The following is a 53,226-nucleotide window of genomic DNA, read 5'->3' on the forward strand; positions in this document are numbered from 1 at the left end:
TGGGCGCGGGCGACGATAGCGTCACCGGCTCGGATGGCGCGGATAGTATTGCCGGGAATGGCGGTGCCGATACGATCACCGGCGGTGCTGGTGATGATACGATTGCGCTGGGCGCTAGTGATGGCGTCAATGACGAGCTGATCCTGGATGATGGGTTTGGTGATGACATCATCGAAGACTTCGAAGCCCCAACCGACAACGGCGATGGCACCTATGGCGGCAATGATCAGCTTGACGTGTCGGCGCTCGCCGATGCGGGCGGTGATCCCGTTGATACCGATGATGTCACCGTGGGCGATACCAATGGCGATGGCACTGGTGATGCGGTTCTGAGCTTCCCGAATGGTGAAAGCCTGACTCTTGTTGGCGTGCCCGTGGGTGATGTGAATAGCCCCGAACAATTAAACGCGCTTGGCATTCCGCTTGCACCAACCGATCCGGGCCCAGTTGTCCCAAGCCCTGGTATTGTCGAAGGGGACGGCACGGATAATCTGATTGACGATGCCTATGTCGACGATCCCGATGGCGACATGGTCGATCATGGGGATGGCCCAAGCGGTGGCGACATTGACACGATCACCGCCGGTGCGGGCGATGATACTGTTCTTGCTGGCGACGACGACGATAGCGTTCTTGGTGAAGCTGGCGATGATGTTCTGAACGGCGAGGCGGGGGATGACACGCTCGACGGCGACGATGGTCGCGACACTTTGATTGGTGGCGCGGGCGACGACGAGATGTCGGGCGGGGCCGAAGAAGACTTCTTTACCCTGTTGGATGGTTTTGGCTCCGACACGATTGACGGTGGCGAAGCCGGAACCGACCAAGACACCATTGATGCCTCGGGCCTGAGTGGGCCACTGACCGTGACCTACACAAGTGACGAGTCGGGAACGATCAGCGACGGCACCGACACCGCAACCTTTGGCAATATCGAAACCATTCTGTTGAACGGCGGTGATGACGATCTGGACGGATCGGGCACAACCGAAGGCATCGGCGTCGAAGGCGGCGACGGCTCTGACCATGTGAGAGGCGGCGTCGGCGAAGACACCCTTGCGGGTGACGACGGCGATGACAGGGTTTCGGGGCTGGACGGCGACGATACGCTGACGGGTGGCGCGGGTCTTGATACCATCGACGGTGGCGAGGAAAACGACCTTGTCGACGGCGGAGAAGACGATGATCTCTTGGACGGCGGCCATGGTGATGACACCGTGCTTGGCGGATCAGGCGACGATACCCTGATGGGGTCGGGTGGCGACGATCTGCTAGATGGCGGCGACGGGGATGATACCCTTTCGGGCGATTCTGGCGCAGACACCGTGAGCGGCGGCGCGGGGGATGACCTTTTGTTTGTTGGCGCGGGTGATGATGCCAGCGGCGGAGACGGCGACGATACGTTCAACCTTACAGCGTCCAGTATGGCGGGTGGCGATGCGACCGTCACGGGTGGAGAGGGCGGCGAAACGCTTGGTGATACGCTGAACATCACTGGCCCGGCCACCGTAACCATGACCGGAGATGAGTCCGGCAATGTCGAATGGCTGGATCGGTCAATGCTGACCTTTTCCGAGATCGAAAACGTCAACTATGTGCCCTGTTTTACGCCGGGAACCTTGATCAAAACCGTCCGCGGCGAGGTTGATGTGGCCGAGATTGCCAAGGGCGATGTGATCCTGACACGCGACAACGGCTATCAAACCGTGCGCTGGGCCGGGGCCAAGGTTTTGGATGGCAATGACATCGCCACCAATCCGGCGCTGCAACCGATCCGCATCGCCAAAGGCGCGCTTGGCAAAGGCATGCCAGAGCGGGACATGGTCGTCTCCCCGCAACACCGCGTGGTGATGTCTGGCTACGCGATTGAGCTATTGTTCGGCGAAGACGAAGTTCTAGTTGCGGCGACGCATCTGGTGGGTCGTCCGGGCATCAGCCGCGAATGCCCCACGTTTGGCGTGACCTATGTGCACTTTATGTTTGATCGCCATGAATTGGTGATGTCGGATGGCACTTGGACCGAAAGCTTCCAACCCGGTGATCTGTCTTTGGCGGGGCTTGATATGGATCAGCGCGAAGAATTGTTGATGCTCTTCCCACAGCTCGTCTCCCCCATGGGGCGCGAGGCTTACGGTGCGGCGCGCATGTCACTCAAAGCCTATCAGGCCCGCCTTTTGGCCGAGGTTTAATCACGGCCAGATACACCCAAAAAGGGGCGGGGAAAACCTCGACCCTTTTGGCTTGTGTTTGGAGGCGGCAGGCGTAGTTTGCTGCCATGCCAGTGCCTCAGGGATATCAAGAAACCGATCCGCTTCCCGCCAGCGGGGCCGAGACGTTTTGGACCTATGTCGCAAGCGAGGTCGGCCAGACTTTGATCTTGCCGGATGGACGCTGTGACGTGATTTACCATGGGCGGTTGCAGGGGGATGTCATTGTCGACGCCACCCCGGTTTTGACCGGCCCGGCCACAACCAGCTTTCCAGTGACCTACCAACCCGGAGATGTCTGGGTCGGTGTTCGCTTGCAACCTTGGATGGCCTTGCCGGTTTGGGGCGCGGGGCTTGCGGGTGCCCGTGATCAGGTTTTGCGCGGGCCCGACGCCTCTGCGGCCTTGCCGGTGCTGACCCCGCAAAACCAGCCGTCAACGTTTGCCGATCTGCAAACCGCATTGGAAGCGTTGGAGAACAAGTTGGAACGGGCAGGGCGCGGCGTCCTTCCTGAAAATGCGCTGTCGTTGATCCGCGTTTCGGGCGGGCAAATCGCGATACATGATCTGGCTGCACAATTGGGCCTGTCAGAACGTCAATTGAACCGTCGGTTCACCGCGCAGGTGGGACTAACCCCCAAGCTTTATGCCTCGATCATCCGGTTTCATCGTGCGCTGCGCCTGATCCGCGATCTTGGCCTATCGGCAAGTGAGGCGGCCTATGAGGCGGGTTATAGCGATCAGGCCCATTTGATCCGCAGCTTTCAGCGTTTCGGTGGGTTTTCCCCAGCGCATATTCCCACCGCGATGAGCCTGCCGGGGTTTTCCAAACTCTCATAAACCGGGGGCGATATGTCCGAAATCTTCAATCGGGTTTTGCTTGGCTTTGCTAAAAGACCAATATGAAACTTGGATATACAATCATTTACGTCACCGACGTGCCCGCAACGGTCGCGTTTTATGAAACCGCATTTGGGCTAAAACAGCGTTTTATGCACGACAGCAAAACCTACGCCGAATTGGAAACCGGTGCGACGGCTTTGGCCTTTGCAGATGAAAGCGCGGTTGAGCTCAACGGTTTGGCCGTCGCGCCCAACCGCTCCGGCGCTTTGGCAGCGGCTTGGGAAATCTGTTTGATCCCCGATGATGTTTTGACAGCTTTTGATCGCGCGATCGAAGGCGGGGCAACCCCGGTGGCCGCGCCACAGCAAAAGCCGTGGGGGCAAACCGTGGCCTATCTTCGCGACCTGAACGGGTGCATTGTTGAACTGGCATCTGAAATAGGTGGGGACAATGTGGGCTAATGGATAAGACGGTCGAAACAGAGTTGGACGCGGCGGTTGTCGAGATGGTGCTCGAAATCTGCCCCGATGTGGATTTTGTCCCGAAATATGGCGGCAAACTATTTGAGGCCGTGGCGGGGGACGCCGACAGCCAATTTGGTGGCTATTTCTTTTACAAAAACCACATGAGCATTGAGTTCACCCATGGGGCCGATTTGCCAGACCCGAGCCATATCCTGCAAGGGTCCGGCAAATTTCGCCGTCATGTGAAAATCACCACGTTGGCCGAGCTGGAAAAACCGGCCATCCGCCGGCTCATCACGCTGGCGGCCAAGGTTTAGCGCAGCATCGACAAAAGCGACGGTGATGGGGTTCCGGTGATCGGTAAACCCTTAGATTTTTCAAACCCGCGAATGGCCGCTTCGGTTTTTTTGCCAATGACGCCATCGGGGCGACCTGCGTCAAAACCGGCGCGGGTCAACCCAATTTGCAGGGCCTTGCGCTCTTCCAAAACCAAACCGTATTTGTCGCGCCCAAAGGGCGTTTTCAAAGGCCCGCCACCGGCCAGACGGCTTGCCATATACCCAACGCCAAGGGCGTAGTTGTCGGACGGGTTGTAGCGTTTGATCATGTTGAAGTTGTGGAACACCAAGAACGCCGGTTTGTCGCGCCCCATCGGGGCAAGGATAGCCGCCGAACCGTGATCAGGAAGGCCACCACCAGCCGCCGCTTTGACCCCCAGGGACCGCCAGCTATCAACGCTGCGCTTGTTGCGATGGCCAATCCCGGCGTCAAAGCCCGAGGGGAGTCTGACCTCAAGCCCCCAAGTCCGCCCCTTTTTCCACCCGGCTTTTTGCAAGAACCGCGCGGTGGTTGCAAAGGCATCAATCGGGTTGTTGCTCCAAATGTCGCGCTTGCCATCGCCGTCAAAATCAACCGCATGTGATTGATAGGCATCAGGAATAAGCTGGGTATGCCCCATGGCCCCGGCCCAACTGCCAACCAATTGGCTTGGCTTGGCGTCACCCGATTGCACTATCCGCAAGGCGTTCATCAGGTTGCTTTCAAAGAAGCGCCCGCGCCGCCCTTCCCAAGCAAGGGTCGAGGTGGCCGAGATCACCGGGATTGTGCCGCGTTTGGTGCCAAAATAGCTTTCAAGGCCCCAGATCGAGGCGAGGATTTCAGACGGAACGCCATAGCGCGCTTCGACCTGAGCAAGCGCCTGGCGTTGTCCGGCATAGGCATTGCGCCCAATGCTGACCTTTTCTTCGGGGGCGACAATGGCAAGGTAATCTTCGAGCGAGCGTTTGAATTCGGTCTGGTTGCGGTCGCGGTCGATCACGCCGGGCAAATAGCCCTGACCCCGAAATGCTGCGGTCAATGTCGCGTTGGAAATCCCGCGCGACGCCGCGCGTTTTTTGAAGGCGAGAACCCATTTGTCGTAGGACGCATTGGGTTGCGGCAAGAACGCCGGATCAACCTTGCTAGAGGATGCGACCTGCGCGGTGCCGCCACCGCTACAGCCGGTCAGGACAAGGGCCGAAACCCCCATAGTGAACGTGCGTCGTGTGACCTGCATGATGTGCCCCGATACTCAAAATACCTGTTTCAGAAACAGGTTATCACAGCTCGGTACCGGGACGGAATCCGCAATCATAGGGCAGGCGCACGGAAAGCGGCGGAAATATGCTTAGCCGTTGGCGGCGATGCGGATGATATCGGCAACCATAGGTTCGTGTTCCGAGGGCGATGGTTTTTGCTGCGAAATCCACTGGTAAATGTCTTGGTCATTTTCATCCAGAAGCGCCTCAAAGGCGTCGAGTTCCGCATCGGACAGATCGGCCAATCGTTCCGCCGAATAGCGCATCAACAAGATGTCCATTTCCTTGGTGCCACGACGCATGGAACGCATATTTAGTCGGCGCAGGCGGGTGTCGCGGGTCTCAGACATTGGTCGTTTGCTCCTTTAGCAAAATGCGCAGTTTCTTTTCCAACAACCCCAACCGATCGGTGCGCGATTTGAATTCGGCCCGAAGCGATCGGATTTCGGTCAGCACAGCGTTGACATCAGGGGCGATTGTTTCCTCTTCACCCGGCTCAGAGACGCCTTCGCCTTCACCGGTGATCAGCCAGACCATCGACACGTTTAAAATCCCGGCCATCATCGACAAACGGTTGGCGCGTGGTTCCGATAGGTCTTCTTCCCAGTTTTGCAGGCTCTTGAGCTTGACGCCCAATCGTTTGGCCAATGCGCCTTGTGTCATGCTGGCGGCTTCGCGGGCGGCGGCAAGCCGGTCGCCAAAGGTCGCGGCCTCTGGCCCATACCAATCGACGTCTGTATCAGGGGCTATTGGATCAATACTGTCGCTCATGGTGAAAAATTCTCCGTTTCGGACCGCTTGATCGGGACCCGGTGGCAAACTATGACATGAACGGCATTTATACAAACAGGTGACCTATGTCCTTTCTGTCGCAGACCCTTGATCGCGTGAAACCATCTCCAACGGTGGCGGTGACGCAACTGGCGGCCGAGCTTAAGGCAGCGGGGCGCGACGTGATCGGGCTTGGGGCCGGTGAACCGGATTTTGACACGCCGGACAACATCAAGGCCGCTGCCGTGGCCGCGATTGAAGCGGGCAAGACGAAATACACCGCCCCCGACGGGATCATTGAGCTGAAAGAGGCGATTTGCGCCAAGTTCAAGCGTGAGAACGGGTTGGACTATACCCCCAAACAGATCAGCGTCAGCACAGGCGGCAAGCAGGTCTTGTACAACGCCTTGATGGCAACCCTGAACCCCGGTGACGAGGTGATCATTCCGGCCCCCTATTGGGTGAGTTACCCGGATATGGTGCGGTTGGGCGGTGGTGAGCCGGTGATTGTCGAAGGGGAACGTCAGCTTGGCTACAAGATCACCCCCGACGCGTTAGAAGCGGCGATCACGCCGAAAACCAAGTGGTTTATCTTTAACTCACCTTCCAACCCAACCGGCGCGGGCTATAGCCGCGATGAACTCAAGGCGATCACCGAGGTGTTGATGCGCCACGACCATGTTTGGGTGATGAGCGATGATATGTATGAACATCTCGCCTATGATGGATTCGAATTCACTACCCCGGCGCAGATTGAGCCGCGTCTTTACGACCGCACTTTGACGGTGAACGGCGTGTCCAAGGCCTATGCCATGACCGGCTGGCGGATTGGCTATGCCGGTGGCCCCGAACATCTGATCGCGGCGATGCGCAAGATCCAAGGCCAGTCGACCACCAACCCATCAAGCATCAGCCAATGGGCCGCCGTAGAGGCGCTCAATGGCCCTCAGGACTTTCTTGCCGATCGGGCCGAGGCGTTCCTGCGGCGGCGCAATCTCGTGGTTGAGATGTTGAACGCCTGCAAGGGGATCACCTGTGAAACACCCGAAGGGGCGTTCTATGTGTATCCGTCGATTGCGGATTGCATGAACACAACCTCAGCGGGTGGTGTGAAAATCGCCACAGACGAGGATTTCTGCAAAGCATTGCTGGAAGAGGAAGGCGTAGCAGTCGTTTTTGGCGCAGCTTTTGGACTATCACCCAACTTTAGGGTGAGTTACGCTACGTCCGACGAGGCGTTGAAAGAGGCCTGCACCCGCATTGCCCGTTTCTGTGACGGTCTATCCTAAGGAGCTGATATGACAGGCGAGCTTCCTGAGTATTACTACCGCATCCGCGACAACGGCGCGGCGGTGTTTCGTGTGGATACGGAGAACCGCCAGCGCCGGATTGAAATGGAACAAATCGCGGTGATCAACATGAACAAGGGCGAGATCAAGCCCCATGGTGATCGCGAATTAAGCCAGCTGGACCAAAAGGAAATCAAACGCTGGATGGCCGAGCGCAAAGCGCTTTTGGCGATGCGCGACATCGACGATATTCATCGCGCGGTGGACTACATGAACATCACGACGCAATGGGCGCAGTCCAAGGCCAGCCCGGAACAGCTCGAAGAAGTGACGGATTCCCTCTTGCTGGCAATGCATGATCTGCGCACCGTCTTGGTCCGCAAAAAGGCGGATCGTTTGACGAAAGGCTGACTTCAGTTACGCCGGAGCCATCCCCCTGCCGGGCAAAGCCCGTTCGGCTTGGGGAAACCTATTGGTATTCTCCCCATGATTCTGTCCGGCGCTTTCTGCATATATGGGTCAAATGTCATGGGAGGGAAGAGATGCTAAATCGTCCAACTTTGCCAACACCCGCGCGCCAGAGCTTGTTTCCCCTGTCGCCGGGGGCGCTGCGAACCTTGCTTGAGCGCTACGGCTCTTAACGCCGACGTTTCATAAACCATGGCATCGGCGGTGATGTCATTGCGGGCCTGTACCAGTAAAAACTGGACAGGCCTGTTTTTTGATCTGTCGTTACCCGGCGTGGGTCAGTAGGCAAGGCATATGAATGTTTTGTTTGTCTGTAGCCGCAACCAATGGCGTAGCCCCACCGGCGAGGCCGTGTTTCGCCGCCATCCCAGTCTTGTCACTCGATCAGCCGGGGTAAGCGCGGGCGCGCGTCGTAAAGTCAACGCGGCCGATATTGTTTGGGCTGACATCGTGTTCGCGATGGAGGAAAAACACCTCAAGCGATTGCGCGCTGATTTTCGTCAGGATTTACTCGCTGTTGAAACCTATGTCTTGGATATCCCTGATGATTACAGGTTTATGGATGCGGAGCTTGTGGACTTAATACACACCGCCGTTTCTGAGATTCTCACCCTATAACTCTAAGCGACTTACCCACGAGGGTGGAGCCTAGCTTTTACCGAGATCACGTCGGGCCTTGGCGCGCATTTCCTGCACCAAATCGGCATTGGCCTCTTCCCAGCTTTTGAAGCCGCGATAACCCAAGCGGATTTGCGCGGCGCGTTCCGAACTGCCCAAGGGGGCCGGGGTTTCGTCGATAAATTCAAGCTTGAGACGTTCGTAGTTGGCCATGCATTGGGTGACTTCTTCGCGGGTTAAACCGCGCAACGCGGCCGCCTGATCACACATGTAGTAAAGGCTTAGCAAAGACATTATAGAGGTCATGGTGCTCTCCTTTGGGGGCGAAATGAGACCCCCAAAAGGTGGCAAAAATCCCCTGCGTTATGGTTAACGCACCGGTCGCCACCCTTTGGTGCCCCAAGATCAAAGGGTTATCCCAAAATGCCCGGCCAATTGGCCTCGCCCTTGGCGATATTGCCCGGCACATCCTTGAGCCACAATTCGCGGGCGCGCAGATTGGCGTTCAGGTATAGTTTACCGTCATAAAGCGTCCAGGCTTCGGGCATGGTTGGGGCGACATAGCCCAATGAGGCGGCGTAGGCGCAATACCCGCCAAACTGTGGTGCATAGGCGGTTGGGTTGGCCTTAAACGTCTCGGCATTGGCCGCCGAGGCAAAATGCCATTCGGCACCGTTCCACGACACCGCATGTGACGCCGAGCCCGCGACCGGGCCGTTGTTGTCAAAATAGGCAACGGCGTCTGATCCGTCGATGGCAATGCCACTTTCGGCATATATGGCCGGTTCTTTGGCCAATGCGGCGCGGGTCGACAGGATCAAAGCAGGGGCGGCAAGGGTCAGGCCAAGAAGAGAACGGCGGGTCAGCTGGGTCATGGTGGGCTCCGATGTTGGTGTCTGTGGTCTCAAAATGCGCGACATAGGCGGTTTGCAAAAGACCCGGTCAAGCGGCTGTGATCACTCGTGTGATCCGGGCGGCAAATGTTTCAATATTGCGAATTGTGGCGGTTTTTCACCCTTTGGGTGCTTGGCCAAAGCGGGATTCGTCTATGGCGACAAGACAACAAACATCCGAACATTGGGCAATTATGATCGAATTCGGCGGGGAAATATCGGCTTTCCCCCTGTTTTTAGGGCTGTTTCGTATGAATAAATTGACTATTGCGTCGGTATTGGTAGCTTGGACAAAACACTGAATTAACCAGTCTTGAATGGGGGATATCATGCGTATTGCACGTATTTTCGTGGCGGCAGCCGCAATGGCCGTTTCTGGCTCGGCCGCTATGGCTTGGGGCGACATGTACATGGGGGATGCCACGCATAACCCGAATTCCAACGCTTTGGTGCATTCTTATAACGCACCCAATTATTGCCCTGCTGGCCTTCAGCCGGTTATGGCGGGTGGTGTGATCTGCTGTGGTACGCCGAATGCGGGTGCCTATGTTGACCGTCCGGGCAAAGTGCGCCGCGCGTCGACACCAAAACCTAAATATCGCGCACCTGCGGCACGCGCCTATGCGCCCGCCGGCGAAAAGGGCGTTGTTTACCGCTAAGGCGCTTATCCCTTGGCTTTTGTCGTCAGGCCGCGTATATGCGCGGCCTGATCGCGTTTCACCACCACATTTCATTCACGGGGCCAAGCCATGCAGGGCAGTGCAAATCTAAACATCATGATCAAAGCCGCGCGCAAGGCGGGCCGTTCCTTGGTCAAGGATTTCCGTGAGGTCGAGAACCTCCAGGTTTCGATGAAAGGGGCCGGTGATTTTGTCAGCCGCGCGGACATCGCGGCGGAAAACACCCTCAAGGAAGAGCTGTTGGGCGCGCGTCCGACATATGGCTGGCTGGGTGAAGAAAGCACTGAAATCGCAGGCAAAGATCCGACCCGCCGTTGGATCGTTGACCCGCTCGATGGCACCACGAACTTTTTGCACGGGCTACCGCATTGGGCGATTTCGATTGCCTTGGAACACAAAGGTCAGATCGTGTCGGCGGTGGTGTTTGACCCGGCCAAAGACGAGATGTTCTTTGCCGAAAAAGGTGCGGGCGCTTGGTTGAACAACTCGAACCGTATTCGCGTGTCGGGCCGTAACCGGATGATCGAATCCGTCTTCGCCACCGGTGTACCCTTTGCCGCGAAGCGTACCTTGCCCGCCACGCTCAAGGATTTGGCCCGTTTGATGCCGCAATGCGCTGGCGTGCGGCGCTTTGGGTCGGCTGCGCTTGATTTGGCCTATGTGGCCGCAGGCCGTTACGATGGCTATTGGGAGCGTGAGCTCAACCTTTGGGACATCGCAGGTGGCTATTTGATCGCGCAAGAGGCCGGTGCGTTGATCGAAGGCATCCGAAAAGATCAAAACCCACTGGAAAGCGGCAGCTTGATCTGCGCCAACAACGATATTTTTTCCAGCTTTGCGAAAACTATTCGCGACCCTAGCTAAGCCAGTTTAGCGGCGGGGTTGCCTTGCGACGGCGACCCCGAGAACCGGCCAGCCACCCGCGTCATTTCTGATCTAGAACCGGAAACCAATCATCGCGTAGGCGTTGGCCCGGTGTCATGTCATGACCGGGGAAGGGGGGCGAGGTTTTGCCCGGACGTTCGACATAGCGTGCGTCATCCCCCAAAAGCCGCAGAGAAAAGGCGCGACGGCGGTGATCGGTGGTATTGCCGCGCGCGCCATGCAAGACACCATAGTTGAACGCAACCGCGTCACCCGGTTCCATCGACCATTCCAAAATTGTCATCCCCTCGGCATCCGGGTCCGGCACCGGCATGTAGGTGTCTTCGTCGGGATAAAAATTCTCTTCTGACAACCAGCGCGTCGGCAAAACCGGCTTGTCCCAAAGATGCGATCCAGCCACGCACCGCAGCGACGCCTCGCGTACCGGATCAAGCGGCGACCAGAAGCTAACGGTTTGACGCCCCTCGACAAAATAATATGGGCCGTCTTGATGCCAGGGGGTTGGTTTGGATGTCCCCGGTTCTTTGACCAACACATGATCGTGGAACAATTGCACTTGTTTTGACTGCATCAGATCGGCGGCCACGGCGGCGGCGGGGCCATTGCGGATCACATCCTCGAACTCTGGAATCCGTTGCCAGTTGCAATAGTCATCAAAAAATCGACCTGCCTCACCCTTGTGCAGGTTCTCTGCGGCATAGGGGCCGGGATTGGTCATATTGCGCTCAACACCGGCACGTAGGGTGTCGACCTGATCGGCCCAAAGCCCCTTGATAAGGGTGACCCCGTCGCGTTGAAATTGATCAATGTGATCTTGTGTGACAAGCGGATGCATAGCGTGCCTCTTAGGTGTCGGATGGGTGATTGACGCCATCCACCCATGAAATTGGTTCCATATCGACGGGGTTAACCCCTTCAATTGCATACAGGTTTACCCCATATTCATTCGGGTTTGAGCGGCGTTGGTGATACATGTAAATGCCGCAGACCGAACAAAAGTGATGTTTGGCGGTATGGGTGTTGAAACTATAAAGGCGCAACGCCTCTTGGCCTTTGATCACTTTGATCCCGCCTAATGGAGCCGAGACAGCCGGAGCACCGCGACGACGGCAAAACGAGCAATCACAGCGCCTTGCCGTGTTAAAACCATCGGTGAGGGTCACGCTTAACTCGACGGCTCCGCAATGACAGGTTGTTTTGACTTGGTCGCTCATCTTTTCTTGATCCTAGGTACGCGGGTTTGTGAATAATCGGTTTCGGGGTGGGGCGGATGGCCGTGATGGACCCGCCAAAAACGTGTACCGCCAAGGCGCAAAAACGTCGGGATGGTTAGGATTAGCCCGGCGACAAATCCGCCCGCATGCGCCCAATATGCGACGCCGCCACCGTTGGGATCGGACCCGACACCGCCAATCAACTGCATGCCAAACCATAGTGCCAGCATGATCCAAGCTGGCACCGGGAAGATTTTGAAGATGATGATCAGGATCACCAGAATGTCGATCTTCGCCTTTGGGTAAAGCAACAGGTAACCGCCCATCACCCCGGCAATTGCCCCCGACGCCCCAACAGTGGGAACGTTGGAATAGGGGGCGGATAGATAGTGGATTAATCCGGCGGCGATCCCTGCCGCCAGATAGAAGGTCAGAAAGCCACCATGGCCCATCTCGTCTTCTAAGTTGTCGCCAAAAATGAACAGGAACAGCATGTTCCCGGCCAAATGGGCAAGGCCGCCATGCAAGAACATGGAGGTCACCAATCCGGTGAAGCCATTGCCCTCGCTTAGGAAAATCGGGACAAGCGCGTAGTCGGCATAAAACTGCAAAAGCTCGCGAGGCGAGGCCGAAAGATGCCAAGTTGAGACAAAGACAACGACATTGATGATGATCAACGCATAGGTGACATAGGGCGTTCGGCCAGACGGGTTGTGATCGCGAATTGGAAACATATCGCGAGATTGGCAGGCTTTGCGCGGGCGTCAAGCGCTATCGACTGGGTTGGTATCTGGGCGATGTCCTGCACCGCCCAGATGTATTTGGTTTATTCGTCGCCTGCCAACAGTGAGGCATTGCCGCCCGCGGCGGTCGTGTCGATGCAGACATGGCGCTCGGCGCGCACATGCGCCTGATCCGGCATGTCAGTAATGAGCGGAAGGATCGGTCCGGGACGGTCGGCCAAGGCGCGGCGATAGGGGGCACCGGTGTCATCGTCGCCCCACCACAGCGCCCCTGAGAACCCAGAAAGCGTGGTAAGTGCATCAATTGGCAGCAGGCCGCGCGTCTCGATGGCAAAGCCGCCAAGATCGCGAACCGCTTGTGCTTGTTTGGCGGCGTTCTCGGCACCCGGCCCAAGGCAAAGCACCGGGGGGCGGGGCATATGGCCGTGCTGATTGGATTCGCCCGTCGGGCCGGGCAATTCCTGTAAAACTGGCTCCGACGTGTCGCGCGCGCCATTGAGCGCGGTTTGCACCCGATCCGCACTATCGTGGCCAGCCCAGTCACCGCTTTGGGACGCCGTGGCGATGTGGCGGAAGCGGTCAACATAGAACGGACCACCAGCTTTGGGGCCGGTGCCTGATAACCCTTCGCCACCAAAGGGTTGGCTTCCGACGATTGCGCCAATCTGGTTGCGATTGACATAGATGTTCCCGGCGTGAACCCGGTCTGTTACGTGTTGAACACGGTCATCAATGCGGGTCATCAACCCGAAGGTTAGACCATAGCCGGTGCCATTGATTGCATCTATCACAGCGTCGATTTCATCGGCTTTAAAGGTTGCGACATGCAACACCGGGCCAAAGATTTCACGCTCAAGATCGGCAATGCCATCCACGCGGATTAAGGTTGGCGGCACGAAAAACCCGGTTTCTGGCACGGCGCAGCGCTTGATTTCGCGACCGTCGCGGCGGGCCGTATCAATGTGATCCATAATTCCGGCGAGAGCCGCATCGTCGATGACTGGCCCAAGGTCCGAGCGCAGCTCCCACGGTGTTGCGGGCACCAGAACATCCATCGCACCGGTGAGCATCTCAAGGAAATCCTCGGCAATGTCTTCTTGAACATAAAGGCAACGAAGGGCAGAGCACCGCTGACCCGCCGATTGGAAGGCGCTTTCGACGATGGCTTGCACGGCCTGTTCAGGAAGGGCGGTGCTATCAACAATCATCGCGTTTAGCCCACCGGTTTCCGCAATCAGCGGTGTGCCGGGGGCCAGATTGGCAGCCACAGATTTGTGAATGATCTGCGCCGTTTGGGTCGATCCGGTAAAGGCGACACCGGCAACTTGGGGTTGGCTTGTCACGGCGGCCCCAACATCCCCAGCACCGGGGAGGAGTTGTAGCGCGGTTGCGGGAACTCCGGCCTCGTGCAGCAACTGAACCGCGCGATAAGCAATCAGGCCGGTTTGCTCGGCTGGTTTGGCCAAAACCGCATTCCCCGCTGCCAAAGCGGCTGAAATCTGACCGGTGAAAATTGCCAGAGGGAAGTTCCATGGGGAAATACAGGCAAACACCCCGCGCGCCTCTGCCCCGTCGGTTCGCGCGGCATAATAGCGGAGGAAATCCACCGCTTCGCGCAACTCGGCAACCACATCGAGCATGGTTTTACCGGCCTCGCGATGCAGCAAGGCAAACAATTCGCCATAGTGCTGCTCATAAAGGTCTGCTGCGCGGTTCAAGACTGCGGTGCGTTCTGCAGGGGACGCGACCCAAGGTCGGGCAGCCTGCGCCGCTATGGCCACGGTGTCCGGTGTTGCCCAGACAATGTCACCGACACTTTCGGCCGGGTTCGCCGGATTGACCACAGGGCGCGATGACCCCTTGGGGGTGTCTTTGGCGACAAGCGGATGGGCATGCCATTGGCTGGCATGAAACGGCTGACGCGCGTCTTCGATTTGTTCAAGCGTTGGACGGTCGCGAAGATCAAACCCGGCGGAGTTCGGTCGTTCGGGTTGAAACATATCTGGCCCAAGAGTGATCTGCGCCTCTGACTCTGCTTCAAACGGATCGGCGGCCACCAGTTCCGGGGCAACGTCTTCGTCGACAATCTGGTTCACAAAAGAAGAATTCGCACCGTTTTCCAACAAGCGTCGCACCAGATAGGCCAGTAAATCGCGATGTGCGCCGACGGGGGCATAAATCCGGCACCGTGTCTGGTTTTGGTCTTTGACCAACTCATGAAGAGTTTCGCCCATGCCGTGCAACCGTTGAAATTCAAAGGCTTGTCCGGGTTCCGCCATCTGCAAAATCGCCGCAACCGTGTGGGCGTTATGCGTGGCGAATTGCGGGTAAATCCGGTCGCTCATGCTCAATAATTTGCGGGCATTGGCGATATAGGACATGTCGGTGTTGGTCTTTGCGGTAAAGACCGGAAAACCATCAAGCCCGGCCACCTGCGCCTTTTTGATTTCGCTATCCCAATAGGCCCCCTTGACCAATCGCACCATGATGCGCCGGTCGTGTTGTTCGGCAAGCGCGTGCAAGAAATCAATGGTGGCCCCGGCCCGTTGGCCATAGGCCTGAACAACCACACCGAACCCATCCCATCCGGTCAGCGACGGATCGCTTAGCACCGCTTCGATGACATCAAGCGAGATTGACAGCCTGTCGGCCTCTTCTGCGTCGATGTTTAACCCGATCCCGGCCGAACGGGCCAAGCCCGCCAAAGACCTTAGGCGCGGCACAAGGTTTTGCATCACTGCGTCGCGCTGCATTTCGTCATAGCGGGCGAAAAGCGCGGATAGTTTCACCGAGATGCCCGGATTTTCGCGAATATCGTCACTATGGGCGGCGTCTGCGATGGCTGAAATCGCACGCGAATAGGCAAGGTGATAGCGGCGGGCATCGGCCTCGGTGCGCGCGGCTTCGCCAAGCATATCATAGCTATAGGTGTAGCCGTTTGCCTCCATGACGCTGCCGCGCTTCATCGCGGATTGAATGGTTTCGCCCAAGACAAACTGTGCGCCCATTTCCTTCATCGCGCGGGCGACGGCGGTGCGGATCACCGGTTCGCCCAAACGTTTGATCGCACCGCGCAAATGGCCGACCGGGCCGGGGGCGTCATCGTTCAAAACTTTGCCCGTCAACATCAAAGCCCAGGTCGAGGCGTTGACCAAAGGCGAGGTCGAGGCCCCCATGTGTTTGCCCCAATTGGACGGTGCGATTTTATCTTCGATCAGGGCGTCAATTGTGGTGGCGTCCGGAACCCGCAAAAGGGCTTCGGCAAGGCACATCAAGGCGATGCCTTCGTCGGTGGACAGGCCATATTCTGCCAGAAACACTTCCATCATACCGGGTTTGGTCGATGACCGGATATCCCGCACCAATTGCGCCGCCTTCGCTGAAATCTCGATCCGTTCCGAGGCGCTCAAATTGGCCTGATTGCGCAGATGGGCCACCATCTCAGGTTCGGATGCATAAGTCAGGTCATCAACGCGGCTGCGCAGTTTGGATATGGGCATGGAATCCTCCGAAAGGGCCTTTGAGATGTCAAAGGTTGATGAATCCTGTGTAACCTATTTATTTCCATCTATTTCTCTGATATTGACCAAATCAGCAGGCGAACCGCCTTAGTTTTGATAAATGGACAGTCCAAATGGATCATATGAGCCTCGACCGATTTGATCGTGCGATTCTCACCACCTTGGCCGAAGAGGGGCGCATATCAATTGCGGATTTGGCACGCCGGATCGGTCTTTCGAAGTCTCCAACCCAAGCGCGCCTGCGGCGGTTGGAACGGGATGGGGCCATTCGTGGCTACCGCGCGATCCTTGATCCAATCCGCCTTGGCCTTGATCATGTCGCCTTTGTCGAGGTCAAGATGACCTCAACCTCCGAGGCGGCTTTGGCCAAGTTTAATCAAGCGGCGGCGGCCGTGCCTGAAATCGAACAAGTACATCTTATTGCAGGGAACTTTGACTATCTCCTCAAGGTGCGCACCGCCGACATGCGATCCTATCGACGGGTTTTGGCAGAGAAGATATCGACCTTGCCGGGGATGTCGGCCACCTCGACCTATGTCGCAATGGAAGCGGTCAAAGAGGACGGTCTCGCAGACGTGACTTGACGGATTGCTGATCTGTTGCACCATATCCGTATGATACGCACAGCTTTAATAACCATGTTTTGGGCTGGGGCCGCCGTTGCGGATGGCTGCCCCGAGGCACCAGACCATTCCGAACCCTTGCAAGGGTTGTATGACCAACTTCAGCAAGTCGACGGCGACATGCAGGCGCGCCAAGTTTCCAACCAGATGTGGCAATATTGGGCCGATGCGCCCGACGAAGCCAGTCAGGAAATCCTAGACGAAGGCATGAAAGCGCGCGCCGCGTGGGACTTTCTAATGGCGATAGATCGGTTTGACGCGCTGGTCGCTTATTGTCCGTTTTACGCCGAAGGTTACAACCAACGCGCCTTCGTCAATTACCTGCGTCAGGATTACGAAGCCGCCTTGCCCGATCTTGAACGCACGCTTGAGATCAATCCCAAGCATCTAGGATCGTTGTCGGGGCGGGCATTGACCCTGTTGGCGTTGGGGCGCGAAGTCGAGGGGCAAAAGGCTCTTCGTGAAGCGTTGGTGTTGAACCCGTGGCTGTCGGAACGACATTTGCTAAAACCGCTCCCCGGACAAGAGCTTTAACCTTTCTGGGTCTTTACACCGACGATGGCCAAGCTATTGTCGCGCGCACTGGCCCGCGTGGTGGAATGGTAGACACAGGAGACTTAAAATCTCCAGGCTTAATAGGCCGTGCCGGTTCGAGTCCGGCCGCGGGTACCAGTGATTACATTTAGAGAGAATGATAATGACGACCAGTGGCTCCAAATGGCGTGAAAGTCTTTTAGGGTTCGCCTTGGCCATTGTGTTGCCGGTGATCTACGGTCTCGTATCCCATGGGGTGGCGTAGAGCAGGCGCTAAATGGAGGTTTTACCGCTGTTTTCCTGCTTTTCGCACCGGTTTTGACCGTGTCTGAAAACCCTTGGTTTCTCTTGTTTGGGCTTGGCTTTTTGATCGGCCTTGGAGCCGCGTTCACCTATTTGAACGGGTGGATTTTGCGCTTGGTCTTTATGGTATTAGTCGTTTTGTGGATGTACGTGGGGGCGTGGAGCGCCACCCAATACATTGCCATTTAAGGCTGTGCCTTGATTGCTTTAGGTTTTGCGCAACCGGATCACCACATCAACGGCGGCGATTTCCATGCCTTCTGGGGCTTGCGGCAATTCGACGATTTTCAGCTGTTCGGCCGAGGCATCGGTCAATTTGCCGCTGTCTTCCCAAAAGAAATGCGGGTGTTCGTGGGTGTTGGTGTCAAAATAGCTACGCGAGCCATCTACCGTGACCTCTTGCATCAACCCAGCCGAGCAAAACGCCTTGAGCGTATTGTAAACCGTGGCAAGCGACACCGGTTCGCCCATGGTCTTGGCGCTTTCAAACAGGCTCTCGGCGGTGACGTGGCGGTTTTGCCCGTCCCCAATCAAAAGCGCAGCCAATGCAAGGCGTTGCCGGGTCGGACGTAGGTCCGAGTTGCCAAGCCATTCTTTGCCGCGAGTCAGTGCCAGAGAGTTCATCAGGTGCCGGTTCCCATATGCTGCAGTCCTTATATAAGTCTGATTGGGGTATCTTTTCAAACGAATTTGCAGTTGCGCATCACTCTCATCACAAAGCGGCTCTGCGCGACTCTGAGATTGGTGGACTACTTGCTGGCGTGCAAGGGCGGTGGTAGACGGGGTTTAACCAAGATACAACATACCAAAAGGGGCGTGTCCGCATGGCCGACTTTCCGACCAGCTTCAGCAAAGAAGACCTTCTAAAATGCGCCGCAGGCGACTTGTTTGGCCCGGGCAATGCCCAGCTACCAGCACCGCCTATGCTGATGATGGACCGTATCACCGATATCTCGTCTGACGGTGGCGCACATGGCAAAGGCCATGTTTTGGCTGAATTCGATATCACACCGGACCTGTGGTTCTTTGACTGCCATTTCCCCGGCAACCCAATTATGCCCGGCTGCCTTGGTCTAGATGGATTGTGGCAGCTGACCGGCTTTAACCTTGGCTGGCGCGGCTGGCAGGGGCGCGGCTATGCGCTTGGCGTTGGTGAGATCAAGCTCAAGGCAATGGTGCGCCCCGAGGCGAAATTGCTGACCTATAAAATCGACTTCACCAAAGCCATCCAAACCCGACGTCTGACGATGGGTGTTGCGGACGGCATCGTCGAAATCGACGGTGAATTGGCCTATGAAGTCAAGGACATGAAAGTCGCCCTAAGCGAAAGCTAAATGGCTGTGACAGTCTGAGCGCAAAGGGGCCCTTGGGCCCCTTTTGTTTTGGTTAGATGGGTTTTGCTGAGGAGGAATTGCCAGAATGGTGATGACTTGATCTGCGACATATTCGAGATTTACCATTTGTGCGATAATCGGGGCAGGAGGACTCATTATGCGACAGCTTTTATTAGTGTTTTTTCTGATTATCGGCCAAGTGGCCCATGCGGATTTCTTGTCAGACAAACGTGGTCATTGGGAGGGTAAGGGATACTTGCCGTCCGGGCTTGAATGGCCGATCTACATCGAGTTTCGATCAAATTCGGCCAAGGTTTACACGCCAGATGACGGTTGCAAGGCGGATTGGAGCTTTGAACAGGTCACAAACCATCTGATCCGGGGGTGGGAACATGTCACTGTCGGGGCGGACCGCTGCTACGTTGGCCTTAAGTTTGTCGTGACCCAGCACGACGCCAGCCGCATCAAGGTCGATTGGTTCCAAATGAACGGCATGCAAGTTGCCGAGGCGCTTCTCTGGCGGATTCAATAACTTGAACCCAGCACCCTGAGACGTGGGACGCCGTCTTTCGTGTCCTGCAAGGTGGATGTGATCACCGCACCACCTTGCACCTTCCCCAAGCAATGCCCTACTAAGAGGCAAGCAAAGTTAGGGAGGCCGCATGCGCCGTGTCGTCGTTACAGGTCTGGGGATTGTCTCCAGCATCGGGAACAATGCCGAAGAAGTTTTGGCATCTCTCAAATCCGGGAAATCCGGTATCACCGCCAATGAGGCGATGAAAGAACATGGGTTCCGCAGCCAGATCGCGGGCGATATTAACCTTAACCCAGCCGATCATATCGACAAACGCACATTGCGTTTCATGGGGCCCGGTGCGGCCTATGCTTATATCGCGATGCAACAGGCGATCGCGGATTCCGGTCTTGAGGAAAGCGACGTTGTGAACCCGCGCACCGGTCTTGTGGCTGGCTCGGGTGGCCCGTCCACCAGCGCCATGTTGGCCGCACATCAGACCGTGTTGAAAACCGGCGCGACCAAGCGGATCGGCCCTTTTGCGGTGCCCAAAGCCATGTGCTCGACGGTTTCCGCCAACCTGTCGACCGCCTTTCAAATCAAGGGCATCAACTATTCCATCACCTCGGCCTGTTCGACATCGCTGCATTGTATCGGCAACGCCGCCGAGCAGATCATGATGGGCAAGCAGGACGTGATGTTTGCCGGTGGCGGCGAAGAGCTTGACTGGACCCTGTCCTGCCTGTTTGACGCGATGGGCGCGATGTCCTCGAAATACAACGACACACCAGAGCGTGCGAGCCGCGCCTTTGACGCGGATCGCGATGGCTTTGTGATTGGCGGCGGCGGCGGTATCGTCGTGCTCGAAGATCTGGAACACGCCAAGGCGCGTGGTGCCAAGATTTATGCCGAAGTGACTGGCTATGGCGCCACCTCCGACGGCGCTGACATGGTTGCCCCATCGGGTGAAGGCGGCGAACGGGCAATGCGCGTGGCGCTATCCACCGTGCCCGAAGGCCGCAAAGTCAGCTATATCAACGCGCATGGTACCTCGACCCCGGTGGGTGATGTTGGTGAAATCGAAGCCGTGCGCCGCGTGTTTGGCGAAGGCTCGACACCACCGGTCTCTTCGACCAAATCAATGACCGGCCACAGCCAAGGGGCGACAGGTGCCCAAGAGGCGATTTATTGCCTGTTGGCCTTGGAACATGACTTCATCATCCCGTCGATCAATGTCGAAAACCTTGATCCAGCGCTCAAGCCCGAAGAAATCGCCACCACGTTGGTTGAAAACGCAGGCTTGGATTCGGTGATGACCAACAGCTTTGGCTTTGGCGGCACCAATGGCTCCATGGTGATGTCGAAGTATAAAGACTGATCAGGTTTTGTCTGACCACCTTCATGTAGGTGGTCAGATTGACTCTGGCCCTCTCAGGAACAGCTCAAACTGGCAACAACGCGGAGTGGTCCGGATTTGATATTGCTGGGACGCAGGGTCAGGACCTCTGCGGGATCTATTTGATCAATTGTACAATTCGGTTTGTGCATCTCAAGCACCTCCTGCACCAACTGCATTTGAACTGCCTTACTCAGTTTCATGTCAATCGTGCATCCGTATTTACGCCCCCATGTGTCGTTGCAACGTTTGATGCGTCCTTCTGGCGTGACATATGGTTTGAACTCGGATCGGTTGGCTCAGGCCGTCCTTTTTCTTTGTTCTGGCGATTGTACGCCTCTGGCGTCCAAGAAAAGAGAAACGCGTAGGTTTTGGGAATAGGATGTTTTCGAACACTACGCACGGGTGACATTCGAACGCGGATTTCACCGATATCCACGATTTTTTCCGGATTGCTGATGCCAACCTGGTGACCGGAAATCGGATCTGCTGTGCCATCGTTGAAAAGATAGAGAGCTGCGGTACAGCCCTGAAGGGACAAAGTTATCAGGGCGGAAAAAAATACTTTTAAAAGTCATACAGGCTCCTCTTTCTCCCCGCGACTTATGGAAATGAAAAGCGTCGTAGAAAAGGTGCGGAATAGCAGACGGTAGGTGGCTAGGAAAAGGCTGACTTGACGAAAGCCGTGCAATGGGCGAAGTGCTGTTTCATAGAAAAAGGGGCTATGAATGTTGTCACTCAAGGGAAAACGCGGCCTTGTGATGGGCGTTGCCAATGAACGTTCCATTGCGTGGGGAATCGCCAAAGCCTGCGCCGAAGCAGGGGCTGAGCTGGCCTTCACCTATCAAGGTGAGGCCTTTGGCAAACGGCTAGAGCCACTGGCGGCCAGCGTCGGAAGCGACTTTATGGTTGATGTCGACGTCACCGACGACGCTTCGCTCGACACCGCGTTTGAACAGCTTGGCGCGCGTTGGGACAGCATTGATTTTGTTGTTCACGCCATCGCCTATTCCGACAAGAATGAGCTGACAGGGCGGATTTTGAACACTTCGCGCGAGAATTTCAAAAACTCGCTCGATATCTCGGCCTATTCTTTCATCGAAGTGGCGCGCCGCGCCCACCCATTGATGAAAGAGAACGGGGGCACCCTGTTGACGCTCACCTATATGGGCTCCACCCGCGTGACGCCAAATTACAACGTCATGGGCGTTGCCAAGGCGGCACTGGAATCGACCACGCGCTATCTTGCCAATGATCTTGGTCCCGAAGGGATCCGCGTCAATGCGCTGTCACCGGGGCCGATGAAAACCCTTGCCGGGGCTGCGATTGGTGGGGCGCGCAAGACCTATAAACACACCGATCAAAATGCGCCTTTGCGCTCAAACGCGACGCTTGACGCGGTGGGCGGCACGGCGGTTTGGCTGATTTCCGATGCGGGTGCTTGCACCACTGGCGAAATTGTTCGGGTCGATGGCGGTTTCCATGTGCTAGGTATGCCGCAACAAGAGAATCTGTAATCCAGGGGGCTGTTATGCTGCGTTTTGTTTTGTCGAGTGTTGCCGTGCTAGGCGTGGCGGGATGTATGCAAGGCGCAGCCCCAGACGCCAGTACGCCGTCAAGCGACGGTGTGGCGCGCAAATTGGCCAAAGGGGTGTCCCCGGCAGAGGCAGCCGTGGCCCTTGGCCCCGATGCCGGGTTCGAACGTAATCCCAACAATTGGGATGAAGCCTGTGTCAGCTACAACTACGGCTCTGCCGAAGCGCCCAAATATGTACATGCGGTGTTTGTCAATGACGCGATGACCCGGGCAACGGATGGGCATCTCGATATCTGTTCATACGCAGAACAGGAGTAGGGGCACCGCATCCCAAATTCCGTGCACGGAATTTGCAGCGCTTGCCGCGCGGTTAGGGCAATGTCAAAACCATTGCCCAGGCTCGATCAGACCTAAATCCAGCAACTGACGGGAATGCCATTCAAACGGCGTTGAGTTGTACCAGCGGAAACTACGGATATCGAAGGTTGATCCGGGATTGCGTTTCAACGCCTTAGCGGTGCGAAACGACACAATCGCTGCCGTCAGGTTGTTGTGCCATGGACAGGCATAGGTGTTGTATTCTTCGTCATCAAAGGTGTGATCGTCGCGCATTTTCAAACCCGGTTTGGATTTGAACAAAGCCACGCGGTCGATTTTGCGCCGTTCCAGCGGCACGTGCTCTTCGTAGCGCCACCGCAAGCCACCAAAGAAATCGAGCTGTCGTTCCTTGGGGTAGTTGTTGTTGGCCGGGTCAGATCGGGCCAGAGCATAATAGCCCGACCGATCCAAATGCGCATCGTCCAGTGACACGGCATTGGGGCATTTGGTGAGATCACCGGCATAGAGATCGACCACATAGGCCAGCATTGAATCGCGCCGCTCTTCGGTATGATAGCTCAACAACTCGCCAACCGTCCGCGTCTCGCAAAACGGATAGAACAGGTATTCGGCGTTGTAGCAGTAGTACATCCAGACGTTGGGGGCGGCTTCGATCACGGCGTTCATCGCGTCGGGCAGGGCGTTGTCCACCGTCATATCGTATTCGACCCGGTGCACTTTGTTTTCCAGATCGGGGGGTAAGGTGAACAGGGATGACATAAAGACCGTCACCGACGCGAACCCAGAATGCAGGTGATGGCGCAGGGTTGTACCCAGCTCCGCGTCATCTTCGGCAAAAACCAAGGCGATTGGCCCCTTGGCCAGCGCCGCGCCGCCGCGTTTGAGATAATCGTTGAGCCCGTCGTAATACATGATCTGCCTCTTTGCCGGGATTGCCCCGGAAATTTCTCCCAGAATCGGTGAAAATCTCGTGCATTGCAAGACAGGGTCTTTTTGCGTTATCTGCGGCCTCTGATCGGGGTGCGAATTTTTTGACGAAAATGGCCGCCCGCCCGCCAAAAACGCGACAGGACATGACATGACCGAGCCCAAGAAGCTTTTCATCAAGACCTATGGTTGTCAGATGAACGTCTATGACAGCGAACGCATGGCCGAGGCCATGGGCGGCGAGGGCTATGTTCAAACGGACACACCCGACGACGCGGACATGATTCTCCTCAATACCTGTCACATCCGCGAAAAGGCGGCAGAAAAGGTCTATTCCGAGCTTGGCCGCTACAAAGGCCTCAAGGCCGAAAAACCCGATCTCAAAATCGGGGTTGCCGGTTGTGTGGCACAGGCCGAAGGCCAAGAGATCATGCGCCGTCAGCCAATGGTCGATTTGGTGGTTGGTCCGCAAAGCTACCATCGTCTGCCCGAGCTTGAGGCCAAAGCCCGCTCTGGTCAAAAGGCCTTGGATACGGATTTTCCCGAGGATGACAAATTCACTGCACTGAAGTCACGCCCCAAAGCCAAGCGTGGCCCGACGGCGTTTTTGACGGTGCAAGAGGGCTGTGACAAATTCTGCGCCTTCTGCGTCGTGCCCTACACTCGTGGGGCCGAAGTCAGCCGCCCCGCGACCCGCATCATGGATGAGGCGCGTGATCTGGTGGACCGCGGCGTGCGCGAGCTGACCTTGCTGGGCCAAAACGTCAACGCCTATCATGGCCACGACAATGGGCTTGGCGGGTTGATCCGCGAATTGGCCAAGATTGACGGCTTGCAACGTATTCGTTTCACCACCTCGCATCCCAATGACATGGACGATGATCTCATTGCCGCTCATGGTGATTGTGACAAGTTAATGCCCTATCTTCACCTGCCGGTTCAGGCGGGGAGCGACAAAATCCTCAAACGGATGAACCGCGCGCACACAGCCGAGGAATACCTGAAGCTGATCGAAAGACTGCGTTCCGTGCGCCCCGATCTGCATCTGTCCGGTGACTTTATTGTCGGATTCCCCGAAGAAACCGAAGCAGATTTCCAAGACACGCTCGACCTGATCAAAGCCGTTGAATATGGCTCGGCCTTTTCGTTCAAATACTCCGAACGCCCCGGCACCCCGGCCGCTGAACGCGCTCAGGTCCCCGAGGATGAAAAGAATGACCGCCTGCAGCGTCTTCAGGCCCTGTTGTCTCAACAACAGCGCGCCCTTCAAGACGCAATGATTGGCCGCGATGTTTCGGTTTTGATCGAAAAAGCCGGTCGCGAGCCGGGGCAGATGGTCGGAAAATCCGAGTATCTGCACGCCGTTCACGTCCAAGCAGAAGGACAAGCCGAGGGAATCGCCCCCGGTGACATGATCCCGGTGCGAATCGTTTCGTCGGGTCGAAACTCGCTAAATGGCGACGTACTCCCGCGCTAAACCCCTTAACAAGCCATTGTTTCGTAATGGCGAACAAGGTTATCCACAAGAAAGCATTAGGAATTCGGGAATTGTTTCCGATTCCGCGCCAATGAGTCGGCCTTTTCGCTTCACACGCGTGAATTGTTTGCTAATGTGTTGATTATAGTAAGTTTGCGTGTGCCGCTGCCAAATCGTGCGCGCGCAGTGGGGGAAACACAAACCAAGGGACAGTGGCTGTGGCTAATCGTATGACCAAAGCCGTCGGCGCAATCGCGCTGGCTGCTCTCGCTGGCATTTCGGCCGCCGCGCCGGCATTTGCCGATGTAGCGGGGCAAAAATCACCTTTCATTTCGACGCAAAACACGCGCACCATTCAGGGTGAGCAATATATTCCAGGTATCTGGATTGACCCGGATGGCTGCCAGCACTGGGTTATGGATGACGGTGTCGAAGGGTACATGTCACCGCGCACCGACCGCAAAGGCATTCCAGTCTGTAACCGCGGCAACGTCTGTGGTGTGATGAACTCGGACCAATTCTTTGCGACAGATAGCCATCGTATCTCGTCGTCGGGCAAGCAGCGTCTGGCACAGTTCTTCAACAACGCTTCTGCGACCGCCTATATCATTGCCGGTCACACCGACAGCCGCGCCTCGGACAGCTACAACATGAAGTTGTCGTACAACCGCGCGATGGCGGTTGCACAGGTTGCGCGGTCTACCGGGGCCAATATCTCGGACGTGCGTGGCTTTGGTGAGCGTCAACCCGTTGCCTCCAATGCAACGTCGACCGGCATGGCTAAAAACCGCCGCGTTGAAATCATCTGTATCCGCTAAGGGGGTCACACTATGAAACTGACGAAATTGGCCCTTGTGACCGGTGTTGCCGCTGCCTTTTTGGCGGGCTGTACCCCGATCGGACCGGACAAAAGCCTCGACCGTGGCCTGTTTGACAAAGATGACCTGAGCACCATGCATGCGGGTATCTGGGTTGATCCAAACGGCTGTGATCACTGGATCATCGACGATGGCGTCGAGGGTTACCTGTCGGCGCGTCTCGACAAATATGGCAAGCCTGTTTGCTCGGGTACCGCGCCTCCAACGATTGCGACCGGCAACTTCAAGCAGGGGTCGACATCTATCATTGGTGACCCGCGCTAAAATTTGGATGCTTCATCCTACAAAACGGCCGCGCAGCGTATTGCGTGGCCGTTTTTGATTCTATCCCCAGAAGAATGAACTACGACACTTGCGCATCGGCGCGCGGCTTGGCACCATATCTATGTATTTTGGCGCAGGAGACATGCGTGACCACTGGCCCATTGACCGAAGCTGTCCTTGAATTTCCCGACAACCGTTTGTTGATCGAACTTTGTGGGGAATATGACCGCAACCTGACTGACATCGAGGCGCGTACCGGGGTGCAAATCCTGCGTCGCGGCAATCAGCTTGCCATTCATGGTGTGCCCGAAGCTCAGGCTGAGGCAACTGAGGTGCTGCGCTCTCTTTATGATCGGCTCGAACAGGGGCGCGAAGTGAGCCATAGCGATATCGACCGTGAATTTCGGATGAGTGAAGAGCCAGGCCCCGATAGCCAGATGGAAATGTCCATCGGTGAAAAGGTCGAAATCAAGACTCGCAAAAAGCTTATCGAGCCGCGCACAGACGCGCAAAAGACCTATGTGAAATCGCTGTTCGAAAAAGAGTTGGCTTTTGGCATTGGCCCGGCGGGGACCGGCAAAACCTATCTCGCGGTTGCGGTTGGGGTGAACATGTTGATCACCGGGGCCGTTGATAAAATCATCCTATCGCGACCGGCGGTCGAAGCGGGCGAAAAGCTTGGCTATCTTCCCGGCGACATGAAGGACAAGGTCGATCCTTACATGCAGCCGCTTTATGACGCACTGAACGACTTTGTGCCGGGCAAGCAACTGGCGAAAATGATGGAAGAGAAAACCATCGAAATCGCGCCCTTGGCCTTTATGCGCGGTCGGACATTGTCCAACGCCTTTGTGGTGTTGGATGAGGCGCAAAACGCCACCTCGATGCAGATGAAAATGTTCCTGACCCGTCTGGGCGAAGGGTCGCGGATGGTCATCACCGGCGACCGCACCCAGATTGATCTGCCGCGCGGAATGCCCTCGGGCCTTGCAGATGCAGAGCGTCTCCTTGATCGTATCCCCGAGATTTCGTTCAACTATTTCACCGCCAAAGATGTTGTGCGCCACCCACTCGTGGCCGCGATTATCGAAGCCTATGAAGAAGACGCCAAATCCTGATGGGCATTTCATTTTGCCTGACAAATTCCGGGGGGGCGGGGGCTTGCCCTCGCATCTATCCGCATGACAACTGATACGGTTTTGGAAGACCCGCGTTGGCAAGAGGTCGATCTCTTTGCGCTGGCCGAACGGGCCGAACAGGGGGTGTTTGCCCGGCTTTCACTCGATCCTGATAGCCACGAAGTGGTGGTCATGGGATGTGATGACAGCCGTATCAAGGACCTAAACACTGATTTTCGCGACAAGCCGCGTGCCACGAACGTTCTCTCTTGGCCGCATGAGGACCTGTCCGCCGAAACGCCCGGCGGGTCTCCGCTCGCGCCCGAGGCCGAAGAGCTCGGTGATATTGCCATTGCCTTTGAAACCTGTCAGCGCGAAGCGCAGGAACAGGGCAAACCCATGGCTGATCACGTCACTCACCTGCTTGTTCATGGCGTGTTACATTTGTTGGGGTATGACCATATCCGTGACGAAGATGCCACGCTTATGGAACAGTTAGAGGTTGAAATACTTGGCAAACTCGGTCTGCCCGACCCATATAGAGAGGATGCAGGGCCAACCGGCCTATGATTGGTATGGATTGATGGGCGAAACAGACGGCTCGTCTAACGCAGCGCAAAGCGCGCGTGAGATGACACAATTGAATAAGAAACAGAGCGAAGGTGGCTTTTTCCACAAGCTTTTTGGCCGGTTGGGCGGTGCGAAGAATGTGGAAGACCCACAGCCTGACAAACCCTTGCGAACCGTGTACCAACCTCCGACGCTTGGTTTGGGCAACCTGTCCCGGATGCGGGTCGAAGACGTTGCGATACCCAAAGCCGACATTGTTGCGGTGCAAAACACCATCACCAAAGAAGAATTGGTGAGCGTATTTCGCGAATCGGGTTTGACCCGTTTGCCCGTCTATGACGGGACGCTCGACACCCCGATTGGTATGGCCCACCTCAAGGATTTTGCCCTAAGCCAAGGGTTCAATGGCGCAGGCGGCAGTTTTGACCTCAAGAAAATGCTGCGCCCGCTGCTCTTTGTGCCCCCGTCGATGCCGATTGGCGTTCTGCTCACCAAGATGCAGACGGAACGGCGGCATATGGCCTTGGTCATTGATGAATACGGCGGTGTTGACGGTCTCGTCACGATTGAAGACCTGATCGAACAGGTCATCGGTGAGATTGAGGATGAACACGACACCGATGAGGGACAATATTGGACCAAAGAACGGCCCGGTTGCTACCTTGCCCTGTCGAAAACTCCGCTTGAGGAGTTTGAGGCCGAGCTGAGCATGCAGCTCACCGATCACGACGATATTGATGCCGAAGAGATCGACACGCTGGGCGGGTTGGTCTTTATGCTGGCGGGCCATGTGCCGACACGGGGCGAAATCGTTCCGCACCCAGCGGGGCTAGATTTCGAAGTGGTTGATGCCGACCCGCGCCGGATCAAACGTCTGCGCGTTCGCTTGCCCGGTGTCGCGCGCGCTTCTGTCACCGCTCCCAAGCTTTCTGCTCCGGCCCCCAAAGCCGGGAATGCGCATGCCGACTAATACGCAGGTGGCCACCCCGCCGCTGATCCGTTGGATACGCTTGCCGCTGGCCATTGCGGCGGGTGCGCTTATGGCATTGGGGCTTGCGCCTTATGACCTTTGGTATCTTGGGATGGCCGGGCTGTGCTTTGCGTTCTGGTTGTATCGCGCCGCGCCGGTTGGTCTTTATGCGGTCGGCACGGGCTGGGGTGTCGGCCTTGGCTATTTCGGTGTTGCGCTTGGCTGGATCGTCGAACCCTTCATGGTCGATGCGGCGGCCACTGGCTGGATGGCACCCTTTGCCCTATTGGGCATGTCGGGGGGGCTTGCGCTTTTCTGGGCATTGGCCTTTTGGGTCGCCGCCCATAACGCCCGTGCCCCCGCCATTGCTTTGGTTCTGACCTGGAGCGCGGCGGAACTGGCCCGCGCCTATGTCTTCACTGGGTTTCCATGGGCCTTGTTAAGTTACATCCTCATGCCGACGCCAGCTATGCAATGGGTGTCGGTGGTTGGACCACACGGGCTCACAGTGGGGCTTTTGTCATTTGCAGCGCTCTCGGTTGCGGCGATCCGTTCGAACTCCAATCGGGTCGCTTTGGCGGCGGGGGCTGGTGTGACGGCGCTTTTGCTGTTCCTTGGCGGATGGGGGCTTACCCCGCCTATCCAAGACCTAAGCGACCGGCCCTATGTTCGTCTAATACAACCAAATGCCGAGCAGCATGAAAAATGGGATCCCCGCATGATCCCGGTGTTTTTTGAACGTCAGCTTAATTTGACCGAGACCCCGGTGATTGAGGGCGGACAAAAGCCAGCGCTGATCGTTTGGCCGGAAACGGCACTGCCGGTGATGTTGGAACGCGCCGATGACGCGCTTGGCATGGTTGCTGATGCCGCCGCAGGCGCACAGGTTGTCGTTGGCCTACAACGCGGTGGGGAAGGAACCTATTTCAATTCTCTGGCGCTTTTGAATGGCGAGGGTCAGCTGGCCCAAGTTTATGACAAGCACCATTTGGTGCCGTTTGGTGAATACATGCCCGCGGCGGCGGTGTTCAAACGCTGGAATATTGCCGGTCTCGCGGCGCGCGCGGATGGCGGCTATACACCGGGTCCGGGGCCGACATTGCTTGAAATGGGCAAACTTGGTCTGGCGCTGCCGCTGATCTGCTACGAAGCGGTGTTTCCCCAAGATGTCTACCGCAGCCCGTCGCGCCCGGATTTCCTTTTGCAGATCACAAATGATGCGTGGTTTGGCAAATGGTCCGGCCCCTATCAACACCTCGCCCAAGCCCGCATTCGTGCCATCGAACAGGGGCTGCCGATGCTGCGCGCCGCCAATACCGGCGTTTCGGCGGTAATTGATGGGGCGGGGCGCATCGTTGCAGACCTTGATTTGGGTGTTGCGGGCAAAGTTGATGCGCCTTTGCCAGCGCCCTTACGGGTAACGGTTTATTCACGCTTCGGGGATTTACCGACACTTATCTTATTAATCGTCTTGTGTATTGGCCTATTCAGGCCGAGGTTGCGCAAAACCGATTGACCTTTGTCGTGGCCCCCCCTAGGCGGGTCTTATCTCAACCTGTCACAACGGCTTCCTGGCGTGACGGCGTTTAACCAATGGAGCACTCATGTCCCGACAGAACTACACTTTCACTTCGGAATCCGTATCCGAAGGCCACCCTGACAAGGTTTGTGACCGCATTTCAGACGCTGTTCTTGATGCTCTTATTGCCGAAGATCCGCTGGCACGCGTTGCGTGTGAAACCTTTGCCACAACCAATCGTGTGGTCATCGGCGGCGAAGTCGGGTTGACCGATCAGGAAAAACTCCACGACTATATGGGCAAGATTGATGCGATTGCCCGCGCTTGTATCAAAGATATCGGCTATGAGCAGGACAAGTTTCACCATGAAACTGTCGAAATCACCAATCTCTTGCACGAACAATCTGCGCATATCGCGCAGGGCGTAACGGGTGAGCAAGGCGACGAAGGTGCCGGAGATCAGGGGATCATGTTTGGTTACGCAACCAACGAAACCGACGCCCTCATGCCCGCGCCGATCCAATATAGCCACGCGATCCTGCGCCGTTTGGCCGAGGTGCGCAAAAACGGGACAGAGCCTGCGCTTGGTCCAGATGCGAAATCGCAGCTGTCAGTGAACTATGACAATGGCAAACCCGTTGGCATCAGCTCGCTTGTTCTCTCGACCCAGCACTTGGATGAGACACTGAGCTCCAGCGATATTCGCGCCATTGTCGAACCCTATATTCGCGAAACGCTGCCTGATGGTTGGCTGACCGATGCCACCGAATGGCACGTAAACCCGACCGGCAAGTTTGTGATCGGTGGTCCAGATGGCGACGCGGGTCTGACCGGGCGCAAGATTATTGTCGACACCTACGGCGGCGCGGCCCCGCATGGTGGCGGCGCGTTTTCTGGCAAAGATCCGACCAAGGTTGACCGCTCGGCCGCCTATGTGGCGCGATATTTGGCCAAAAACGTTGTTGCGGCGGGGATGGCGGATCGCTGTACCGTGCAATTGTCCTATGCGATTGGTGTGGCCAAGCCGCTGTCGATCTATGTCGACACCCACGGCACCGGTGACGTCGAGGCTCGCGATATCGAAGCGGCAATCCCAAAGGTGATTGACCTGACTCCGCGCGGCATCCGTACCCATCTTGAGCTGAACAAGCCAATTTATCAGCGGACCGCAGCCTATGGCCACTTTGGGCGCGCTCCAGAAGCCGATGGCGGCTTTAGCTGGGAGCGGACCGATTTGGTGGACGCACTGCGCAAGGCAGTGTGACCCCAAATCTTTTGCAAAAGATTTGCAAATTCCGTGCACGGAATTTGGGCGCAGGTTTCACGACCTGCGCCCTTTTTCATCCGATCAACGTGATTTCACAGGGGCCGGATGCACGTCGCAAACTATGGATCGCCTCTAATTCCGGATCGTTGATCCAACCCATCGCGGCCTCGCGATCGGGGAACGATAGCAAAACGGCGCGTCCCGGTGCTGGAGTATCGCCCTCAAGCCGGGTTGGTGTCGCGCTCATCGCTTCGGGCTTGGCTCCATATTTCGCCAACGCGGCACCGGCTTGTGCGGCATAGGCGTCAAAGCTGTCTTGATCGGTGATGGTGAGTTGTACAAACGCATAGATCATTGTGAGTTCCTGTTTCCTGAGGTGGGTCTGATGTAGGCCCCGCCGCAGCGTGCGAAAACGAGTGCTTTTGCACGCCAGTCATGCAAAAAGGCACGTATGGATGCACATTGGGATGATTTGAAAACTGTTATGGTGCTGGTCCAGCGCCGCTCATTGGCCGAGGCTGCCAAGGTCTTGGGGATCAGCTACACCACCGTTGCGCGGCGTGTGACACGGATTGAAACGCAGTTGCAGCAAGGTCTGTTTATCCGCCAACCAGACGGGTATCAGCCAACCGAAGCGGGGCTTTTGGTGGCCAAACATGCCGAACAAATGCAAGCCGCCGAACATGATATGATGCGCGGGTTGACCGGCGGTGACACGCGTTTGCAGGGCAAGCTAACCGTCACCGCGCCGCAACTCATGATCGCCTATGTCTTTGCGCCCGTTCTTAAACAATTTCAAACGGCGCACCCGGCGGTCGACCTGCAAATTCGCGCCACCAATGATGTGCTTGATCTCACCCGGCGCGAGGCCGATTTGGCCATCCGTGTGAGCCGCAGTCCGGGGGATAGCCTAACGGGCCTGCGCCTCGCGGAGCAGGAAACCGCAAGCTTTGCAACGCAGGAGTGGGCAGACCGCTACCGCACCAATCCGCAAGGCCCCATGGATTGGATTGTTTACGCCGCCCACAAATCGCTTCCTGAAATGGTGTTAGAGGCCGCGCCGGGATCGCGGATTTGTTTTCGCTTTGACGATATGGTCGCCATGGCCGGGGCCGCGCAAGCCGGGCTTGGCGTGGTGCGCATGCCGGTGTTTTTGGGGCGGGCTTTGCCGGGGCTTGTGCAGCTGCCGATCCTGCCGCCCCAGCCCTATGCCGATATCTGGGTTGTTGGGCACCCTGACGTCTGGCCCTCGGCACGGGTCACGGCCTTTCGCGAGATGCTTGTGCCGTTCATGCGGTCCAAACGGGCGGAATTTGTCGGATAACGCGCCTACACGGGGCTCTGAAAGATTGCCATGCGCGCCCGCTCTGATAAAAGCGCCGCCATGACCACATCAAACAAACATCCCGGCGCGCCGTGGCGCAACTTCTATGGACGTATCAAGGGCAAGACCCTGAAACAGTCACAAGAGGCCTACCTTGACGAAGATCTCGCGGCCTTGTCGCCCGGTGCGATCGACTGGGACGACAACCCCGAACGTACGCCGCTTGACACAAAGGCGATGTTTGACGGCAAGCCGGTCTGGCTGGAAATCGGCTTTGGGGGTGGCGAACACATGGTGCATCAGGCAGTGAACAACCCCGATGTCGGCATCATCGGATGTGAGCCTTATATCAACGGGGTTGCCATGTTGCTTGGCAAAATCCGTCAATCTGGGGCGACGAACCTCAAGGTGCATCCCGGCGATGTCCGCAACCTGTTTGACGTGCTGCCTGCGCAATCGCTCGACAAGGCGTTTTTGCTCTATCCCGATCCATGGCCGAAAAAACGCCACCATCGTCGCCGTGCGGTGACGCCAGAGTATCTCGACCCTTTGGCGCGGGCGCTCAAACCGGGGGCAGAGTTTCGTGTCGCCACCGACATTCCCGACTATGTGCGCCAAACCATGATCGAAGTGCCCAAGGCAGGCTTTGAATGGTTGGCCGAAGGGCCAAGCGATTGGCGCGACTCGTGGGGGGATTGGATTTCGACCCGCTATGAGCAAAAAGCGCTCCGCGAAGGCCGCGTGCCCCATTATATGACCTTTCGCAAGATTTAAGCGGGCAGGGGGCGTTGCCCCGTCTCAGCGAGGCTGAGACTCTCCGGGATATTTTGGGACAGAAGAAACCAAAGGCGTGTTTCGTGACGCATGGACAGTGCGCGGGGCATGTTTTATCACTCCCGCGACCGCTAACAGGAAAGAATATTACCTATGTCCAGCCACGGTGACCCGATCCCGATGACCTCTCGCGCCTCTGGCCCTTTGACGGGTGAGGCGCATGTGCCGGGTGACAAATCGATTTCGCACCGGTCGCTGATCTTGGGTGCGATGACCGTTGGCGAAACCAAGGTCACTGGATTGCTCGAAGGTCAGGACGTTTTGGACACCGCCAAGGCGATGCAGGCCTTTGGGGCCGACATCGAAAAGCGCGATGGCACATGGTATATCAACGGCGTTGGGGTCGGCGGTTTTGCCGAGCCGGAGAACGTGATTGATTGTGGCAACTCCGGCACTGGCGTGCGTCTGATCATGGGGGCGATGGCGACCTCACCGATCACCGCGACCTTTACTGGCGATGCGAGCCTGAATGGCCGCCCAATGGCCCGTGTAACCGATCCGCTGGCGCTGTTTGGGACCAAATCCTATGGCCGCGCGGGGGGGCGTTTGCCGATGACAATTGTGGGCGCGGCCCAACCGATGCCGGTCCGTTACGAGACGCCGGTGCCTTCGGCGCAGGTGAAATCAGCCGTGTTATTGGCTGGCTTGAATGCACCCGGTGAAACCGTTGTGATCGAAAAAGAAGCCACCCGCGATCATTCCGAACGGATGTTGGCCGGATTTGGCGCCACGATCAGCACCGAGCAAACCAATGAGGGGCGGGTGATCACCCTTCAGGGGCAGCCCGAGTTCAAACCGCAAACCATCATTGTTCCGCGTGATCCCAGCTCGGCGGCCTTCCCGGTCTGTGCGGCGATCATCACCGAAGGCTCCGATGTCTTGGTGCCCAATATCGGCCTGAACCCAACCCGCGCTGGGTTGTTCTTTACCCTTCAGGATATGGGCGCAGACCTGACCTTTGAAAACATGCGCGAAGAGGGCGGCGAACCGGTTGCCGATCTACGCGCGCGCTTCTCTCCTGATCTCAAGGGGATCGAAGTGCCCGCCGAGCGCGCCGCAAGCATGATCGACGAATATCCGATCCTCTCTGTGGTTGCGGCATTTGCGAGCGGCAAGACCCACATGCCCGGCGTCAAAGAGCTCCGCGTCAAGGAAAGCGACCGGATCGACGCCATGGCCATCGGGCTGCGCGCCGCCGGTTTGCGTGTGGATGAGGGCGAAGATTGGTGGACGGTTCATGGCCTTGGTCACGGCAATGTGCCGGGTGGCGCCACCGCGGCAAGCCAGCTTGATCACCGCATCGCCATGTCGTTTTTGATCTTGGGCTTTGCCACGCAAAAACCGATGTCGGTTGATGATGGGGGGCCAATCGCCACCTCTTTTCCAGTCTTTGAAAGCCTGATGGGCGATTTGGGCGCTACGATCGAGCGTTCAGGAGCCGCGTCATGATGCGCGCCGCTCCGATCCTTGCTGCCCTGTCGGCATCGGTGTTCGGGGTGATGATTTGGTTGGTGGCGACGGTTTTGAAACCCCATGCCGACGGTTTGGCAACCTTTGACGAACGGGTTTTCGGCTATACCCTGCTTGATGCGCGCGCCTATCTTGATGCGCTCGACAGTGTTGGCCGTGCCACCTATTTGGTTGAAATACGGGCGCTCGATTCCGTGTTCCCGGTGGTTTTTGCCATGTTGCTTGGTCATCTGACGATGCGCTGCGCGGCGTGGATGCACCCTTGGTCGCGCATGATACTGGTGCTGCCAGCGGCGGGTTATGCGATCATGGATTTGGGTGAAAATGCCCTTGTTGCCGGGCTTTTGCATGCCGGGTCCGACGGGGTGAGCGCCGACATGGTGTCGCTTGCGTCTGAATTCACCATTACGAAATGGGTTTTGCTTTTGATTTCACTGGTGCTTTTGGCGGTTTTGTGGCTAGTCGCGCGTCGAAAACAAAGCGCATAAGAGGCAGTTTATGGCGTTTACAATTGCAATCGACGGACCGGCGGCGGCGGGCAAGGGCACAATTTCCAAGGCCGTTGCGGCGCATTTTGGCTTTGCCCATCTCGACACGGGCCTTTTGTACCGCGCCGTAGGGGCCAAATTGTTGGCCGGAGTTCCGGCAATAGACGCGGCACTTGCGCTTGAGGCGGCGGATTTAGAACAGGGTGATTTGCTGCGCACGCCCGAGGTCGCGCAAGCGGCGTCAAAGGTGGCGGCGATCCCCGAAGTGCGGGCCGCTTTGGTCGATTTTCAGCGCGCTTTTGCCCGTCGGGCCGGGGGGGCTGTTTTGGATGGTCGTGATATTGGCACGGTGATTTGCCCCAATGCCGAAGCAAAACTTTTCGTCACCGCCTCTGCCGAAACCCGCGCTAAGCGTCGCTTTGCCGAGCTGCAAGACAAGGGGTTGGCGGATGACTTCGCCACCGTTTTGGCCGACGTCAAAGAGCGGGATGACCGGGATATGAACCGCGCCGATGCGCCGTTGAAACCGGCTCAGGATGCGGTGTTGATCGACACCTCGGACCTGAGCATTGATCAAGCTGTGCAAACCGCGATCACTGCAATCGACGAGAAACGCGGCCAACCCTCGTAGTTTGGGCCGCTGGGCTTGGGGGGCTTAGGCGCTCTTGGCCCGGTCTTCGACCTCCGCGTCAAATTTGGCGCGGGCGGCGTCTATGCTCTTTAGGTTGTCAATCGCCCAATAGCCCATCGCCTTGACCGGTTCGCGGAAGGAGTCCCCAAGCGGGGTTAGCGCATATTCAACCTTGGGTGGGATGGTCGGATATTGGGTGCGGCTCACCAACCCGTCGCGTTCCAACTCACGCAAAGTCAGGCTGAGCATTCGCTGTGAAATCCCAAGATGACGTTTCAATTCGTTGAACCGTAAAACCCTGTATTGCGCCAATGAAATCACGATCAACACGCTCCAACGATCCCCCACGCGGGACAAGACATCGTTGATACGTTGGCAATCGGGGCATTTTGCAGCGTCGGCCATGGGTGGTTCCCTTTTTGTGACCGGGGCACAAATTTGTGCCTTCTTGTTCCGGGTTCGGTTCTGTTTATATAGCCAGTTACAAATTGATACCACCCCAAGGATGAATAGACGATGACGTCGCTACTGGACAAACTGAACTGGCGCTATGCCACCAAAAAAATGGACCCGAGCAAAACGGTTCCCCAAGATAAGCTCGACCAAATCCTAGAGGCCATTCGCCTCGCACCGACCTCGTCGGGGACACAGCCCTTCGAAGTTTTCGTCGTCACCAACCCTGAAATCCGCGCCGAGATTCAGAAGGTCGCTTGGGATCAGGCACAGGTGACCGAAGGCTCGCATCTTTTGGTTTTTGCGGCCTGGGATAATTACACCGCGGACCGGATCGACGCGGTGTTCAACCAGATGGAAGACGAGCGCGGCAAGAGCGAGATGCTCGCCGGGTATTATGATAAGCTGAAAAGCACTTACCTGCCGCGCGATGCCGACGTGAACCACAATCATGCTGCCCGTCAGGCCTATATCGCGCTTGGTTTTGCCCTTGCGGCTGCGGCCGAGCTTGAGATCGACAGCACCCCGATGGAAGGGTTTGACCCAGACAAGGTCGACGACATTCTGGGCCTGCGTGAAAAGGGGCTGCGCTCCACCACGCTCTTGCCACTGGGCTATCGTCAGGAAGACGGGGATTGGTTGGTTAATATGAAGAAAGTGCGCAAGCCAAGCAAAGGTTTCATCACGGAAATTGCGTAAATCGCTTTTGTTGCTGATACCCTAGGTCAGACCAAAATCCATTGGTCTGACCTTTTCCTAAACAAGTTCCGTTTTAGCCGCTGATTTTATATTCGGCCGAAGTGCTACCGTCGCGGCGGTGAAAGACGACTGTGTCGCCCTTGATCTCGGGTGTGCTGCAGAATTCTTTGCCCTTAAGTTGCTCTGGCGCTGAAAAGACCGTGCAAGCGTCGGTCGCATGTACGGTGTAGACCCCGGAAACCGGCTTGTCGCGCATGCTTCCGTTGACCGTTCCATCTGCGTTGTAGACAAAAGTCGCGCCGCCTTCCGCCGTCAACGTTTTGCCGATCAAGGGCGCGATGACGGATGTGGGGGCCTTTTCCATAGATGCGTCCGTGGTGCTTTGGCACGCGCTCAGCACTAGGGTTGCTGCTACAATCATTAAGCTTGTCGTTTTCATAACTTTCTCCAATAGGTGTTTTAATCCCGACACCCTTTCGGCCTATCTAAGAAATTGCAAGGGCCACAACGGTTTGACCGACCACTCTTGACCCTTGGCTGGTTCTTTGGTTGCTTTCGTAGGTGTTACAAGGGCGTATGAACGAGTGATGAAAGATGAAGCGGCGGTTGATCCATGGCTGGATGACCTTTTAGACTACCGGTCTTTTGGCAAGACATTCACAAATTTGGTGACCTCCTTTGACGAGGGGAGGGTTATCTCGATCGAGGCCGGATTTGGCCGCGGCAAGACCTTTTTCCGTCAAGCATGGGCACAGGAGTTAACGGCCAGAGGCGAAGTGGTCATCGAGCTTGATGCGCAACGTTCGGATCACTCCGGTGACCCGGTTGTGACCTTTATGGGGGCGATGGCCGCCAAACTCTCTAAACACGAAACCACGAAGGCACAGCAAGCGTTGGTCGCTGTATCCAAATATGGGCGTATGGGGCTGCGGGCCGGCACACGGTTTCTTTTGCGTGAAGGCGCAGAAGAGCTAATTGGAGAGGCACAGGAGACCTTGCTGGCCGAAGTTGAGGGTTGGGAGGCCTTGGAAGACGCCATCAAGGACGGCGGCGACGCTCTGACCAAATCCGCTGGTGCAGTCATTGCCAAACAGTTGGCAACTGAAAAAGCCCGTGAAACCATTCCGAAACAGTTGGAGATTTTGCGGAAGGCGTTGACCGGCAAAGACGACGGCGGCCGTGTCATCATCTTGATTGATGAGCTTGACCGTTGTCACCCAGACTATGCTTTGGCGCTGCTTGAGGCGATGAAACTGGTCTTTGATCAACCGGGGTATGTTTTTGTCTTGATGGTCAACGCGGATTACCTCGAACGTATTGCCGAGCATCGTTTTGGTAAGATGGAAGACGGCGAGCGATACCTGGAGAAGTTCGTCGACATGCGACTGGCGCTGCCAATGACCGATGCGGTATTGTCGGCGGCGGTTGAACGATTGGCTCTCAACCTTCCGCTGGCCATTCCGTTTGGTGAGCATGAGGAGTTTTCGGTGGAACGGGCCGCCCGTTTGGCGGGGGAGCTAGCTCCCAAAAGCGGGTTGTCGATGCGGCAGTTAAAGCGGGTGCTCTTACGGGTCGAGATGGCCTTGCGCTGTTATAAAGACCAACCGATAGATTGCGCGCTGTTGGTTTGGTTGGCGTTTCGAAAAGTCTTTGAAGAAAATCCTAAGGTAGAGTTTTCTACATCGTTCCTTCCTAGGGCCGGTTTAAAGCCAGATCTGGCGGAAGTTGCAGGGGAAGATTTTTGGGGAAAAATGAAAAAAGAAAAGATTCTTGGGTTTGTTCGAAAAAATTGCATGGAGTTGAAGGACCTAACTGACGACCGGTATTTCCTTCCCGAGGAAAGCAATTTTGAATGGTGGGCCAAGATTGGTATCTACCTCGCCCCCAACTACATCCCCCGCCACCAAGCCATGCTCGATGCTGTCCATCAAATCGAGGCGAAATGACCCGTCGGGCTTGCCCATAGCCATATTTCATTGTAAGGACGCCGCTATCTGACGGCCATCAAGAGTCGCAGTTCGTGGTGAGCAGGGCCTGGGGATTGCCTCCGGCCCTTCTTGTTTGTGTTTTTCACCGCATCTGCATTCTACATATGACGGCCCCAGAAACAACGAAACTAAGACCCGTGGAGACAACCGCGCGGCCCGAATAAACCAATGTAAAGGATTTGACGCCACATGGCTGATGCAACAATGGAAGAATTCGAAGCCCTCTTGAACGAGAGCCTCGAAATGGACACACCGGAAGAAGGTTCGGTTGTCAAAGGTAAGGTTATCGCAATTGAAGCGGGCCAAGCCATTATCGACGTAGGCTACAAGATGGAAGGCCGCGTTGAACTTAAAGAATTCGCAGAACCCGGCGAAGCCCCAAGCGTAAATGTTGGCGACGAAGTCGAGGTTTACCTCCGCTCCGCCGAGAACGCCAAAGGCGAAGCCGTTATCTCGCGCGAGATGGCGCGCCGTGAAGAAGCCTGGGATCGCCTGGAAAAAGCTTACGCCGACGACGCCCGCGTCGAAGGTGCAATCTTTGGCCGCGTCAAAGGTGGCTTCACTGTTGATCTGGGTGGCGCAGTTGCGTTCTTGCCCGGTTCGCAGGTTGACGTGCGCCCCGTGCGTGACGCTGGCCCATTGATGGGTCTCAAGCAGCCGTTCCAAATCCTGAAAATGGACCGTCGCCGTGGTAACATCGTTGTATCGCGTCGTGCGATCCTCGAAGAATCCCGTGCCGAACAGCGCGCCGAAGTTATCGGCAAGCTGCAAGAAGGTGATTCCGTCGACGGCGTTGTCAAAAACATCACCGAATACGGTGCGTTTGTTGACCTCGGCGGTGTTGACGGCCTGCTCCACGTCACCGACATGGCATGGCGCCGTGTGAACCACCCATCCGAGATTCTGACAATTGGCGAAACCGTCAAGGTTCAGGTTATCAAGATCAACAAAGAGACCCACCGTATCTCCCTCGGCATGAAACAGCTGCAGGAAGATCCATGGGATCTGGTTGGCGCCAAGTACCCACTGTCGTCGGTCCACAAAGGCCGCGTCACCAACATCACCGATTACGGTGCATTTGTTGAGCTTGAGCCCGGCGTTGAAGGTCTGGTTCACGTGTCCGAAATGTCTTGGACCAAAAAGAACGTTCACCCCGGCAAGATCGTTTCCACTTCGCAAGAAGTCGACGTCATGGTTCTGGAAATCGACGGCTCCAAGCGCCGCGTTTCCCTTGGTCTCAAGCAGACCATGCGCAACCCATGGGAGCAGTTCGCTGAAACCTATCCTGAGGGCACTCAGGTTGAAGGCGAAGTCAAGAACATCACCGAATTCGGTCTGTTCATTGGCCTCGAAGGCGACATCGACGGCATGGTTCACCTCTCCGACTTGTCCTGGGACGAGCGCGGCGAAGATGCGATCCAGTCCTACCACAAGAACGACGTGGTTCAGGCCGTTGTCTCCGAAGTCGACATCGAAAAAGAGCGTATCTCGCTTTCGATCAAGGCACTGGGTGGCGACAAGTTCGCAGATGCGGTTGGCGGCGTGAAGCGCGGCTCGATCGTAACCGTCGAAGTGACAGCCATCGAAGATGGTGGCGTCGAAGTGGAATACGAAGGCATGAAATCCTTCATCCGCCGCTCCGATCTGTCGCGTGACCGTGCAGAGCAGCGCCCAGAGCGCTTCAATGTTGGTGACAAAATCGACGTTCGCGTAACCAACATCGATTCCAAGACACGTCGTCTTGGCCTGTCGATCAAAGCCCGCGAAATCGCAGAAGAAAAAGAAGCCGTGGAACAGTATGGTTCCTCCGACTCCGGTGCGTCCTTGGGCGACATCCTGGGCGCGGCTCTGAAAAGCGGCGACGAGTAATCGTTCACCCCTTTGAAAACTCGAAAGGCCTCGGAGAAATCCGGGGCCTTTTGCTTTTGGGCGGTTTTGTGAATGGCGCTCTAGGCGCATGCCTCTTCGGCAAAGCGCCCATTATTCTTGTTGATCAAAGGCCGCCCGTGATCGCGCGACGTCATTGTGCCTGCTGGCCGCCCAACCCGTCAGCGCTTTGAGCAGCGGCAAGAGCTCTTGCCCGATATCAGTCAAAGTGTATCGAACGGCAACGGGTGGTCCGGCGTCCACGTCGCGTGTCAGATAGCCATCTCGTTCAAGGCTTCGCAGGTTTTCGGTCAGAACACGTTGTGTGATGTCGCCAACGGCTCGTTTCAACTCTCCAAACCGCAACGTCCCATCCTCAAGCGCCAGCACGATCAACATCTGCCATTTCCCCGTCACCTTCGACAGAACTTGCCGAACAGGACAGCCATCGACCTCGGCTTTGGATACGGCGGTTACCTTAAGCATACTTGGTTCCTATATAGTGCGTAATTGATACTAGGTGCAGATTTGATACTTCATTTCATACCGAAGGAATCATTTCCTCACAACGGTTGAATGGAGCACCAAAATGACCGCACAAGACCTCGTCCTCGCCGCAGTGGCCGCGATTTTCACCGACTTTGACGTCGATACTGCCAAAGGGTTACTGGCCCCTGACTACATCCAACACAACACCGCGGTGCCAACCGGGGCGGCCCCCGTTCTTGGCTTCATTCCGGGGTTGGAGCAAAGCGGAATTGCCCTGACAACGCACCGCGTTCTGAGCGAAGGCGACATGGTTGTCTTGCACAATACCTATGCCAATGCGCAGGCCTTTGGCGCAGAGACCCTCGTGGCGTTTGACGTGTTTCGGGTCCAAGATGGCCGGGTTGTTGAACATTGGGACAACCTTCAGGTCCCGCCAACCGAAACCGCGTCGGGCCGCTCAATGACAGATGGGCCGACCGAAGTTGTCGATCTGGACCTCACAGGTGAGAACAAGGCGCTGGTCAAAGGGTTTATTGCCGACGTTTTGCACGGCGGTGCACCGGAGCGGATTACCACCTACATCTCGCCCGAGCTTTACCTCCAGCACAATCCATTGGTTGGAGATGGGTTGGATGGGCTTGGTGCGGCATTGACCGCAATGGCCGAGGCTGGTCAGGCGATGGCCTATTCTGAAACTCATATTGTTGTCGGTCAGGGCAATTTTGTGTTTGCTGCGTCTGAGGGTACGATAGGCGACACCCCGACGGCTTTCTTTGATCTCTTCCGCGTTGCGGATGGCAAGATTGTCGAGCACTGGGACACCGTTTCGGAGATCCCCGCCGATATGGCGCATGAGAACGGCAAATTCTAATCTCGTCGCACCCTTCGTCTTACGCGGCGTCGGGTGCGCCCTTGCAAACAAGAGGACACCCATCATGTCGCGCGCACCCGAAAGTGATCGGACATCAGACAAAGACAAAGCGAACGTCATCGCGTTTTACGAGATGATGTTCAACGATTGCCGGCCCGCCGAGGCCATCGCGACCTATGCCGGGGCGGAGTACATCCAACACAACCCGCATGTTGGTGATGGCAAAGCGGCCTTTGTCGCCTATTTCGAACGGATGGCGGCTGAGTACCCCGGTAAACGGGTTGAGGTGAAACGTGCCATTGCCGAAGGCCCATACGTTGTGTTGCACTGCCATCAGATTTGGCCAGATGGTCTTGAATACGCGGGCATCGACATCTTTCGTCTCGATGACACCGGCAAGATCGTTGAGCATTGGGACGTGCTACAGGTCCTTCCCGACAACAGTGCCAACGAAAATGGTATGTTCTAACGCTTGGGTGCCGGGGTTTGGCGCGCGACTATGATATTCGCTAAACGGGCACGAGAGATGTCTTTCTCCTCTAAAATTGAGTTGCACTCGCCCAGCCGCCGCCCATAGTCTGATCGCATTATAGCAGTGCGATTTTTTGGGGGCGTTATGAAACGATTGATGGGTGGATGTGTTTTGGCTTTTTTGGCCATGCCGGTCTTTGCCGCCGGGGCGGACACGTTGAAAATGAAATTCAAGGTTGAGTCCGGCGTTCACACAATGATCGGTGTTTTTGGCAGCGAATGGGAACCGGGACAGGTTCAGACCGAAGCCGCCAAAAACTGTGGGCAAATCGGCAAACCATTGGCGAGCTTCAAGGTCAAAGGCCGCAATTCCCAAGGGCTCACTGTGTTTGAGGCGACCTGCAAATAGGGCCCCACAACGTGGCAGGGCCCTGAACCTTTAAAGGTTGGTGCTGTCATAGCGCAGGCGAATAACCTGCTGTTGGGTGTAGTCGTCAAACCGCTCGCCCAGCTCTTCAAATCCGAAACGCGCATAAAAACGCCGCCCGATTGGGTTGTCCTTGAACACATCGAGTTCCAGAACCGGATGCTTTCTTAGGGCATGGGCCAACAAGGCCCGGCCTTGCCCCGTGCTCTGGCGCTTTGGATTGACGAAAAATCCGCCGACTTCTGTCCCCAATAGCGCGATGAACCCGGTGACTATTCCGTCATGCGTGGCCACATAAGTTTCGGCATTCGGCAGATAGATTTCGCGCACATTGGCCGCTTCTTTGGCCCAGAATTCCTCGGACAAAAAGCTATGCGCCTGACGGCTGGCGGCAAGGTAGATGTCGACGATGGCATCATCGTCTGATGTGGGGTGATAAGGTCTTATCATGGTTTTGATATCTCGTTTGGCCGGGCCTAAGCCCGCCGTTTTAGAATTGGGTGCAAAAATTTAGTCGGCGGTGTGCCGAAGAGCTAAGTTTTGCAATGGTTCATGGGTGTGTTGGCACCCGGCCCAATCAGGACATCAAACCTCCTGTGTTTGGCAGTTAGCTAGACGGATTCTTGGCCAATTTCAAGCGAGGTGGGCCCCGGGTCGCAGTGAAGTCACGGCGAATCGCCGCAGGGAATGCTGCGCCTGCATAGTCGCCATCAGCCCCCTTTCAGTGCCGTTTTTGACAGCATGCGACGAGATTTCTTGTCAAATGGCTGCAAAACATGACTTTTTCCGCGATTGAAGAGTTTTCGGAATGGATTAGCCGTCTTATAGTCGAGCCATATCAAAGTACGCAAAGTCGTACCTCAGGGGGGAAACGAGACCATGATTAGGTCAGAATTGATCCAGAAGATTGCAGATGACAATCCACACCTGTATCAGCGGGATGTGGAACGGATCGTCAATACGATCTTCGAAGAGATTACCAATGCCATGGCTCGGGGCGACCGGGTCGAGTTGCGGGGCTTCGGGGCGTTTTCGGTCAAGAAGCGGGACGCGCGCACCGGCCGCAATCCTCGTACAGGGGAATCGGTTGAAGTCGAGGAAAAGCACGTGCCCTTCTTCAAGACCGGCAAGCTGCTGCGGGACCGCCTGAACGGAAAATAACCGATGCGCTACATTCGCTACGCTTTCTATGCGGCCCTCGCCCTTGTCTTGATCACGGTCTCTGTGGCCAATTTGGGGACGGTGACATTGAACAGCTTGCCCGAGGGTGTTGCTGGCATTCCCGGTATGGGATGGCTGTCGCATTCGATCGAGTTGCCTTTGTTTGTCATCGTGTTGGGCAGTTTGGTTTTGGGCGTGGTTCTGGGCGAAATCCTGGAATGGTTCCATGAGCACAAGCATCGCGCCGAAGCCGCCCAAAAGGGCGCGCAGGTGCGCAAGCTTGAGCGTGAGTTGAAAAAAACTCAGGCCGAGCGTGACAAAGACAAGGATGAGGTTCTGGCTCTGCTTGATCAAGCAAGCTGATCCTACTCAAATTGTTGCCCGAGATGGGCTGGGGGAGGGGGCGCTGCCCCCTCTTGCTTTTCAAGCAACTCACCCCTGGGATATTTGTGCAAAGAAGAAGCGAGGGTGCGCGGGATGGATGTTCGCGTCAAAATCTGTGGGTTGAGCACATCGGATGACGTTGCGGCGGTTGCTCAGGCCAAAGCCGCCTATGCCGGTTTTGTGTTTTTCCCAAAATCACCACGCAACGTGAGCGTGGCGCAGGCGCGCGATCTCGCGGTTGAGTGCCCCATTGGCTTGGCCAAAGTGGCGTTGGTTGTGAATGCCGACAATGCTTTGCTTGATGAAATCACCGGCAATGTTGCCATCGACATTTTGCAACTGCATGGCAAGGAAACGCCCGAACGCGTGTCCGAGATCAGGGCGCGCTATGGGTTGCCAGTGATGAAGGCCGTGGGCGTTGCCAGTGCCGATGATCTGCCCCAGCTCGCGGTTTACGAACAGGTTTGCGATCAAATCTTGGTTGATGCCAAGGCGGCAAAGGGCGCCGATCTGCCCGGTGGCAATGGCTTGGCTTTTGATTGGAAACTGATTGCCGGGCGTCGCTGGTCTCGGCCTTGGATGTTAGCCGGTGGGCTAACCCCGGACAACGTGGCCCGCGCGGTGGAATTGACCGGCGCAACACAGGTGGATGTCTCATCCGGTGTCGAAAGCGCGCCGGGTCGCAAAGATGCTGATTTGATTGCGCGCTTTGTGAATGCCGCCAAAGCCAGCCGCGAAATCCCCAAGCTTTAGCAAAAAGCCCCGGCGCTTAACCGGGGCTTTGTCTTATAGCACTGTCAAAACCTGTTCCGGCGGGCGGCCAATGGCGGCTTTGTCACCGACAAACAGGATCGGGCGTTCGATCAGCTTTGGCTGATCCGCCATGGCCTGCAACAACACCGCGTCATCGCTGTCTTTGCTGAGACCCATGTCTTTGAACGCCGCCTCTTTGACCCGCATCATCTCGATCACAGGCAGGCCAAGCGCGGCCTGCGCGGCCTTTAACTCGTCCAAACTCGGCGCATCCTCAAGGTATTTTCGTATCTCGGGTGTCACGCCCTTTTCCTTAAGCAACGCAAGGGTTTGGCGCGATTTCGAACAGCGTGGATTGTGCCAAAGGATCATGTCCATGCCTCCCGTCCACTGCCAACCGCATCGGCGACATTGGCGAACCCATCGCGGGCCAAAAGCTGATCCAAGCCACGGGCGATCTCGGCCCCCAAGGTCAAACCGCCATAGACCAGCGCCGTATAAATCTGTACCGCCGAGGCCCCGGCGCGGATTTTCTCATAGGCTTGCTGGGCCGATCCAACGCCACCAACCCCAATAAGGGGCAGCTTGCCCTCGGTCAAAACCGACAATTGCGCCAATACGCGGGTGGATTTTTCGAACAATGGCTGCCCCGAAAGGCCGCCCATTTCGCCTTTGTGCTCCGACTGCAACCCGTCGCGCGACAAGGTGGTGTTGGTGGCGATCACCCCGGCCACACCAGACGCCAGCGCCACCTCGGCCACATCCTGCACCCCCTGTTCGTCCAGATCGGGGGCGATTTTCAAGAACACCGGGATTGGCGTGTCAAGCGCGGCCCGCGCCTCCATCACCCCGGCCAAAAGCGCCGCAAGCGCCTCCTTGCCCTGCAAATCGCGCAGCTTTTCAGTGTTGGGAGAGCTGACATTGACCGTGGCGAAATCCAGATGCGCGCCACAGCGGCTTAGGACTTTGGCGAAATCGTCGGCGCGGTCATCGCTGTCTTTGTTGGCCCCAAGGTTGAGGCCCAAAACCATGTCGCGCGGGCGTTTGGCAAGCCGCGCGGCGGCGGCCTCCATGCCTTCGTTGTTGAAGCCAAAGCGGTTGATCGCGGCGCGGTCTTCGCTCAGCCGGAATAGGCGCGGTTTGGGGTTGCCGGGTTGGGCGCGCGGCGTCACGGCCCCCACTTCGACAAAGCCAAATCCGGCGCGCGAAAGGGCGTGCAACGCCTCGGCGTTTTTGTCGAACCCGGCGGCAATGCCAATCGGGTTGGCCATGTTCATCCCCGCCACCGAACAGCGCAAGCGCTCCGAGGTCACCAGACCGGGCAGGGGGGCCAGACCAAGGTTCAGCGCCTTGAGCGCCACCCCATGCGAGGTTTCCGGATCAAGCTTGCGCAACAGGCCCATGCCTAGGTTTTCGAGCGCTTTCATACCATCTCCTCCGGGAACTGATGCCCATCGGGGCCAAGTGGCAAATCGCGGGTCCACAGAATGTCGGCGACACGCAATGGCGCATAAAGATGCGGGAATTTAGCGCCACCGCGCGACACTTCCCATTTCAACGCCGCACCCAATGCCTCGGCGTCCAAGGCCGCCAGCGTCAGATCGGTTTCATCGCTAAAATGCTTGGCGGCGGTTTCGCGCGCCTGCTCGGCGGTCGAGAAATGCACATAGCCATCAGAGACATCAATCGGCGCGCCGGCGGTTTCGCCTTTGGCCTGCAAATCGGCCCATTCCGGGGCCCGGAGGATTTTGTAGATCAGCATGTGGGCGTGATGCCGTGCGACGGGGGGCGGGTCAAGCGCATTGGCTGCAACGCGCCGAGGAATAGGTGCATCAGCGCGGTGACGTCCGACCAATTTGCCCCTTACCGGGGTTAGCCCGTGGTTTCGGCGACAACCGAGCGTGGCTCAAGATCGGATTGAAGGGAGTTGAGCCGGTCAACAACTGCGGCCCGGCGATCTGTCAAATCCGATAGCAAGCGATCAATATGTTCTAGCTTTTCGGTCATTTTTTCGATGCCATCGTCACAGGGGCCTGCGCCGTCATCTGATAGGCAGGCGGCCATGGCTCTTATTTCACGGGTGGAGAACCCGGTTGCGATAAAGTCGCGAATGCGCGCGGCACGGCGCAGGTCCGCCGCGCTATAATAACGGTACCCGTTGAGCTGACGCCCCACCTCCATCAACCCTTCTTTTTCATAGTGACGTAAAATGCGTTGAGAAATCCCAAGCGTATCTGCCGCTTCTTTGGCCTGCATGTCGGTGCCTTTCCTACCAATGCCTACCTTAAATTAGGCGGCTTTTGCCTCATTCAAAGGGGGCCGGGGCGGTGAAATCCCCCCGACCACCCAATTGTCTTAAGTGCGAAGGGACCAACCACCGTCGATCGTTAGAACTTGGCCCGTCAACCATGCATTGTCCGGGCTGCCCAAACGCAAAATCCACGGGACAATATCATCGGGTGTTCCGCGTCGTCCAAGCGGGATTTGCGCGGCTTCTTGGGCTTCGACCTGTTGCGCCATTTCGCTGGGCAAGCCCATCATCCCCGTTAAGGCGTTGCTCTTGACTGGGCCGGGGGCAATTGCGTTGACTCGAATGTGGTCGGGCGCAAACTCCATGGCCCAGGCGCGGGTCAAGCTTTCTAGCGCGGTTTTGGTGGCGCCGTAATGGGCCAGCATCGGAATGGCGTTGCGCGACACGGCCGTGCCAATGTTGACGATGGCACCTTTGTTATCGCGCAAGGCGGCCTGACCGGCTTTGACCAAAAGCGATGGCGCCGTGATGTTGATCGCCGCCATTTTGGCAATGGCATCGGCATCATAATCACCCGAGGGGAGCGGATGGCCCGCACCGGCGTTGTTGACGATCAAATCCAACCGGCCCCAACGCCCCTTTGCGGCGTCAACAATCCGCGCGGCACTATTTGGGTCGGCGCTGTCGGCTGTGACCGCTTCAATCGCATCGCTGATCTCTGCGACCTCGGCGAGCTTGGCACCATCCCGCCCGGTGATCAGCACATTTGCCCCGTTTTGAACCAGCGCCAGCGCCGTGGCTTTGCCGATCCCGGAACTGCCTCCGGTGACAATGGCGACCTTCCGGTGCCAGCTGTTTTTACCCGAATTTGTGCCAATAGATGTGTCTGTCATGTTGCGTCTTTTCCTATCTGCGAGGGTCTCGCGTTTTGATGAGGAGGCCGGTTTAGCGCTATGACACTAGTGTCAGGGTCAAGCGCTAATTTCATGGTGTTTGCTTCCGCGAATGGGTCGGCTGCGCGGTCGAATAGAGGCAAACCGACACGAAACCGAAACATTGCCTAACTATTGATCAAAGCCATTGGGCGGTGGCACGCTGCGCCGTAACGGAGCCTTTGACAAGCTGTGCGCGCGGGTGCAGCATACCGCGATAATAAAAACCGACAGAGGGGTTATAATAATGTCTGTTCGTCTTTTCTCGTCCGCCGCGGCGCTTGCTTTGTGCGCCGGAGCGGCCAGCGCTGACTATTCGCTGACCATTTTGCACACCAATGATTTCCATGCCCGTTTTGAGCCGATCAGCAAATATGATTCGGGCTGTAGCGCCGATAGCAACGCCGAGGGCAAATGTTTTGGCGGTTCGGCACGTCTTCAGACCGCGATCACCGAGGCCAAGGCCCGGTCGAACAACCACATTCTGGTGGACGGCGGTGACCAGTTTCAGGGCACGCTGTTTTACACCTATTACAAAGGCAAGCTTGCTGCCGAAATGATGAACCAGATGGGCTATGACGCGATGACCGTGGGCAACCACGAATTCGATGATGGCCCCGAGGTCCTGCGCGGCTTTATTGACGCGGTCGAATTCCCGATCCTGATGTCCAACGCCGATTTTTCGGCCGAAGCTTTGCTGGCCGATAGCCTGCTGAAATCCACGGTGATTGAACGCGGCGGCGAAAAGCTCGGCCTGATCGGTCTGACACCCCATGACACCGATGAACTGGCGAGCCCCGGCCCCAACATCACCTTCACCAATCCAGCGCAAGCGGTTCAGGGCGAAGTCGACAAGCTCACGGAAATGGGCGTGAACAAGATTATTGTTCTCTCGCACTCCGGCTACGGCGTGGACCAAATGGTTGCGGCCAGCACCACAGGAGTTGACGTGATTGTTGGCGGGCACTCAAACACCCTGCTGTCTAACACCTCTGATCGCGCGGCGGGTGCCTATCCAACAATGATCGGCGACACGGCGATTGTTCAGGCCTATGCCTATGGCAAATTCCTCGGTGAACTGAACGTCACCTTTAACGACGAGGGTGTGATCACCGAAGCCGTTGGTGAGCCGGTCCTTCTGGATGCCTCCGTGGCCGAGGAAGCGGGCACCAAGGCACGCATCACCGAAGCCGCCGCCCCATTGGAAGAAATCCGCAACAAGGTTGTGGCCGAAACCGCCGAAGCCATTGATGGCGAGCGTGGGTCGTGCCGGGCGATGGAATGCGCCATGGGCAACATCATTGCCGATGCGATGCTTGACCGGGTCAAGGATCAGGGCATTGAAATCGCCGTACAAAACGGTGGCGGCATTCGCGCCTCGATCGACGCGGGCGAAGTGACCATGGGCGAAGTGCTCACCGTTCTGCCCTTCCAGAACACCCTGTCGACCTTTGAAGTCTCGGGTGAAACCATCATGGCGGCGCTGGAAAACGCAGTCAGCCAGCACGAAGAAGGCGCGGGCCGCTTTCTTCAGGTGGCGGGCATGACCTATGCCTTTGATGTGTCCAAACCCGCCGGTGAGCGTGTGTCCGACGTGATGGTCGGTGGCGCGCCGATTGATCTTGCCAAGGTCTATGGCGTTGTGTCCAACAACTATGTGCGCAATGGCGGCGATGGGTTCAAAATGTTCCGTGACGCGCAAAACGCCTATGATTTCGGTCCCGATCTGGCGGATGTCACGGCGGAATACATGGCCAAAATGGGCCCTGTGACACCGAAACTAGACGGTCGTATCACCGCGAAATAATCCATCCTGAAATGGGATGAAAAAGAGGGCGGGGGGTCAAAGCCTCCGCCCTTTTTCTATGTGCGTTCTTATTTGAGGGCGGCGTTCAAAATTGTCATCTGCGCCCCGCGATTGTCACCGGCCAAGGATTGCGCAGTGTCGGTGGCCGCTGTGCCGTCATACCCGGCCTGACCAAGATCGGCCTGAAGCTCGGAAAGGCTTTTGTCGGCGACCAGCGCGAGCTTGTCCATGGAGACGCTCGACATGGTGCTGATCAGCGCGCCGGGGCCTTTGTTTTGTTGGTCTGAGACCGGGACCAGCATGGCCGCGACAAGCAAAACGGCGCATCCGCCCATGATTGCCTTGGCGAGAGGGCGTTTAAGATAGGTGGTAAAGGCGCGCCAGTTGAGTACCACATGCGCCACGGCCGCGACAAGCAAGACCCAACCTGCCCATTCATGAATAGGATCAAGCAAGCCCAGCTCGATGTGGAAAAACATCAAAATGCCGGAAACGGCCATCAAAAGGAAGGACCCGACGATGAGGGGGGTGGCCCATTTGCGAAGCGAGAGTGCCATGGGAAGGCTCCTTTGAAATCGTATCACAAGTGATACGCAGGAGCGGCGATGTTCCGTCGCCAATTGGCCGGTGAAACTTGGCTGATGGTACTTGACTGATGATACTTGGCCGGTGAAACGGCGCTCGCTCCTAAAGGAGCATCGCCCCGCCCACCGTCCCATCGGGCGTGTGATTTAGAAGTTTGGTTTAGCCATCGGTGAATTGCATTTTGGCAAGGCGGGCATAGAGACCGCCTTCGGCCACCAGATCGTCATGCGTGCCTTGGGCAACCACATGACCGTGATCCATAACCACAATGCGATCCGCCTTTTTGACCGTGGCCAGACGGTGCGCAACAATGATCGTCGTGCGGTTTTCCGACAGGGTATCGACCGCCGATTGCACCGCGCGTTCGCTTTCGGCATCAAGCGCCGAGGTGGCCTCATCCAACAACAGAACCGGTGCATCGCGCAGGATCGCCCGCGCAATCGCAACGCGCTGCTTTTGACCACCCGAGAGCATCACACCGCGTTCGCCCAGCCATGTGTCATAGCCGTCCGATAGGGTGGTGAGGAACTCATGCGCGGCGGCGGCCTTGGCGGCGGCTTCGACTTCGCTGTCGCTTGCATCGGGGCGGCCAAAGCGGATGTTGTCACGCGCCGAGGCGGCAAAGATCATCGGCTCTTGGGGAACCAGCGCGATATGGCTGCGGAAATCGGCGCGGGTCATATCGGGAAGGGCAATACCGTCCAAGGTGATTTGACCCTGAGAGGGATCATAAAACCGTTGGATCATCTGAATGATCGTGGTTTTACCGGCCCCGGACGGGCCAACCAGCGCCACGGTTTCCCCCGGCGCAATGCTGAGCGAGATATTGTCCAAGGTCGCCACATCCGGGCGCGATGGGTAGGAAAAGCTAACCGCGTCAAAGGTGATCGCGCCCTTGACCGGTTCGGGCAGGGTTTTGGGGCTGTCTGGGTCGGTCACGCTGTCTTCGGCTTGAAGCAGTTCGACAAGGCGTTCGGTGGCCCCGGCGGCGCGTTGCAATTCGCCAAACACTTCGGACAACGAACCAACAGCACCGGCAACCAGCACGGACAAGATCACAAATTGCACCAAGGTTCCGGCGCTCATGCCTCCGGCGCGCACATCCCATGCACCGATCCAAAGCACGCCAACAACGCCTGTAAAGACAAGGAAAATCACGATGGCGGTCATGACGGATCGGGTCCAAATCCGCTGTTCAGCCGAGCGAAAGCTCTTCTCGGTCACGTCGCCAAAGCGTGCGCGCGACCGGGTTTCATGGGTATAGGCCTGTACGGTTTGCACGGCGCTTAGCGCCTCAGACGCATTGCCCGAGCTTTCGGCGATCCAATCTTGGTTTTCGCGGCTGAGCTTGCGCAAACGACGCCCCAAAACCATGATCGGGATCACAACGGCGGGCACGATCAGCAACACCAATCCGGTGAGCTTGGGCGAGGTGAACAACATCAACGTCATGCCACCAAAGAACATCAGCACATTGCGCAAAGCGACGGAGACGGACGAGCCAATCACCGATAGGATCAAGGTCGTGTCGGTGGTGATGCGGCTGAGCACTTCGCCGGTCATGGTCTTTTCGTAAAAGGACGGCGACAAACCGATGACC

Annotated in this window: 63 protein-coding genes, 1 tRNA gene and 1 riboswitch (1 of these 65 only partly in view); of the genes, 40 read left to right on the top strand and 24 right to left on the bottom strand. The window is 56.9% G+C overall.

Features of this window, described 5'->3' with window-relative positions:
• The 4 genes from AC5EFR_RS08535 to AC5EFR_RS08550 all read left to right on the top strand — a co-directional run.
• A partial coding sequence (locus AC5EFR_RS08535; protein WP_493575429.1) for a Hint domain-containing protein occupies positions 1-2,189 on the top strand: 2,189 nt, incomplete at its 5' end.
• 86 nt (positions 2,190-2,275) lie between these two features.
• Positions 2,276-3,046: a helix-turn-helix domain-containing protein gene (locus tag AC5EFR_RS08540; RefSeq protein ID WP_493575430.1), complete on the top strand. Its 771-nt coding sequence runs from the start codon at positions 2,276-2,278 to the stop codon at positions 3,044-3,046.
• 62 nt (positions 3,047-3,108) lie between these two features.
• Positions 3,109-3,510 (top strand): VOC family protein, encoded by a 402-nt coding sequence (locus tag AC5EFR_RS08545; RefSeq protein WP_493575431.1) that lies wholly within the window; start codon positions 3,109-3,111, stop codon positions 3,508-3,510.
• On the top strand, positions 3,510-3,830 hold the full coding sequence (locus AC5EFR_RS08550; protein ID WP_493575432.1) for a DUF1801 domain-containing protein: 321 nt from the start codon (positions 3,510-3,512) through the stop codon (positions 3,828-3,830). The genes AC5EFR_RS08545 and AC5EFR_RS08550 overlap by 1 nt, the downstream gene beginning before the upstream one ends.
• Here AC5EFR_RS08550 and AC5EFR_RS08555 read toward each other — a convergent pair.
• The 3 genes from AC5EFR_RS08555 to AC5EFR_RS08565 all read right to left on the bottom strand — a co-directional run bounded on the left by AC5EFR_RS08555 (position 3,827) and on the right by AC5EFR_RS08565 (position 5,861).
• Positions 3,827-5,068, bottom strand: a complete 1,242-nt coding sequence (locus AC5EFR_RS08555) for a lytic murein transglycosylase (RefSeq protein ID WP_493575433.1) — start codon at positions 5,066-5,068, stop codon at positions 3,827-3,829. The two genes, AC5EFR_RS08550 and AC5EFR_RS08555, sit on opposite strands and share 4 nt — an antisense overlap.
• Before the next feature lie 111 nt (positions 5,069-5,179).
• The gene (locus AC5EFR_RS08560) at positions 5,180-5,440 is read right to left on the bottom strand and encodes a succinate dehydrogenase assembly factor 2 (protein WP_493575434.1); all 261 of its coding nucleotides are present in this window, start codon (positions 5,438-5,440) and stop codon (positions 5,180-5,182) included.
• Positions 5,433-5,861, bottom strand: a complete 429-nt coding sequence (locus AC5EFR_RS08565) for a helix-turn-helix domain-containing protein (protein ID WP_493575435.1) — start codon at positions 5,859-5,861, stop codon at positions 5,433-5,435. The genes AC5EFR_RS08560 and AC5EFR_RS08565 overlap by 8 nt, the downstream gene beginning before the upstream one ends.
• An 86-nt stretch (positions 5,862-5,947) precedes the next feature.
• Here AC5EFR_RS08565 and AC5EFR_RS08570 point away from each other — a divergent pair, with 86 nt between their 5' ends.
• The 3 genes from AC5EFR_RS08570 to AC5EFR_RS08580 all read left to right on the top strand — a co-directional run bounded on the left by AC5EFR_RS08570 (position 5,948) and on the right by AC5EFR_RS08580 (position 8,236).
• On the top strand, positions 5,948-7,150 hold the full coding sequence (locus tag AC5EFR_RS08570) for a pyridoxal phosphate-dependent aminotransferase (RefSeq protein WP_493575436.1): 1,203 nt from the start codon (positions 5,948-5,950) through the stop codon (positions 7,148-7,150).
• A gap of 9 nt (positions 7,151-7,159) precedes the next feature.
• Positions 7,160-7,561 carry a hypothetical protein gene (locus AC5EFR_RS08575; protein ID WP_493575437.1) on the top strand — a complete coding sequence of 134 codons (402 nt, stop codon included), beginning with the start codon at positions 7,160-7,162 and terminating at the stop codon, positions 7,559-7,561.
• A gap of 351 nt (positions 7,562-7,912) precedes the next feature.
• On the top strand, positions 7,913-8,236 hold the full coding sequence (locus AC5EFR_RS08580; RefSeq protein ID WP_493575438.1) for a low molecular weight protein tyrosine phosphatase family protein: 324 nt from the start codon (positions 7,913-7,915) through the stop codon (positions 8,234-8,236).
• 30 nt (positions 8,237-8,266) lie between these two features.
• Here the strand turns inward: AC5EFR_RS08580 and AC5EFR_RS08585 are convergent, their stop codons facing one another.
• Together AC5EFR_RS08585 and AC5EFR_RS08590 are read right to left on the bottom strand one after the other, a co-directional pair.
• Positions 8,267-8,542 (bottom strand): hypothetical protein, encoded by a 276-nt coding sequence (locus AC5EFR_RS08585; RefSeq protein ID WP_493575439.1) that lies wholly within the window; start codon positions 8,540-8,542, stop codon positions 8,267-8,269.
• 107 nt (positions 8,543-8,649) lie between these two features.
• Positions 8,650-9,111, bottom strand: a complete 462-nt coding sequence (locus AC5EFR_RS08590) for a YHS domain-containing (seleno)protein (RefSeq protein ID WP_493575440.1) — start codon at positions 9,109-9,111, stop codon at positions 8,650-8,652.
• 335 nt (positions 9,112-9,446) lie between these two features.
• Between AC5EFR_RS08590 and AC5EFR_RS08595 the strand changes: the two genes are divergently transcribed.
• Both AC5EFR_RS08595 and AC5EFR_RS08600 read left to right on the top strand, forming a co-directional pair.
• Complete coding sequence (locus AC5EFR_RS08595) at positions 9,447-9,788, top strand: hypothetical protein (protein WP_493575441.1); 342 nt, start codon at positions 9,447-9,449, stop codon at positions 9,786-9,788.
• Positions 9,789-9,878: 90 nt separating this feature from the next.
• The gene (locus tag AC5EFR_RS08600) at positions 9,879-10,673 is read left to right on the top strand and encodes an inositol monophosphatase family protein (RefSeq protein WP_299922721.1); all 795 of its coding nucleotides are present in this window, start codon (positions 9,879-9,881) and stop codon (positions 10,671-10,673) included.
• A gap of 61 nt (positions 10,674-10,734) precedes the next feature.
• Here the strand turns inward: AC5EFR_RS08600 and AC5EFR_RS08605 are convergent, their stop codons facing one another.
• From AC5EFR_RS08605 to putA, 4 genes are all read right to left on the bottom strand, one after another.
• A complete protein-coding gene (locus tag AC5EFR_RS08605; protein WP_493575442.1) occupies positions 10,735-11,529 on the bottom strand; it encodes a phytanoyl-CoA dioxygenase family protein in 795 nt (264 codons plus the stop codon).
• A gap of 10 nt (positions 11,530-11,539) precedes the next feature.
• Complete coding sequence (locus AC5EFR_RS08610) at positions 11,540-11,908, bottom strand: GFA family protein (RefSeq protein ID WP_493575443.1); 369 nt, start codon at positions 11,906-11,908, stop codon at positions 11,540-11,542.
• Entirely contained in the window at positions 11,905-12,642 is a 738-nt protein-coding gene (locus tag AC5EFR_RS08615; RefSeq protein ID WP_493575444.1) for a rhomboid family intramembrane serine protease, read from the bottom strand. Before AC5EFR_RS08615 ends, AC5EFR_RS08610 begins: the two co-directional genes overlap by 4 nt.
• Before the next feature lie 92 nt (positions 12,643-12,734).
• Positions 12,735-16,151, bottom strand: coding sequence for a bifunctional proline dehydrogenase/L-glutamate gamma-semialdehyde dehydrogenase PutA (gene putA, locus AC5EFR_RS08620; RefSeq protein WP_493575445.1), 3,417 nt, complete (start codon positions 16,149-16,151; stop codon positions 12,735-12,737).
• 134 nt (positions 16,152-16,285) lie between these two features.
• On the opposite strand from putA, the gene AC5EFR_RS08625 reads away from it, so the two are divergent.
• The 3 genes from AC5EFR_RS08625 to AC5EFR_RS08635 all read left to right on the top strand — a co-directional run bounded on the left by AC5EFR_RS08625 (position 16,286) and on the right by AC5EFR_RS08635 (position 17,467).
• Positions 16,286-16,756, top strand: coding sequence for an Lrp/AsnC family transcriptional regulator (locus AC5EFR_RS08625; protein ID WP_299922730.1), 471 nt, complete (start codon positions 16,286-16,288; stop codon positions 16,754-16,756).
• A gap of 30 nt (positions 16,757-16,786) precedes the next feature.
• Positions 16,787-17,329, top strand: a complete 543-nt coding sequence (locus tag AC5EFR_RS08630) for a tetratricopeptide repeat protein (protein WP_493575446.1) — start codon at positions 16,787-16,789, stop codon at positions 17,327-17,329.
• Between the two features lie 51 nt (positions 17,330-17,380).
• Positions 17,381-17,467 (top strand) — tRNA-Leu (locus AC5EFR_RS08635).
• 372 nt (positions 17,468-17,839) lie between these two features.
• On the opposite strand, the gene irr is transcribed toward AC5EFR_RS08635, so the two are convergent.
• On the bottom strand, positions 17,840-18,256 hold the full coding sequence (gene irr / locus AC5EFR_RS08640; RefSeq protein ID WP_493575447.1) for a Fur family transcriptional regulator Irr: 417 nt from the start codon (positions 18,254-18,256) through the stop codon (positions 17,840-17,842).
• Positions 18,257-18,456: 200 nt separating this feature from the next.
• On the opposite strand from irr, the gene fabA reads away from it, so the two are divergent.
• The 3 genes from fabA to fabB all read left to right on the top strand — a co-directional run bounded on the left by fabA (position 18,457) and on the right by fabB (position 20,858).
• Entirely contained in the window at positions 18,457-18,966 is a 510-nt protein-coding gene (gene fabA / locus AC5EFR_RS08645; RefSeq protein WP_493575448.1) for a bifunctional 3-hydroxydecanoyl-ACP dehydratase/trans-2-decenoyl-ACP isomerase, read from the top strand.
• A 157-nt stretch (positions 18,967-19,123) separates the two neighbouring features.
• Positions 19,124-19,498, top strand: coding sequence for a hypothetical protein (locus AC5EFR_RS08650; RefSeq protein ID WP_493575449.1), 375 nt, complete (start codon positions 19,124-19,126; stop codon positions 19,496-19,498).
• A 130-nt stretch (positions 19,499-19,628) separates the two neighbouring features.
• Positions 19,629-20,858, top strand: coding sequence for a beta-ketoacyl-ACP synthase I (gene fabB / locus AC5EFR_RS08655; RefSeq protein WP_493575450.1), 1,230 nt, complete (start codon positions 19,629-19,631; stop codon positions 20,856-20,858).
• Positions 20,859-21,075: 217 nt separating this feature from the next.
• Here fabB and AC5EFR_RS08660 read toward each other — a convergent pair whose 3' ends face one another.
• Positions 21,076-21,417, bottom strand: coding sequence for a hypothetical protein (locus AC5EFR_RS08660; protein WP_493575451.1), 342 nt, complete (start codon positions 21,415-21,417; stop codon positions 21,076-21,078).
• Between the two features lie 187 nt (positions 21,418-21,604).
• On the opposite strand from AC5EFR_RS08660, the gene AC5EFR_RS08665 reads away from it, so the two are divergent.
• A complete protein-coding gene (locus AC5EFR_RS08665; protein ID WP_493575452.1) occupies positions 21,605-22,393 on the top strand; it encodes an enoyl-ACP reductase FabI in 789 nt (262 codons plus the stop codon).
• A 14-nt stretch (positions 22,394-22,407) separates the two neighbouring features.
• A complete protein-coding gene (locus tag AC5EFR_RS08670; RefSeq protein ID WP_493575453.1) occupies positions 22,408-22,731 on the top strand; it encodes a hypothetical protein in 324 nt (107 codons plus the stop codon).
• Positions 22,732-22,794: 63 nt separating this feature from the next.
• On the opposite strand, the gene AC5EFR_RS08675 is transcribed toward AC5EFR_RS08670, so the two are convergent.
• Positions 22,795-23,664, bottom strand: coding sequence for a hypothetical protein (locus AC5EFR_RS08675; RefSeq protein ID WP_493575454.1), 870 nt, complete (start codon positions 23,662-23,664; stop codon positions 22,795-22,797).
• A 166-nt stretch (positions 23,665-23,830) separates the two neighbouring features.
• On the opposite strand from AC5EFR_RS08675, the gene miaB reads away from it, so the two are divergent.
• From miaB to metK, 8 genes are all read left to right on the top strand, one after another.
• Positions 23,831-25,156 carry a tRNA (N6-isopentenyl adenosine(37)-C2)-methylthiotransferase MiaB gene (gene miaB / locus AC5EFR_RS08680; RefSeq protein ID WP_493575455.1) on the top strand — a complete coding sequence of 442 codons (1,326 nt, stop codon included), beginning with the start codon at positions 23,831-23,833 and terminating at the stop codon, positions 25,154-25,156.
• A gap of 218 nt (positions 25,157-25,374) precedes the next feature.
• A complete protein-coding gene (locus AC5EFR_RS08685) occupies positions 25,375-25,974 on the top strand; it encodes an OmpA family protein (protein WP_493575456.1) in 600 nt (199 codons plus the stop codon).
• Positions 25,975-25,986: 12 nt separating this feature from the next.
• A complete protein-coding gene (locus AC5EFR_RS08690) occupies positions 25,987-26,298 on the top strand; it encodes a hypothetical protein (RefSeq protein ID WP_493575457.1) in 312 nt (103 codons plus the stop codon).
• 146 nt (positions 26,299-26,444) lie between these two features.
• Positions 26,445-27,416: a PhoH family protein gene (locus AC5EFR_RS08695; protein WP_299922757.1), complete on the top strand. Its 972-nt coding sequence runs from the start codon at positions 26,445-26,447 to the stop codon at positions 27,414-27,416.
• Positions 27,417-27,479: 63 nt separating this feature from the next.
• Complete coding sequence (gene ybeY, locus AC5EFR_RS08700; RefSeq protein ID WP_493575458.1) at positions 27,480-27,986, top strand: rRNA maturation RNase YbeY; 507 nt, start codon at positions 27,480-27,482, stop codon at positions 27,984-27,986.
• Entirely contained in the window at positions 27,964-28,956 is a 993-nt protein-coding gene (locus AC5EFR_RS08705; RefSeq protein ID WP_493575459.1) for a hemolysin family protein, read from the top strand. The genes ybeY and AC5EFR_RS08705 overlap by 23 nt, the downstream gene beginning before the upstream one ends.
• Positions 28,946-30,472: an apolipoprotein N-acyltransferase gene (lnt, locus tag AC5EFR_RS08710; RefSeq protein ID WP_493575460.1), complete on the top strand. Its 1,527-nt coding sequence runs from the start codon at positions 28,946-28,948 to the stop codon at positions 30,470-30,472. Before AC5EFR_RS08705 ends, lnt begins: the two co-directional genes overlap by 11 nt.
• 36 nt (positions 30,473-30,508) lie before the next feature.
• Positions 30,509-30,557, top strand: a riboswitch (SAM-SAH riboswitch).
• 3 nt (positions 30,558-30,560) lie between these two features.
• A complete protein-coding gene (gene metK / locus AC5EFR_RS08715) occupies positions 30,561-31,739 on the top strand; it encodes a methionine adenosyltransferase (protein WP_493575461.1) in 1,179 nt (392 codons plus the stop codon).
• A 76-nt stretch (positions 31,740-31,815) separates the two neighbouring features.
• Here metK and AC5EFR_RS08720 read toward each other — a convergent pair whose 3' ends face one another.
• Entirely contained in the window at positions 31,816-32,097 is a 282-nt protein-coding gene (locus tag AC5EFR_RS08720) for a DUF1330 domain-containing protein (protein WP_493575462.1), read from the bottom strand.
• 96 nt (positions 32,098-32,193) lie between these two features.
• On the opposite strand from AC5EFR_RS08720, the gene AC5EFR_RS08725 reads away from it, so the two are divergent.
• The 5 genes from AC5EFR_RS08725 (at position 32,194) to cmk (ending at position 36,489) form a co-directional block, all read left to right on the top strand.
• The gene (locus tag AC5EFR_RS08725; protein WP_493575463.1) at positions 32,194-33,066 is read left to right on the top strand and encodes a LysR family transcriptional regulator; all 873 of its coding nucleotides are present in this window, start codon (positions 32,194-32,196) and stop codon (positions 33,064-33,066) included.
• Positions 33,067-33,126: 60 nt separating this feature from the next.
• Positions 33,127-33,840 (top strand): tRNA (guanine(46)-N(7))-methyltransferase TrmB, encoded by a 714-nt coding sequence (gene trmB, locus AC5EFR_RS08730; protein WP_493575464.1) that lies wholly within the window; start codon positions 33,127-33,129, stop codon positions 33,838-33,840.
• Positions 33,841-33,993: 153 nt separating this feature from the next.
• The gene (gene aroA, locus AC5EFR_RS08735) at positions 33,994-35,349 is read left to right on the top strand and encodes a 3-phosphoshikimate 1-carboxyvinyltransferase (RefSeq protein WP_493575465.1); all 1,356 of its coding nucleotides are present in this window, start codon (positions 33,994-33,996) and stop codon (positions 35,347-35,349) included.
• Positions 35,346-35,858 carry a hypothetical protein gene (locus tag AC5EFR_RS08740; protein ID WP_493575466.1) on the top strand — a complete coding sequence of 171 codons (513 nt, stop codon included), beginning with the start codon at positions 35,346-35,348 and terminating at the stop codon, positions 35,856-35,858. The genes aroA and AC5EFR_RS08740 overlap by 4 nt, the downstream gene beginning before the upstream one ends.
• A gap of 10 nt (positions 35,859-35,868) precedes the next feature.
• Entirely contained in the window at positions 35,869-36,489 is a 621-nt protein-coding gene (gene cmk, locus AC5EFR_RS08745; RefSeq protein WP_493575467.1) for a (d)CMP kinase, read from the top strand.
• A gap of 24 nt (positions 36,490-36,513) precedes the next feature.
• On the opposite strand, the gene AC5EFR_RS08750 is transcribed toward cmk, so the two are convergent.
• The gene (locus AC5EFR_RS08750) at positions 36,514-36,894 is read right to left on the bottom strand and encodes a winged helix-turn-helix transcriptional regulator (RefSeq protein ID WP_493575468.1); all 381 of its coding nucleotides are present in this window, start codon (positions 36,892-36,894) and stop codon (positions 36,514-36,516) included.
• Between the two features lie 111 nt (positions 36,895-37,005).
• Between AC5EFR_RS08750 and AC5EFR_RS08755 the strand changes: the two genes are divergently transcribed.
• Positions 37,006-37,641, top strand: a complete 636-nt coding sequence (locus AC5EFR_RS08755; protein WP_493575469.1) for an NAD(P)H-dependent oxidoreductase — start codon at positions 37,006-37,008, stop codon at positions 37,639-37,641.
• Positions 37,642-37,714: 73 nt separating this feature from the next.
• Here the strand turns inward: AC5EFR_RS08755 and AC5EFR_RS08760 are convergent, their stop codons facing one another.
• Positions 37,715-38,062, bottom strand: a complete 348-nt coding sequence (locus AC5EFR_RS08760; protein WP_493575470.1) for a hypothetical protein — start codon at positions 38,060-38,062, stop codon at positions 37,715-37,717.
• A 166-nt stretch (positions 38,063-38,228) separates the two neighbouring features.
• Between AC5EFR_RS08760 and AC5EFR_RS08765 the strand changes: the two genes are divergently transcribed.
• Both AC5EFR_RS08765 and rpsA read left to right on the top strand, forming a co-directional pair.
• Positions 38,229-39,587, top strand: a complete 1,359-nt coding sequence (locus AC5EFR_RS08765; protein WP_493575471.1) for a KAP family P-loop NTPase fold protein — start codon at positions 38,229-38,231, stop codon at positions 39,585-39,587.
• Between the two features lie 231 nt (positions 39,588-39,818).
• Positions 39,819-41,498, top strand: coding sequence for a 30S ribosomal protein S1 (rpsA, locus tag AC5EFR_RS08770; protein WP_493575472.1), 1,680 nt, complete (start codon positions 39,819-39,821; stop codon positions 41,496-41,498).
• A 111-nt stretch (positions 41,499-41,609) separates the two neighbouring features.
• Here the strand turns inward: rpsA and AC5EFR_RS08775 are convergent, their stop codons facing one another.
• Positions 41,610-41,981 carry a winged helix-turn-helix transcriptional regulator gene (locus tag AC5EFR_RS08775; protein ID WP_493575473.1) on the bottom strand — a complete coding sequence of 124 codons (372 nt, stop codon included), beginning with the start codon at positions 41,979-41,981 and terminating at the stop codon, positions 41,610-41,612.
• Between the two features lie 103 nt (positions 41,982-42,084).
• Here AC5EFR_RS08775 and AC5EFR_RS08780 point away from each other — a divergent pair, with 103 nt between their 5' ends.
• From AC5EFR_RS08780 to AC5EFR_RS08790, 3 genes are all read left to right on the top strand, one after another.
• A complete protein-coding gene (locus AC5EFR_RS08780) occupies positions 42,085-42,855 on the top strand; it encodes a nuclear transport factor 2 family protein (protein ID WP_493575474.1) in 771 nt (256 codons plus the stop codon).
• Positions 42,856-42,919: 64 nt separating this feature from the next.
• A complete protein-coding gene (locus AC5EFR_RS08785) occupies positions 42,920-43,324 on the top strand; it encodes a nuclear transport factor 2 family protein (RefSeq protein ID WP_493575475.1) in 405 nt (134 codons plus the stop codon).
• A 147-nt stretch (positions 43,325-43,471) separates the two neighbouring features.
• Positions 43,472-43,735 carry a hypothetical protein gene (locus tag AC5EFR_RS08790; RefSeq protein ID WP_493575476.1) on the top strand — a complete coding sequence of 88 codons (264 nt, stop codon included), beginning with the start codon at positions 43,472-43,474 and terminating at the stop codon, positions 43,733-43,735.
• Positions 43,736-43,765: 30 nt separating this feature from the next.
• Here the strand turns inward: AC5EFR_RS08790 and AC5EFR_RS08795 are convergent, their stop codons facing one another.
• Positions 43,766-44,203: a GNAT family N-acetyltransferase gene (locus AC5EFR_RS08795; protein ID WP_493575477.1), complete on the bottom strand. Its 438-nt coding sequence runs from the start codon at positions 44,201-44,203 to the stop codon at positions 43,766-43,768.
• A gap of 429 nt (positions 44,204-44,632) precedes the next feature.
• Between AC5EFR_RS08795 and ihfB the strand changes: the two genes are divergently transcribed.
• From ihfB to AC5EFR_RS08810, 3 genes are all read left to right on the top strand, one after another.
• Positions 44,633-44,914: an integration host factor subunit beta gene (ihfB, locus tag AC5EFR_RS08800; RefSeq protein WP_299922790.1), complete on the top strand. Its 282-nt coding sequence runs from the start codon at positions 44,633-44,635 to the stop codon at positions 44,912-44,914.
• A 3-nt stretch (positions 44,915-44,917) separates the two neighbouring features.
• A complete protein-coding gene (locus tag AC5EFR_RS08805) occupies positions 44,918-45,277 on the top strand; it encodes a lipopolysaccharide assembly protein LapA domain-containing protein (RefSeq protein WP_493575478.1) in 360 nt (119 codons plus the stop codon).
• Positions 45,278-45,391: 114 nt separating this feature from the next.
• On the top strand, positions 45,392-46,051 hold the full coding sequence (locus AC5EFR_RS08810; RefSeq protein ID WP_493575479.1) for a phosphoribosylanthranilate isomerase: 660 nt from the start codon (positions 45,392-45,394) through the stop codon (positions 46,049-46,051).
• A gap of 33 nt (positions 46,052-46,084) precedes the next feature.
• Here the strand turns inward: AC5EFR_RS08810 and arsC are convergent, their stop codons facing one another.
• The 5 genes from arsC to AC5EFR_RS08835 all read right to left on the bottom strand — a co-directional run bounded on the left by arsC (position 46,085) and on the right by AC5EFR_RS08835 (position 49,195).
• Positions 46,085-46,423, bottom strand: coding sequence for an arsenate reductase (glutaredoxin) (gene arsC, locus AC5EFR_RS08815; protein WP_493575553.1), 339 nt, complete (start codon positions 46,421-46,423; stop codon positions 46,085-46,087).
• Positions 46,420-47,478 carry a quinone-dependent dihydroorotate dehydrogenase gene (locus AC5EFR_RS08820; protein WP_493575480.1) on the bottom strand — a complete coding sequence of 353 codons (1,059 nt, stop codon included), beginning with the start codon at positions 47,476-47,478 and terminating at the stop codon, positions 46,420-46,422. The genes arsC and AC5EFR_RS08820 overlap by 4 nt, the downstream gene beginning before the upstream one ends.
• Positions 47,475-47,813, bottom strand: coding sequence for a DUF952 domain-containing protein (locus tag AC5EFR_RS08825; protein WP_493575481.1), 339 nt, complete (start codon positions 47,811-47,813; stop codon positions 47,475-47,477). Before AC5EFR_RS08825 ends, AC5EFR_RS08820 begins: the two co-directional genes overlap by 4 nt.
• Positions 47,814-47,923: 110 nt before the next feature.
• A complete protein-coding gene (locus AC5EFR_RS08830) occupies positions 47,924-48,307 on the bottom strand; it encodes a MerR family transcriptional regulator (protein ID WP_493575482.1) in 384 nt (127 codons plus the stop codon).
• 99 nt (positions 48,308-48,406) lie between these two features.
• Positions 48,407-49,195 (bottom strand): SDR family NAD(P)-dependent oxidoreductase, encoded by a 789-nt coding sequence (locus AC5EFR_RS08835; protein WP_493575483.1) that lies wholly within the window; start codon positions 49,193-49,195, stop codon positions 48,407-48,409.
• 286 nt (positions 49,196-49,481) lie between these two features.
• On the opposite strand from AC5EFR_RS08835, the gene AC5EFR_RS08840 reads away from it, so the two are divergent.
• Positions 49,482-51,041: a bifunctional metallophosphatase/5'-nucleotidase gene (locus tag AC5EFR_RS08840; protein WP_493575484.1), complete on the top strand. Its 1,560-nt coding sequence runs from the start codon at positions 49,482-49,484 to the stop codon at positions 51,039-51,041.
• 68 nt (positions 51,042-51,109) lie between these two features.
• On the opposite strand, the gene AC5EFR_RS08845 is transcribed toward AC5EFR_RS08840, so the two are convergent.
• Complete coding sequence (locus AC5EFR_RS08845; protein WP_493575485.1) at positions 51,110-51,598, bottom strand: DUF4405 domain-containing protein; 489 nt, start codon at positions 51,596-51,598, stop codon at positions 51,110-51,112.
• A gap of 187 nt (positions 51,599-51,785) precedes the next feature.
• Positions 51,786-53,226, bottom strand: the 3' portion of a protein-coding gene (locus tag AC5EFR_RS08850) for an ABC transporter transmembrane domain-containing protein (protein ID WP_493575486.1). It continues 347 nt past the right edge of the window; the window shows 1,441 of its 1,788 coding nt (coding positions 348-1,788); its start codon lies beyond the right edge, outside the window — the gene reads right to left on this strand; the stop codon is at positions 51,786-51,788.

The organism is Pelagimonas sp., assembly GCF_058892305.1.

Excerpts from the sequence above, each read along its gene's own strand:
- AC5EFR_RS08540 (WP_493575430.1), top strand. The coding sequence starts at position 2,276 with ATGCCAGTGCCTCAGGGATATCAAGAAACCGATCCGCTTCCCGCCAGC.
- AC5EFR_RS08545 (WP_493575431.1), top strand. The coding sequence starts at position 3,109 with ATGAAACTTGGATATACAATCATTTACGTCACCGACGTGCCCGCAACG.
- AC5EFR_RS08550 (WP_493575432.1), top strand. The coding sequence starts at position 3,510 with ATGGATAAGACGGTCGAAACAGAGTTGGACGCGGCGGTTGTCGAGATG.
- AC5EFR_RS08555 (WP_493575433.1), bottom strand. The coding sequence starts at position 5,068 with ATGCAGGTCACACGACGCACGTTCACTATGGGGGTTTCGGCCCTTGTC.
- AC5EFR_RS08560 (WP_493575434.1), bottom strand. The coding sequence starts at position 5,440 with ATGTCTGAGACCCGCGACACCCGCCTGCGCCGACTAAATATGCGTTCC.
- AC5EFR_RS08565 (WP_493575435.1), bottom strand. The coding sequence starts at position 5,861 with ATGAGCGACAGTATTGATCCAATAGCCCCTGATACAGACGTCGATTGG.
- AC5EFR_RS08570 (WP_493575436.1), top strand. The coding sequence starts at position 5,948 with ATGTCCTTTCTGTCGCAGACCCTTGATCGCGTGAAACCATCTCCAACG.
- AC5EFR_RS08575 (WP_493575437.1), top strand. The coding sequence starts at position 7,160 with ATGACAGGCGAGCTTCCTGAGTATTACTACCGCATCCGCGACAACGGC.
- AC5EFR_RS08580 (WP_493575438.1), top strand. The coding sequence starts at position 7,913 with ATGAATGTTTTGTTTGTCTGTAGCCGCAACCAATGGCGTAGCCCCACC.
- AC5EFR_RS08585 (WP_493575439.1), bottom strand. The coding sequence starts at position 8,542 with ATGACCTCTATAATGTCTTTGCTAAGCCTTTACTACATGTGTGATCAG.
- AC5EFR_RS08590 (WP_493575440.1), bottom strand. The coding sequence starts at position 9,111 with ATGACCCAGCTGACCCGCCGTTCTCTTCTTGGCCTGACCCTTGCCGCC.
- AC5EFR_RS08595 (WP_493575441.1), top strand. The coding sequence starts at position 9,447 with ATGGGGGATATCATGCGTATTGCACGTATTTTCGTGGCGGCAGCCGCA.
- AC5EFR_RS08600 (WP_299922721.1), top strand. The coding sequence starts at position 9,879 with ATGCAGGGCAGTGCAAATCTAAACATCATGATCAAAGCCGCGCGCAAG.
- AC5EFR_RS08605 (WP_493575442.1), bottom strand. The coding sequence starts at position 11,529 with ATGCATCCGCTTGTCACACAAGATCACATTGATCAATTTCAACGCGAC.
- AC5EFR_RS08610 (WP_493575443.1), bottom strand. The coding sequence starts at position 11,908 with ATGAGCGACCAAGTCAAAACAACCTGTCATTGCGGAGCCGTCGAGTTA.
- AC5EFR_RS08615 (WP_493575444.1), bottom strand. The coding sequence starts at position 12,642 with ATGTTTCCAATTCGCGATCACAACCCGTCTGGCCGAACGCCCTATGTC.
- putA (WP_493575445.1), bottom strand. The coding sequence starts at position 16,151 with ATGCCCATATCCAAACTGCGCAGCCGCGTTGATGACCTGACTTATGCA.
- AC5EFR_RS08625 (WP_299922730.1), top strand. The coding sequence starts at position 16,286 with ATGGATCATATGAGCCTCGACCGATTTGATCGTGCGATTCTCACCACC.
- AC5EFR_RS08630 (WP_493575446.1), top strand. The coding sequence starts at position 16,787 with ATGATACGCACAGCTTTAATAACCATGTTTTGGGCTGGGGCCGCCGTT.
- irr (WP_493575447.1), bottom strand. The coding sequence starts at position 18,256 with ATGAACTCTCTGGCACTGACTCGCGGCAAAGAATGGCTTGGCAACTCG.
- fabA (WP_493575448.1), top strand. The coding sequence starts at position 18,457 with ATGGCCGACTTTCCGACCAGCTTCAGCAAAGAAGACCTTCTAAAATGC.
- AC5EFR_RS08650 (WP_493575449.1), top strand. The coding sequence starts at position 19,124 with ATGCGACAGCTTTTATTAGTGTTTTTTCTGATTATCGGCCAAGTGGCC.
- fabB (WP_493575450.1), top strand. The coding sequence starts at position 19,629 with ATGCGCCGTGTCGTCGTTACAGGTCTGGGGATTGTCTCCAGCATCGGG.
- AC5EFR_RS08665 (WP_493575452.1), top strand. The coding sequence starts at position 21,605 with ATGTTGTCACTCAAGGGAAAACGCGGCCTTGTGATGGGCGTTGCCAAT.
- AC5EFR_RS08670 (WP_493575453.1), top strand. The coding sequence starts at position 22,408 with ATGCTGCGTTTTGTTTTGTCGAGTGTTGCCGTGCTAGGCGTGGCGGGA.
- AC5EFR_RS08675 (WP_493575454.1), bottom strand. The coding sequence starts at position 23,664 with ATGTATTACGACGGGCTCAACGATTATCTCAAACGCGGCGGCGCGGCG.
- miaB (WP_493575455.1), top strand. The coding sequence starts at position 23,831 with ATGACCGAGCCCAAGAAGCTTTTCATCAAGACCTATGGTTGTCAGATG.
- AC5EFR_RS08690 (WP_493575457.1), top strand. The coding sequence starts at position 25,987 with ATGAAACTGACGAAATTGGCCCTTGTGACCGGTGTTGCCGCTGCCTTT.
- ybeY (WP_493575458.1), top strand. The coding sequence starts at position 27,480 with ATGACAACTGATACGGTTTTGGAAGACCCGCGTTGGCAAGAGGTCGAT.
- AC5EFR_RS08705 (WP_493575459.1), top strand. The coding sequence starts at position 27,964 with ATGCAGGGCCAACCGGCCTATGATTGGTATGGATTGATGGGCGAAACA.
- lnt (WP_493575460.1), top strand. The coding sequence starts at position 28,946 with ATGCCGACTAATACGCAGGTGGCCACCCCGCCGCTGATCCGTTGGATA.
- metK (WP_493575461.1), top strand. The coding sequence starts at position 30,561 with ATGTCCCGACAGAACTACACTTTCACTTCGGAATCCGTATCCGAAGGC.
- AC5EFR_RS08720 (WP_493575462.1), bottom strand. The coding sequence starts at position 32,097 with ATGATCTATGCGTTTGTACAACTCACCATCACCGATCAAGACAGCTTT.
- AC5EFR_RS08725 (WP_493575463.1), top strand. The coding sequence starts at position 32,194 with ATGGATGCACATTGGGATGATTTGAAAACTGTTATGGTGCTGGTCCAG.
- trmB (WP_493575464.1), top strand. The coding sequence starts at position 33,127 with ATGACCACATCAAACAAACATCCCGGCGCGCCGTGGCGCAACTTCTAT.
- aroA (WP_493575465.1), top strand. The coding sequence starts at position 33,994 with ATGTCCAGCCACGGTGACCCGATCCCGATGACCTCTCGCGCCTCTGGC.
- AC5EFR_RS08740 (WP_493575466.1), top strand. The coding sequence starts at position 35,346 with ATGATGCGCGCCGCTCCGATCCTTGCTGCCCTGTCGGCATCGGTGTTC.
- cmk (WP_493575467.1), top strand. The coding sequence starts at position 35,869 with ATGGCGTTTACAATTGCAATCGACGGACCGGCGGCGGCGGGCAAGGGC.
- AC5EFR_RS08750 (WP_493575468.1), bottom strand. The coding sequence starts at position 36,894 with ATGGCCGACGCTGCAAAATGCCCCGATTGCCAACGTATCAACGATGTC.
- AC5EFR_RS08755 (WP_493575469.1), top strand. The coding sequence starts at position 37,006 with ATGACGTCGCTACTGGACAAACTGAACTGGCGCTATGCCACCAAAAAA.
- AC5EFR_RS08760 (WP_493575470.1), bottom strand. The coding sequence starts at position 38,062 with ATGATTGTAGCAGCAACCCTAGTGCTGAGCGCGTGCCAAAGCACCACG.
- AC5EFR_RS08765 (WP_493575471.1), top strand. The coding sequence starts at position 38,229 with ATGAAAGATGAAGCGGCGGTTGATCCATGGCTGGATGACCTTTTAGAC.
- rpsA (WP_493575472.1), top strand. The coding sequence starts at position 39,819 with ATGGCTGATGCAACAATGGAAGAATTCGAAGCCCTCTTGAACGAGAGC.
- AC5EFR_RS08775 (WP_493575473.1), bottom strand. The coding sequence starts at position 41,981 with ATGCTTAAGGTAACCGCCGTATCCAAAGCCGAGGTCGATGGCTGTCCT.
- AC5EFR_RS08780 (WP_493575474.1), top strand. The coding sequence starts at position 42,085 with ATGACCGCACAAGACCTCGTCCTCGCCGCAGTGGCCGCGATTTTCACC.
- AC5EFR_RS08785 (WP_493575475.1), top strand. The coding sequence starts at position 42,920 with ATGTCGCGCGCACCCGAAAGTGATCGGACATCAGACAAAGACAAAGCG.
- AC5EFR_RS08790 (WP_493575476.1), top strand. The coding sequence starts at position 43,472 with ATGAAACGATTGATGGGTGGATGTGTTTTGGCTTTTTTGGCCATGCCG.
- AC5EFR_RS08795 (WP_493575477.1), bottom strand. The coding sequence starts at position 44,203 with ATGATAAGACCTTATCACCCCACATCAGACGATGATGCCATCGTCGAC.
- ihfB (WP_299922790.1), top strand. The coding sequence starts at position 44,633 with ATGATTAGGTCAGAATTGATCCAGAAGATTGCAGATGACAATCCACAC.
- AC5EFR_RS08805 (WP_493575478.1), top strand. The coding sequence starts at position 44,918 with ATGCGCTACATTCGCTACGCTTTCTATGCGGCCCTCGCCCTTGTCTTG.
- AC5EFR_RS08810 (WP_493575479.1), top strand. The coding sequence starts at position 45,392 with ATGGATGTTCGCGTCAAAATCTGTGGGTTGAGCACATCGGATGACGTT.
- arsC (WP_493575553.1), bottom strand. The coding sequence starts at position 46,423 with ATGATCCTTTGGCACAATCCACGCTGTTCGAAATCGCGCCAAACCCTT.
- AC5EFR_RS08820 (WP_493575480.1), bottom strand. The coding sequence starts at position 47,478 with ATGAAAGCGCTCGAAAACCTAGGCATGGGCCTGTTGCGCAAGCTTGAT.
- AC5EFR_RS08825 (WP_493575481.1), bottom strand. The coding sequence starts at position 47,813 with ATGCTGATCTACAAAATCCTCCGGGCCCCGGAATGGGCCGATTTGCAG.
- AC5EFR_RS08830 (WP_493575482.1), bottom strand. The coding sequence starts at position 48,307 with ATGCAGGCCAAAGAAGCGGCAGATACGCTTGGGATTTCTCAACGCATT.
- AC5EFR_RS08835 (WP_493575483.1), bottom strand. The coding sequence starts at position 49,195 with ATGACAGACACATCTATTGGCACAAATTCGGGTAAAAACAGCTGGCAC.
- AC5EFR_RS08840 (WP_493575484.1), top strand. The coding sequence starts at position 49,482 with ATGTCTGTTCGTCTTTTCTCGTCCGCCGCGGCGCTTGCTTTGTGCGCC.
- AC5EFR_RS08845 (WP_493575485.1), bottom strand. The coding sequence starts at position 51,598 with ATGGCACTCTCGCTTCGCAAATGGGCCACCCCCCTCATCGTCGGGTCC.